A 55,629-nucleotide genomic window follows, 5' to 3' on the forward strand; every position below is an offset into this window, starting at 1 on the left:
CATGGGGCTGATCCACGCCATCGATCTGTGGGTGGTCGAGCACGCCATCGACTTTCTCGCCAGCCTGCCCCAAAACCAGTCACATCTGGCCCTGACGATCAATCTGTCCGGCCACGCGTTTCAGAACCGCCAGCTGCTGCCGCTGCTGGAGGAAAAGCTCAAGGCCACCTGGGTTCCCGCCAAAAGGCTGATCTTCGAAATCACCGAAACCGCCACCATCACCAATTTCGAGCGCACCCGGGAGATGATCGCCAAACTCGGCGCCCTCGGCTGCCGCTTCGCCCTGGACGATTTCGGCACCGGCTTCAATTCCTTCGAGCACCTGAAGAACATTCCAGTCCATTACATCAAAATCGACGGCCAGTTCGTTCTCAACCTCCCCCACGACCCCACCGACCGCATGCTGGTGGAGGCCATGGTGAAAATCGCCCACAACCTGGGCAAACAGGTGATCGCCGAATTCGTCGAAACGCCAGAGATCTTGCAACTTCTGCACCAGCTGGGGGTCGATTACGCCCAGGGGTTTCTGATGGGGAAGCCGGAACTGCAACTGCTTCCCGGCAACTCCGTTCCCTTGCAACCCTTTCTCGATTCGGATCCCCGGCAACACCAGCTCAACCACTGATTCATGACCAAAGCCTCCCGGCGTCGGCGCGCCGTGGAAAAACGCCGCCCGCAGCCTTCCCTTTGGCGACGTTGGCTGCGGCAACTGCTTTGGGGGTCGCTGGCCTGCGCCGCGCTTGTCGGCGCTCTCTATCTGGCCTATCTGGACTACCGGGTCCGGCACCAATTCGAAGGCCGGCGCTGGACGCTGCCGGCCAGCGTGTACGCCGTTCCGGTCGAGCTTTACCCGGGAGCCGCCTTTTCGCTGGCGGAAACCGAACACCTGCTGACCCTGCTGAACTATCGCCGCGACCGCCATCTGGGCAGCCAGGGCAGCTACTACCGTCGGCGCCAGGCGCTGACCCTCAGGACACGGGCGTTTCGTTTCCCAGACGGCCCCGAAGACAGCCAGCGGCTCCGGGTGCGCTTTCGCAGCCACCGCATCGCCGCCATCGAGGACCTCGACCACGGCGGTAGGGTGCCGCTGCTGAGGCTGGAACCGGTCCAGATCGGCAGCTTCTATCCCGCCCACAAGGAAGACCGCATTCTGGTCAAGCTGGATCAGGTGCCGCCGCTGCTGATCCAGACGTTGCTGGCGGTGGAAGACCGGGACTTCTACCGGCACCACGGGCTTTCCCCCCGCGCCATCGCCCGGGCCCTGTGGGCCGATCTGCGTGCGGGCCGAATCGTCCAGGGGGGTAGCACCCTGACCCAGCAGCTGGTGAAGAATTTCTTCCTGTCCTCGGAGCGGCGCCTGACCCGCAAGCTCAACGAGGCGCTGATGGCGCTGATTCTGGAGGCCCGCTATGACAAGGACGAGATCCTCGAAGCCTATCTGAACGAAATCTACCTGGGCCAGGACGGCGCCCGGGCGATCCACGGCTTCGGTCTGGCGAGCGAATACTACTTCAGCCGCAGCCTGGGCGAACTGCAATTGCCTCACATCGCCCTGCTCGTCGGTCTGGTGCGGGGACCGGCCTACTACGATCCGCGCCGCCACCCCGAAAGGGCATTGAAACGGCGCAACCTGGTCCTCGACATCCTTCACCGTCAGGGTATCATCGACGACCTAAGCTGGAAACAGGCCAAACGCCAGCCCCTGGACGTCACCCCCTATTTCCACCGCCCCAGCGCCCGCTATCCCGCCTTCCTCGACCTGGTGAAACGCCAGCTACGGCTGGAATATCCCGAAGAAGCGTTGACATCGGAGGGGCTCAAAATCTTCACCACCCTCGACATCCGCGTCCAGGACACCCTGGAACGGACCGTCGGCGAGGTGCTGCCGCGGCTGGAAAAGGGCTACCACATCAAAGGACTACAGACCGCTGCCGTGGTCACCCGCCGCGGCAGCGGTGAAATCGTCGCCTTCCTCGGTGGCCGCGATCCGCGCCAGGCCGGCTTCAACCGGGCCATCGACAGCGTACGTCCGGTCGGCTCCCTCATCAAACCGGCCGTCTATCTGACCGCCCTGATGCAGCCCGAACGCTACACCCTGATCACCTCAATCCCGGACACCCCGGTACGGCTCAGAAACCCCGACGGCACCTTTTGGCGGCCCCACAACTACGACCGCAAGGTCCACGGCCAGGTCCCCCTGCACACCGCCCTGGCCCATTCCTACAATCTGGCCACGGTGCACCTGGGGATGGAGGTGGGCCTCTCCCACGTGGCGCGCACGGTACGCCGGCTGGGGGTCAGCCGCCCCCTCAAGCTCTATCCCTCGATGCTGCTGGGGGCGGCGTCGCTGACCCCGCTGGAAGTGGCCCAGATGTATCAGACCCTGGCCAATCAGGGCTTCGCCATGCCGCTCAGGGCCATTCAGGCGATCCTGGCCAACGACGGCACGCCACTGCAACGCTATCCCCTGGCCCTGAAGCAAACCCTCGACAGCGGTCCCGTCTATCTGCTCGACACCGTGCTGGAGGAAGTGATGACCGCAGGCACCGGCAGCAGCGCCTACCGCATCCTGCCGAAGACGCTGACGGTGGCCGGCAAGACCGGCACCACCAACGGCCTGCGCGACAGCTGGTTCGCGGGTTTCAGCGGCGATTACCTGGCGGTCACCTGGATCGGCCGCGACGACAACCGCCCCACCCGTCTGACCGGCGCCCGCGGGGCCTTGCAGATCTGGGCCAGGCTGTTCGCCCGTATCGCCCGCAAGCCGCTGCAGCTGCCGGTTCCCGAGACGGTGGAATGGGTTTGGATCGATCCGCAAACGGGAAGACGGGCCGACGACCAGTGTCCAGGAGCGCAGCGTTTTCCCTTCATCGCAGGCTCGGCGCCCGAAGCGCCCGCCCCCTGTCTGCAGCGCCGCCCGGAACCTGCACCGCTGCCCGGCTGGCTGCGCCGCTGGTTCTAACGCCGCCGCCTTTCCCGCAGGTTCATCCCCAAAACCAGCATCACCGCCCCGGCCACCGCCGCCATCAGGGCGTTTTCGCGGCTGGCCCCCAGGTACAGCGCGCCGTAACCACCGACGGCCGCCCCCAGGCCACTGAAGGCCAGGGCGCGCATCATCCGGCAGAAGGCGCAATCACGCAAGTCTTTCATGACGCTCCTCGGCCAAAGTCCGCATCAAGGCAAGATGACGCGGGGAATCGTTGAGGGCGGGGATATAGCGGTACCGCCCTCCCCCCGCCTGGAGGAAGATCTCCCGGTTGGTGCCGGCGATCTCCTCCAGCGTCTCCAGGCAATCCACCGCAAACCCGGGGCAGACCACGTCCACGGACCGGACCCCCTGCTGCGGCAGGCGTTGCAGGATCTCGACACAATAGGGTTCCAGCCAGCGGGCCGGACCGAAGCGGGACTGGAACACCAGCATCCAGTCATCGGTGCCGAGCCCCAAAGCCTCGGCGATCAGGCGGGCGCTGGTGACGCACTGGTCGTAATAAGGATCCCCCTGGCGACGGCTTTTTTCCGGCAGGCCGTGGAACGACAGCAGCAGCTTCTCCGGCCTGCCCTGACGCTTCCAGAAGTCGCGGATGCTGCCGGCCACCGCTTCGATGTAGGCGGGATGGTCATGATAGTCGCTGCGGAAACAGAAATCGGGCTGGACCGGCAGCCGGGCGAGAATCTCCGTCAGGCGGTCGAACACCGAGGCGGTGGTGGTCTGGGAATACTGGGGATAAAGCGGAATGACGGTCAGCTTCCGCACGCCCTGACGCAGCAGTTCCTTCACCGCCGTTTCCATATCCGACTCCCCGTAACGCATCGCCAGCACCACCGGCAAACCAGCCTCCCGTGCCAGCGACTCGGCCAACCGGCGGGAATACACCGCCAGCGGGGAGCCTTCGGCCATCCAGATGCCGCGGTAGGCCTTGGCGACCTGCGGCGACCGCAGCGGGGCGATGACGCCATACAGCAGCGGCAGCCAGAGCGCCCGCGGCAGCGGCACCACTCGTCTGTCGCCCAGAAATTCCCGCAGATAGCGGCGCACCGCCCTCGGCGTCGGCGCCGCCGGCGTTCCCAGGTTGACCAGCAGAACGGCGCGGCTCACTGAACCTGGCGGTTGATGAGGTTGAGAAACTCGGAACGGGTACTGATGCGCTCGCGGAACAGGCCCAGCATCGCCGAGGTGGTCATCACCGAGTTCTGTTTTTCCACCCCGCGCATCATCATGCACAGATGTTTGGCCTCGATCACCACCGCCACGCCCCGGGGCGCGATGGCGGTCTGGATGGCGTCGGCGATCTGCTTGGTCAGGCGCTCCTGGATCTGCAGCCGACGCGAGTACATCTCGACGATGCGGGCCACCTTGGACAGACCGATCACCTTGCCGCTGGGAAGATAACCCACGTGGCACTTGCCGATGAAGGGCAGCAGGTGGTGTTCGCACAGGGAATAGAGCTCGATGTTGCGGACGATGACCATGTCCTCGGTATCGGCTTCGAAAATGGCGTTGTTGAGGACGTTCTCCAGCGACTGGTGATAACCGCTGTTGAGGTACCGGAACGCCGCTGCCGCCCGCCTGGGGGTGTCCACCAGGCCCTCGCGGTTGACGTCCTCGCCGATGGCCTGGATGAGCTCGGTAAAGATCTTTTCCATCTCTTTCATGGATCTGCCTGCAAGCTGAAAAAAGTGGTTTAGTATAACCCGGTTCCGCCATTTGACATTCGCGCTTCAAGCCGTAAGCTAACGGACTTCGCTACTCGAATCTATGGAGAAAAACCCATGAGCGAACGTATCGTCCTTCGCAGCGGCGAAGCCCTGGTGGCCGGCGGCCCGCCGGGAACCGCCGCGGAACCGGAAGTCATCATCGGCGAACTGGACGGCCCCGTCGGCACCGCCCTGGCCACCCTCACCGGCGATCAGGTGCCGGGCCACAGCCGGGTCTTCGCCATTCTCAACACCGACGTCCAAGTCCGCCCTCTGACCCTGATGGTGAGCAAGGTCACCGTCAAGGGCAAGATGGCCAAGAAATACACCAACATCCTGATGGGTACGGTCCAGGGCGCCATCGCCAACGGCGTGCTCGACGCCGTGCGCGCCGGCGACATCCCCAAAGACCGGGTCAACGACCTGGGCATCATCGTCTCGGTATGGCTGAACCCCATGGTCGGCGATCCCGACTACGAGTGCGACCACAAGGCCCTGTTCGAAATCCACCGCAAGGCCACAGCGCAAGCGATCCACAAGGCCATGCACAACCAGCCGGACATCGACTGGCTGCTGGAAAACCAGGACAAGATCGTCCACAAGTACTATCAGATGGGCCTGGAAGGCAAAATCTGAACTTTCTTCTCCGGGGGCAGATTCTTGCCCCCTTTCTTGCAGACACGCTACCCACGTGCTTTTTGCTTCGCAGGCCGCTTCAGGCGCCTTCTCACAGAAAACGCAATGCCAAAGCACCGTTCGCCAATCCGAAACCCGCGAGCAGCCCGATCCAAGATCGGCCTGTATGCTTTCTCCGTACCGCCCTCATTCTCTTAGGTGGGTTGGAATAGCTTGAAAGCACGGATTGCACGTGCTTAATCCGCATTTGACACCCCAAGGAACACCTCGATGCCCATCAGTGCCGAACACGACGATACCGAACGCCACTTAAAACAACTGACCGAGGACCTGGAAACCGGCAAACTCGCCCAGCTCAAACAGCTGCTTCAGGCCCTGACCCCCGCGGAAATCGCCGATTTGCTCGAGGCGCTCAAGCCTTCCGACCGTCTGGTGGTCTGGCGCCTGCTGCCACCGGAAGTGGCCGGTGAAGTATTGGTGGAACTGCACGAGGAGGTCCGTACCAGCCTTATCAAGGCTCTGGAAAAGACCGATGCCGAAGACTTGATCGAAGCCGCCGAGGCCCTCGATCCCGATGACCTGGCGGATATCGTCGAGGACCTGCCGGAAACCATCCGCGACAAGGTGGTCCAGGCCCTCAGCCGCCATGACCGCAGCCGCCTGGAACGGGTGCTGACCTATCCCGAGGACACCGCCGGCAGCCTGATGCGCACCGACACCATCACGGTGCGCCCGGACGTCACCCTCGACGTGGTGCTGCGCTACCTGCGCCAGCGAGGCGAATTGCCGGATCTGACCGACGCCCTTTACGTGGTGGACAAGGACGACAGGCTGATCGGCGTCCTTCCTCTGTCGGTGCTGCTCACCAGCGACCCGCACAAGACCGTGCGCGAACTGATGCTCACGGAAGTGGAGGCCATTCCCGCCACCCTGCCGGCTTCCGACGTGGCGATGCTGTTCGAGCACCACGACTGGGTTTCGGCCCCGGTAGTGGACGAGGAAGGCCGGCTGGTCGGCCGCATCACCGTGGACGACGTGGTGGACGTGATCCGCGACGAGGCCGAACACACCATCATGAGCCAGGCCGGCCTGTCGGAAGAAACCGACATGTTCGCCCCCGTTTCCGAAAGCGCCAAACGGCGGGCGGTGTGGCTCGGAGTCAATCTGGTCACCGCCTTTCTGGCCGCTTGGGTCATCGGCCTGTTCGAGGACACCATCCAGAAGGAAGTGGCGCTGGCGGTACTGATGCCCATCGTCGCCAGCATGGGGGGCATCGCCGGCACCCAAACCCAGACCCTGGTGATCCGCGCCCTGGCCTTGAAACAAATCGGCGAAGCCAACGTCTGGACCCTGCTGGCCCGGGAAATCGCCATCGGCCTGATCAACGGCGTACTATGGGCCATCGTGGTCGGCGTCATCGCCGCCATCTGGTTCCAGGCCCTCCACATCGGCTTGCTGATCGCCGCAGCGATGATCATCAACCTGCTGTGCGCCGCGTTCGCCGGAGTGATGATTCCGCTGCTGCTGGACAAACTGGGCATCGACCCGGCTCTGGCGGGTGGCGTGGTGCTGACCACGGTGACCGACGTGGTTGGCTTTTTGGCGTTTCTGGGACTGGCGTCCTGGTGGTTATTCTCTTAACATCGCCGCAACTGGATCGGGGCTTTTTCGGGCAGCCTTCGTGGCAATATGATCACACAGGACCCAACCCAATTCCTGTCCCTGTTCATCCCCCTGCTCATCATCATGGACCCGGTGGGCAACCTGCCGCTGTTTCTGGCCCTCACCGCTTCGTTCGGCATCCGCCAGCAACTGCGGACGGCGGCCGTCGCCTGTGGCTCGGCCGCGCTCATCCTGCTGCTGTTCGGCCTCACCGGCGATGCCATCCTGCGGTTCTTCGGCATCACCCTGCCGGCGTTCCAGATCGCCGGCGGGCTGATCTTCTTCATCTACGCCCTGCAGATGCTCAACCTGATTCCGGCAGCCCTGAAAAGCTCGGAAGCCGAGGAGCAGGAAAGCCTGCGCAGTGAGCACATCGCCCTGGTGCCGCTGGCCACCCCTTTGCTGGCCGGTCCCGGAGCGATCACCGCGATCCTGGTCTGGCAACAGGACCCGGCGCGGCGGATACCGTTGCCGGAGCTGACGCTGGTGATTGCGGCCGCCTGTACGGTCGTGTTCCTCGCCTTCTGCAGCGGCCGCTGGCTGCGGCAAGTGCTGGGGCTGGGGGGCATCGGCGTGGTCACCCGGCTCACCGGGCTGCTGCTGGCGGTGCTGGCGACCCAGTTCGTGGTGGACGGGCTGTTGGCGGTGCTGCGCTAGAAAAAAAACCGGCGATCCGCAGACCGCCGGCATCCGCTGCCCTGGGATTCTCAGACCAGGAGCGGGGCGATCACCAGGCTGACGATGGCCATCACGTTGATGAGGATGTTCATCGAAGGGCCCGAGGTGTCCTTGAAGGGGTCGCCCACGGTATCGCCCACTACGGTGGCCTTGTGAACGTCGGAACCTTTGCCACCGAGATTGCCCTTCTCCACGTATTTCTTGGCGTTGTCCCAGGCGCCGCCGGCATTGGCCATCATCAGCGCCATCAGCACGCAGGCCAACAGCGCCCCGCCGAGCATCCCGCCCAGGGCCTGGGGCCCGAGCCAGAAGCCGACGATCACCGGCGCGGCCACGGCGATCACCCCTGGCAATACCATCTTCTTCAATGCCGCCTGGGTGGCGATGTCCACGCAGCGGGCGGTGTCGGGCTCCGCCTTGCCTTCCAGCAGGCCCGGAATCTCACGGAACTGGCGGCGGATCTCCTGGATCATTTCGAAAGCGGCATCCCCCACGGCGGTCATGGTCACCGAGGCGATCAGCAGCGGAATGGTGCCGCCGATAAAAAGCCCGGCCAGCACGTCGGCGTCTCCCAGATGCAGGGAGAAATCCGGCATCCTGCTGGCGATGGTCTCGCCGTAGGCGGTGATGATCGCCAGGGCCGCCAGGGCGGCGGCGCCGATGGCGAAACCCTTGCCGATGGCGGCGGTGGTGTTGCCCAGCTCGTCGAGGGAATCGGTGATCTTGCGGGTTTCCTCCCCCAGGCCGCCCATCTCGGCGATGCCCCCGGCATTGTCCGCCACCGGGCCGTAAGCGTCGATGGCCATGGTGATGCCGACGGTGGCCAGCATCCCCACGGCGGCGATGCCGACCCCGTACAGGCCCACCAGACGATCGGCCAGGAAGATGATGGCGCTGATGGTCAAAATCGGCACCACCACCGACTGCATCCCGGTGGCCAGACCGGAGATCATCACCGTCGCCGGTCCCGTCTCGCCGGATTCGGCGATCTTTTCCACCGGCCTGCCGCCAGTGTAGTATTCGGTCACCAGACCGATGACGATGCCGCCCAGGGAACCGGCCAGCACCGCCAACCAGGCTTTGACGCTGACCCCGGCGATCAGGATCACCACCAAGGCCAGACCCATGAAGATCGCCGCCGCCCCCAGGGTGCCGATGCGCAGCGCCTTGTCGGCCGGCTTGTCGGCGTTCTTCTGCACCAGCCAGATGCCGGCGATGGACGACAGCAGCCCCGCCGAGGCCAGCGCCAAAGGCAGAAACATCAGCGCCGACCGCGACCCTACAGGCGCCAGCACGTCGGCGGCCATGGTCGAGGCCATGGCGATGGTGGCGATCATCGCCCCGCAGTAGGACTCGAAGATGTCCGATCCCATCCCGGCCACGTCGCCCACGTTGTCGCCCACGTTGTCGGCGATCACCCCGGGATTTCTGGGATCGTCCTCGGGGATGCCGGCCTCCACCTTGCCCACCAGATCGGCGCCCACGTCGGCGCTCTTGGTGTAGATGCCGCCGCCGACACGGGAGAACAGCGCCACCACCGACGCCCCCATGCCGAAGCCGTGGAGGGCGTGGGCAGTCTCGGGATCGCCGCCGAAGAACAGGTACATCAGCCCCAGGCCCAGCAGCCCCAGGGAAGCCACCGCCAGCCCCATGATGGAACCTCCGAAGAAGGCCACCTCCAGCGCCTTGGCGGGATCTCCGGAAGCGGCGGCCACGGTGGTGCGGACGTTGGCACGGGTGGCAGTCTTCATGCCGATGTAGCCGGCGGTGGCCGAGGCCGCCGCCCCCGCCAGGAAACACAGCGCCGTCTGCCAGCCCAGAAACTTCCACAGCAGCAGCAACAGCACCGCCACGAACGCCCCCAGGATCTGATACTCGCGGCGGATGAACACCATCGCCCCCAGATGGATCTGCTCGGCGATCTTGGCGATCCTGCCCTCACCCGCCGGCGTGGCCTGGACGATCTGGTAAATTTTGTAAGCGGCAAACAGCCCGCCCGCTCCCAGGAGCGGCGGTATCAGGTAAAGCAGATATTGCATGAGAAGCTCTCCCCCTGTTGTTTATTGAAATTCTGCGTTTCCTGAAATACCGCCTTTGGCGCAAGGCGTCAACCGTTTCTGCAATTCGGTTAAACTAACCACCCTTTCCGGAAAAGCACCGCCATGACCACCAACCCGCTGCTGGACACCCTCACCGACTTCTGGGACCGGGAAATCCTCCCCGCCCTCATCGACTATATCCGCATCCCGGCCCTGTCGCCGGATTTCGACGCCGACTGGGCCAAAACCGGCCATCTGGAGCAGGCCCGCCGCCTGGCGCTGGACTGGCTCGAACGTCATCGGGAAACCGACTGGGCCGTCCACGACCTGCAACTGCCGGGGCTGACACCCCTGATTCTGGTGGAAATCCCGGGGCAAAGGGAAGGCAACGTGCTGCTCTACGGCCATCTGGACAAACAGCCGGAAATGGAGGGCTGGCGCGAGGACCTGGGCCCCTGGAAACCGGTGATCGAGGACTGCAGACTCTACGGCCGCGGCGGGGCCGATGACGGCTACGCGCTGTTTGCCGCCGTCGCCGCCCTCAAGGCTCTGCGCCGCCAGGGCCTACCCCACCCCCGCTGCCTGATTCTGATCGAGTTCTCCGAGGAGAGCGGCTCGCCCCACCTGCCCCCTTACCTGGAAAAGTACGGCGACCTCGTCGGCACCCCGGACCTGGTCGTCGCCCTGGACTCGGGCACCGGCGACTACGAACGACTGTGGTCCACCACCTCGCTGCGGGGCATGCAGGGCTGCACCGTCACCGTGCGCACCCTTGAGGAGGCGGCCCACTCCGGCATCGCCTCCGGCATCGTGCCCGAATCCTTCGCCATCCTGCGCCAGATTCTCGACCGCCTGGAGGATCCGGCCACCGGCCGGGTGCGGCTGGAGGCGCTGCACGTCGAAATCCCCGCCATCCGCAAACAACAGGCCAAAGACGCGTCGGAAATCCTCAGGCTGGCGCCGGTGGCGGGGCTGCACCCTCTGCCCGGCCTCAGACCCCTGAGCGACGATCCTTACGAGCTGATCCTCAACAACACCTGGCGGCCGAGCCTGTGCGTGACGGGCCAGGACGGCCTGCCGCCCGCCGACCGCGCCGGCAACGTCATGCGCGCCTACACGCGCCTGAAGCTGTCCTTCCGCCTGCCGCCGCCGCTGCGCTGCGAGGAGGCCAAAAAAGCCATCGAACGGGCGGTGCTGCGTGATCCCCCTTTCAACGCCCAGGTCGAAATCCGCTTCGATCAGGGCGGCGACGGCTGGGAGGCGCCGCCGCCGGCGAAATGGCTGCAGGAGGCCTGCGACCGCGCCTCCCTGAAGCACTACGGCCACAAGGCCGCCTATCTGGGGCTGGGGGCCTCGATCCCCTTCATGAAGATGCTGGGCGACGCCTATCCCCAGGCCCAGTTCCTCATCACCGGGGTGCTGGGACCGGGCAGCAACGCCCACGGTCCCAACGAGTTTCTCCATATTCCCTACGCCAGGAAGCTGACCGCCTGCGTCGCCGACATCCTCGCCGCCCATGAAGCTGGCTGAGCTCAATCCCCAGCAGCGCGCCGCGGTCAAGGCCGTCGACACCCCGGTGCTGGTGATCGCCGGCGCCGGCAGCGGCAAGACCCGGGTCATCACCCACAAGATCGCTTATCTGATCGAGCAGGGACTGGCGGCGCGCCACATCGCCGCCCTCACCTTCACCAACAAGGCCGCCCGGGAGATGAAGCAGCGGGTCGGCCAGCTCATCGACGGCAACCGCGCCAAGGGGCTGACCGTCTCCACCTTCCACGCCCTGGGGCTGGACATCCTGCGCCGCGAGCACAAGGCTCTGGGGCTCAAGCCGGGGCTTTCGATCCTCGACAGCCACGACCGCCTCAATCTCCTCAAGGAGATCGCCGCCCACCACGAGCAGCACTTCCACCCCGACGACCTGCCCGCCCACGCCCACAAAATCGGCAGCTGGAAGAACGATTTCGTCCTCCCGGAGGAGGCCGGCGACGATCCGGCCGCCCTGCTCTACCGCGACTACCAGCGCTGCCTTAAGGCCTACAATGCGGTGGACTTCGACGACCTGATCCTGCTGCCGGTGCTGCTGTTCCAGAACCGGCCGGAAATCCTGGAGAAATGGCAGGCCCGGCTGCGTTATCTTTTGGTGGACGAGTACCAGGACACCAACCGCACCCAGTACCGCCTGCTGTGCCTGTTGACCGGCAAGCTGGGACGCTTCACCGTGGTCGGCGACGACGATCAGTCCATCTACGCCTGGCGCGGGGCTCAGCCGGAGAATCTGGTGCAGCTGCACCGGGACTTTTCGCGCCTTGAGATCATCAAGCTGGAACAGAACTACCGCTCCACCGGCCGCATCCTCAAGGCCGCCAACCGCCTGATCGCCAACAACCCCCACGTGTTCGAAAAGAAGCTGTGGAGCCGGTACGGCTTCGGCGATCCGATCCGGGTGCTGGCCCACGAGGACGAGTTCGCCGAGGCGCGTCAGACCGCCGCCGACCTACTGCATCACAAGTTCCGCAAGGGAGGGCGCTTTTCCGACTACGCCATCCTCTACCGCAGCAATCACCAGGCCCGTCTGTTCGAGCGCGCCCTCAGGGAACAGCGCATCCCCTATTTTCTCAGCGGCGGCCAGTCGTTCTTCAACCACGCCGAGGTCAAGGACGTGGTGGCCTACCTGCGCCTGCTGGTCAATCCCGACGACGACATCGCCTTCCTGCGGGTGGCCAACACCCCCAGGCGTGAGATCGGCCCTGCCACCCTGGAAAAACTCGGCAGCTATGCCCAGAGGCGCCACGTCTCCCTGTTCGCCGCCTGCTACGAAATGGGTCTGACCCAGGTGCTCGACGGCAAAGCCATCGACCGCCTGCAGCACTTCTGCGATTTTCTGGGCGATGTGGCCGACCGCGCCAAACGCGGCGACACCCTGGCGGTGATCGAGGAAATGCTGGAAACCATCGGCTACCGCGATCACCTGCGCGATGCCGCCGCCAACCCCAAACAGTTCGAGCGCCGCTGGGAGAACGTGCGCGATCTGCTCGACTGGCTCGCCCGCCTGCTGGAGGAGGCCGAGGGCGGCGACGACCCGCTGAATGCGACGGTCACCAAACTGATGCTGCTGGACGTCCTCGACCGCACCCGCGACGAGGAAGCCGGCGACCGGGTCACCCTCATGACTTTGCACGCCGCCAAGGGGCTGGAATTCCCCCACGTCTACCTGGTGGGGATGGAGGAAGGACTGCTGCCGCACCAGACCAGCATCGACCTGGACGACATCGAGGAGGAGCGGCGCTTGTGTTACGTGGGCATCACCCGGGCCCAGAAAACCCTGACCCTGAGCTACTGCCAGAAGCGCCGCCGCTACGGCGAGATGGTGGACTGCACCCCCAGCCGTTTCCTGGAGGAACTGCCCCAGGAGGATCTGGAATGGGTGGGCAAAAGCGCGCTGCCGGAGACGGAAAAGAAGGCCCGCGGTCAGGCCGCTCTGCAGCAACTGAAGGCGATTCTGCAGGAAGCCGGGTGAGGCCGCAGATTTACACCGCCGCAGACGGCCGCCGCATCGCTTTCGCCCGCTACGGCGATCCCGACGGCCTTCCGGTGGCCTATTGCCACGGCACCCCTTCCTCGCGCCTCGAGGCCGCGGTTGCCGAGGCGGCCGCCAGAAAGCTCGGCCTTTGCTTGTTCGCCCCAGACCGCCCCGGCTACGGCCGTTCCGATCCCCTGCCGCCTACGAACGTCGCCGCCTGGACGGGCGATCTGGCCGCGGTGGCCGACCACCTGGGAATCCCCCGTTTCCATGTCGTCGGCGTCTCCGGCGGCGGCCCCTACGCCCTGGCCTGCGCCGCCCGCCTGGAGAAGCGGGTGCGGGGCGTGGCCCTGGTCTGCCCCCTGGGGCCGATCCAGGACCCGGCGCTGCGCCGCACCATGAGCCCGGCGGCGCGGCTGGCTTTCTTTCTGGCCGAGAAGGCGCCCTGGGCGCTGCCACTCTTCTTCGGTCCGGCCACCGCCGCCCTGCTGCGGCGCTTCCCGCGGCTGACCTTCACCCTGCTGGAGAGCCAGCTGCCGGAGAGCGACCGCCGCACCCTCGCCGACCGCCGCATCCGCACCTGCTTCGAGGCCAGTATCCGCGAAGGGCTGCGCCAGGGCGGCCGCGGCGCCCGGCGGGACTTCGTCCACTACGTGCGCCAGTGGGGATTCGAGCCGGCGGCCGTGGGACAGAAGGTCACCTTGTGGCACGGCGAGGCCGACCGGGTCGTCCCCGTCACCCAGAGCCGGATTCTGGCCGGCCGCCTGCCCCGCTGCGAGACCCGCTTTCTGGCGGGCGAGGGTCATTATTCCCTGCCCTGCCGGCAGGCGGAGAGCATTCTGTACCATCTGGTGCTGGGCTGACCTCCTCCGCCGGCCCGAAACCCCCGCCCCCCGGCGTCTCGATCACCAGCCTGTCCCCGGCCGCCACGCCGATCCGGGCGCAACCAGGCAACGTCTCTTCACGTCCGTCGGCGCGGATCAGCCGGTTGCGCCCCAACGCCCCCGGCCGGCCACCGGCGAGGCCGAAGGGGGGATAACGGCGATGACTGGAAAGGATGGCGCAGGTCATGGGTTCCAGGAACCGCAGCTCGCGCACCACCCCGTCGCCGCCCCGGTGACGCCCGCCCCCGCCGCTGCCGCGGCGGATGCGAAACGATTCCACCCGGACCGGATAACGCCGCTCCAGGATCTCGGTGTCGGTGAGGCGGGAGTTGGTCATGTGGGTGTGCACCGCGTCGGCGCCGTCGAAATCCGGCCCGGCCCCGGCGCCGCCGCAAAGGGTTTCGTAATACTGGTGGCGCTCGTTGCCGAAGGTGAGATTGTTCATGGTGCCCTGGGAAGCGGCCAGCACCCCCAGGGCGCCGTAGAGGGCGTCCACCACGTACTGGGAGGTTTCCACGTTGCCGGCCACCACCGCCGCCGGCGGCCGGGGATTGAGGAAACTGCCCTCGGGGATGACGATTTCCAACGGCTCCAGGCAACCGGCGTTGAGGGGGATGTCATCGGCCACCAGGGTGCGGAACACGTACAGCACCGCCGCCTTGCACACCGCCGCCGGGGCGTTGAAGTTGTCACGGGTCTGGGACGAGGTGCCGGAGAAGTCGATCCGCGCCCTGCCCGCCGCCGCATCGATGCTGACCGCCACGGCGATCTCGGCCTCGTTGTCGAGACGGTAGCGGAACCGGCCGTCACGCAGCCTGGGCAACAGGCGGCGCACCGCCTCGCGGGCGTTGGCGCGCACGTGCGCCATGTAGGCGGTCACGGTGTCGCGTCCCCAGGCATCGATCAACCGCCCCAGCGCCTGCACCCCCTGGTTGTTGGCGGCGATCTGGGCCTGCAGATCGGCCAGATTCTGGGCCGGATTGCGGGCCGGAAACGGCGCGTCGCGAAGCCAACGGCGGATCGCCGTTTCCTGCAGGCGGCCGGCAGCGACGATCCGCAATCCCGGCGTCCACACGCCTTCCTCGTCGATGGTGCGGCTGTCGGCGGGCATGGACCCCGGCGTCGTCCCGCCCACGTCGGCATGGTGGCCGCGGGAGGCGAGCAGAAAGGCCAAACGCCCGGCATCGTCGAACACCGGGGTGATCACGGTGATGTCGGGCAGATGGGTGCCGCCGTGATAAGGGGAGTTGGTCAGCCATACCTCCCCGGGACGCAGGGTTTCCCGCCGCAGCAGGGTCTGGACGCAATCCCCCATGGAGCCCAGATGCACCGGAATATGGGGAGCGTTGGCCACCAGCCGGCCACAGGAGTCGAACAGCGCACAGGAAAAATCCAGCCGCTCCTTGATGTTGACCGAATGGGCGGTGTTGCGCAGCGCATCACCCATCTGTTCGGCCACGGCTTGGAACTGCTTGTTGAAGATGGTCAGCAGCACCGGGTCGGCCCGGCGGGCGTCGACGGCGGGACGGCGGACGGCGGCCTGACCCTGCCGCAGGCGCAGATGTCCGTGGCGGTCGAGGCGACCCGCCCAGCCCGGATCGATGACCGTGGTGGCGGTGGCCTCGACGACGATGGCCGGCCCCCTGAAGGTCTGCCCCGGCACCAGCACCTCCCGGCGGTAGAGGGGAACCGTGCGCCACTCTCCGGCGACGAACAGGGGTACTTGGTCGCAGGGTGGCGCCGGGGAACCACCGGCCGGCCATTCGGGCAGCTCTGGCGCTTCGGCCTGGACGACGGCCTCCAGGGAAATCCGGGCCACCACCAGTTCCCGTTCCAGCAGGAAGCCGAAGCGCTGTCGATGACGGGCGGTGAAGGCTTGGGCCAAGGTCTCCGGAGTGTCGCAGGGCACGGCGAACGTGGTGTCGGTGCCCTCATAGCGTAGATGGACCCGGCGAACGTATGCGGCCTGCCCGCCGGTAAAACCCTCGGCCCTCATCCGGGCTTCGGCTTCCCGCACCAGGGGCTGGAAGAGCTCCGCCAGCGCTGCGGCATCCAGTTCCGCCAGGGGACGCTCCACCGCCGCCTCCCCCAAGTGGCGCCAGTCCGCCAGTCCCATGCCGTAGGCCGACAGCACCCCGGCGAAGGGATGCAGCAGCACCTCGCGCATCCCTAAGTGCGCAGCCACCCGGCACGCCAGCTGACCGCCGGCGCCGCCGAAACAGAACAGCGTGTAACGGCGCAGGTCATGGCCACGCTGCAGCGAAATCTGCTTGATCGCCGCCGCCATGTTTTCCACCGCCACTTCCAAAAAGCCGTCGGCGACCGCTTCCGGCGTCAACCGCGTGCCGGTGGCGGCCGCCATTGCCGCCGCCAAGGCGGAAAATCCCCGCTGCACGGCCTCCCGGTCCAAAGGCAGGTCGCCGCCAGGCCCGAAGGTCGCGGGAAAGTGCCGCGGCTGAATCCGCCCCACCATCAGGTTGGCGTCGGTGACCGTCAGCGGCCCGCCGCGGCGATAGCAGGCCGGCCCCGGGTCGGCGCCCGCCGACTGCGGTCCCACACGGCAGCGCTGGCCGTCGAAGTGCAGTATGGAACCACCCCCGGCGGCGACGGTGTGGATGTGCAGCTGGGGCGCCTGCACCCGGACCCCGGCGACTTCAGTCTCGAATACCCGTTCCAGCTCCCCGGCATAGTGGGCCACGTCGGTGGAGGTTCCGCCCATGTCGAAGGTGATCAGCCGCTCGATTCCCAACCGTTCGCCGATGCGGACCGCAGCGATCAGCCCGCCCGCCGGTCCCGACAGCAGACAGTCCCGCCCCCGAAAGTGGGCCGCCCGGGTCAAGCCCCCGTGGGATTGCATGAACCACAACCGTACCGGCCCGTCGATCCCCGCCTCGATGCGCCGGGTATAGCGTCGCAGCGGCGGAGACAGATAGGCATCGAGGACGGTGGTATCCCCCCGCGCCACCAGCTTGGGCAGCGGACTGACCTGATGGGAGACGGAGATCTGCGCAAATCCCAGCTGCCGGGCCAGGGCGGCGAGGCGGCGCTCGTGTTCCGGATTGGCGTAGGCGTGGAGCAGGACGATGGCCAGGGAATCGATCCCCTGTTGCCGCAGGGCGGTCAAGGCACAACGGGCCTGGTCCGTGTCCAGCGGGGTGAGAATGCGCCCTTCGGGATCGACGCGCTCGGTGACCGGCACCACGGTGGTGTAGAGGGTGTCGGGCTTGCGGATGTCGAGGGCGAAGATGTCGGGCCGGTTCTGATAAGCGATCACCAGAGCGTCCTCGAACCCGCGGGTGATGACCAGGGCGGTGGGTTCCCCCCGGCGCTCCAACAGCGCGTTGGTGCCCACGGTGGTGCCCATGCGGATGCTGTCGATCCGGGCGGCGGGAATCGGCGCCCCGGCCGGCAATCCCAGCAGGTCGCGAATGCCCTGGAGCACCGCATCGTCGTAGCGGCGGGGGTTTTCCGACAACAGCTTGTGAGTGAGCAGACGGCCGTCGGGACGACGGGCGACGATGTCGGTGAACGTGCCGCCGCGGTCGATCCAGAATTGCCAGCGTTTCGTTACCGCGTCCATTGATAGCGGGTCAGATCGTAGCGCTGATGCAGCTCGGGAATCTCCACCCGCGCCGGCTGCAACCGTTGGCACATGGCGCTCAGGGCTTCGGTTTCCCCGTGGACCAGAAAGGTGCAGGCGGGGTTGCCGGTCCGGCGGTGCCATTCGAGCAGCTCGTCGCGGTCGGCGTGGGCGGAAAAGCCGCCGATGGTGTAGATGCGGGCCCGCACCGGGATTTCCTTGCCCAGCAGATGCACGGTCTTGGCCCCGTCGATGATGGCCCGGGCCGGGGTGCCGCGGGCGGCGTAGCCGACGAAGACGACGCTGCACTCGGGGCGCCACAGGTTGTGGCGCAGGTGGTGGCGCACCCGGCCGCCGGTGCACATGCCGGAACCAGCCATGACGACCGCCCCGCTTTGGATCTGGTTGAGACGCATTGATTCGGCGGCCTCGCGGACGAAATGCAGATTAGGCAGGCCGAAGGGATCGCGCCCCTCCTGAAAGATGGCGCAGGTTTCCGGATCGAAGCATTCCGGATGACGGCGGAAAATCTCGGTCGCCGAGATAGCCATGGGGGAATCGAGAAACACCGGTAGGTAACGGGGCAGGATTTTCCGCTCCACACCCTCGCGCAGAAAGTAGAGAATCTCCTGGGCCCGCTCCAGGGCGAAGGTGGGAATGACGACGTTGCCGCCGCGGTCGAGGGTGTCGAGAATCGCCTGGTACAGTTCCTCCACCGACGGTGGCAGCGGCTTGTGGCAGCGGTTGCCGTAGGTGGTTTCCATCACCACCACGTCCGCTTTCGGCGGTCTGGCAGGATCGCGCAGGATAGGCCGCCCCTTGTTGCCCAGATCGCCGGAGAACAACACCCTCACCCGCCTTTCCCCCTCGCGCAGCTGCAGCAGGATGCAGGCGGAACCAAGGATGTGGCCGGCATCGACGAAGGTGGCGCGGATCCCGGGAGCGATGCGGGTCGGTTTGTTGTAGTCGATGCGGCGGCCGAAGCGGTCGAGGGTATCGAACACGTCGAGGACGTCATAGACCGGCTCGATCCGTTCCTTCTCCCCCCGCAGCCGCGCCTTGTGGGTCAGACGCCGGCTCTCCTCCTCGGCCAGATGGGCGGCGTCCATCATCACGATCTTGGCCAGATCGCGGCTGGCGCCGGTGGTGATGATCTCGCCCCGGAAGCCCCGCTTGGTCAGCAGCGGCAGGCGACCACAGTGATCCAGATGGGCGTGGGTCAGGAGAACGTAATCGATACCGGCCGGATCGAAGCCGAAAGGCTCGGCATTCTGGGCCTCCAGTTCGCGCCCGCCCTGATACATGCCACAGTCGATCAAAAGCCGCTTGCCGGCCGCCTCGATGAGGTGACAGGAACCGGTGACGCCGCCGGCGGCGCCGTGGAATTCGATGTGCACTCAGTCCTCCGGTTTGAGCGGATAGATTTCCCCGTTGATCAGGGGCTCGCCGCTGCTCTCGTACCACCAGGTGATGCCGTCCCAGATTTCCTGGGCGGTTTCGGCATACCAGAACAGCTCCCGATCCTCGGGATCGATGGTCCCTTCTTCCACCAGAAAATCGAAATCGATCACTTTCTGCCAGTACTCGCGCCCCACCAGCACCACCGGCACCGGCTTGATCTTGCGGGTCTGGATCAGGGTCAGGGTCTCGAATAGCTCGTCCAGGGTGCCGAAACCGCCGGGAAACACCACCAGCGCCTTGGCCCGCAGCAGAAAGTGCATTTTGCGCAGGGCGAAGTAGTGAAACTGGAAGCACAATTCCGGGGTGATGTAGGGGTTGGGGAACTGCTCGTGGGGCAGGGTGATGTTGAGGCCGACGCTCTTGGCCCCCACATCGAAGGCACCGCGGTTGGCCGCTTCCATGATCCCGGGCCCTCCACCGGTCATCACCACCAGGCGGCAGTCCAGCGGCCCATGACCGGATTTTCCCACCAGACGCCCGAATTCCCGGGCCACCTCGTAATACCGGGACTTGGCCACGATCCGCTCGGCCACCTTCACCCGCCGCTTGAGCTCGGCATTGTCCGGGCGCCGCGCCAGGGCCTCCTTGAGTACCGCCAGCTTGCGCCGGGCCGCCAGCGGTTCGGAGATGCGGGTACTGCCGAAAACCACGATGGTGTTGCGCACCCCGGCCTGCTGCAGCCCCAGTTCCGGCTTGAGATAGTCGAGCTGTAGACGGACCGGGCGGGTTTCGTAACTGTTGAGAAAAGCCAGATCAGCGATGGCTGGCCGGTAGCTGGGGCTGGCGAGGATCTGCTGCACCCGCGCCGGGGCGTCCGGGTCCTCCTCCGGAGGCTTGGGGACCTGCCAGGGGAGCGGCTCGCGGTGACGGGGGCCGGGTGGGGAGGGTACCAAAGACGATGTTTGAACAAATTCAGGGTCATCCTGCATTCTCATTCACCCCTGAGTGCCTGACAAAATTCGCGAAGTGAGCGGAGGTGTTGTAGGTGCCTCATGGTTCGAGGCCAATCAAATGGTGAGGCGCCTACAACACGCGCGTAAGGATGCACGATACGGTGATTGCACTGTTGAAGCAAGCCGCTGGTACTGGAGTTACCCCACTTCACAGGTGCGTCGCCATCGCCCAACCCGCGATGCGCCGGCTGAACACGTCCAGCACCACCGCTAGGTACAGGAACCCCTCCCAAGTCGGCACATAGGTGATGTCTGCCACCCACAACCGATCCAGGGTTTCGGTGGTAAATTGACGCTTCACCAACTCCGGCACCGGCCCATCGCATACTGTCGTGCAGAAACCCTTACGGCGGCTGACACGCACCGGACCCTTGGCCTTCATCAGCCGGGCCACCCGCTCGCGACCGACCCGTTCGTGGAGACACCGAGCAGCCAGCATAACCAGCCACACCGACAGTCAGCGTTTCAACTGCTATTCAGTAAATCACCGGCTCCGGGTCCAGATGGCGCCACAGATACCAGGCGGCGACGGTGCGGAAGGGCGCCCAGCGGCGGGCGAAGTCTTCCAGTTCCGGGCGCGGCAGCACGGGACGGTCGAAATAGAGCCTTCCGACCGCCTTCTGCAGACCGATGTCGCCGGGGGAGAAGACGTCCGGCTCATGGAGATGGAAGATGGCGAACATCTCCAGGGTCCAGGGACCGATGCCGGTGAGCTGCAGCAGTTCCCGGCGGATATCGGCCAGGGATCGTCCCTGCCAGTGGGTATCGCGGATGCCGCACTCGAGATAGTAGCGAGCCAGATGCCGCAAGTATCGAATCTTGGGACGCGACAGACCCGCCCCGCGCAGACAGCTTTCCTCCGCGGCGGCCAGTGCCCCGGGGGTCACTTCCGGCAGGACGCTCTCTAGGCGCGCCCACACCCGGTCGGCGGCGCGGATGGAGATCTGCTGACCGACGATGGCGCGCACCAGGGTACGGAAGCTGTCGCCCTGGCGCCGCAGGCGCTCGGGATACCGGGCGATCAGATCGGCCAGCACCGGATCGCGCCGTCCCAGCCAGGCGATCGCCTCGTCCCAATAGACCGGTTCGGACATGGGCTTGGGGCCACAAGATGTTAAAATTCTTCCATTTTACCGGACAGCGGACACACAGGCGCGATGGAAAAGACCTACGACCCCCACAAGATCGAACAGCACTGGTACAAAATCTGGGAGGAAAGCGGCTACTTCGCCCCCTCCGGCAAGGGCGAGCCCTACTGCATCATGATTCCGCCGCCCAACGTCACCGGCAGCCTGCACATGGGCCACGCCTTCCAGGACACCATCATGGACGCCCTGACCCGCTATCACCGCATGCGCGGCTTCAACACCCTGTGGCAGCCGGGCACCGACCACGCCGGCATCGCCACCCAGATGGTGGTGGAACGGCTGCTGGAACGGGAGGGCAAGACCCGCCACGACCTGGGACGGGAGAAGTTCCTGGAAAAGGTATGGGAATGGAAGGCCCATTCCGGCGGCACCATCACCCGCCAGCTGCGCCGCCTGGGGGCATCGGTGGACTGGTCGCGGGAACGCTTCACCATGGACGAGGGGCTGTCGCGGGCGGTGCGCGAGGTGTTCGTGCGCCTCTACGAAGAGGGCCTGATCTACCGCGGCAAGCGCCTGGTGAACTGGGATCCGGTGCTCCACACCGCCGTCTCCGACCTGGAGGTGATCGCCGAGGAGGAAAAGGGGCACCTGTGGCACATCCGCTATCCCCTGGCCGACGGCTCCGGCCATCTGGTGGTGGCCACCACCCGTCCGGAGACGATGCTCGGGGACGTGGCCGTCGCCGTCCACCCCGAAGACGAACGCTACCGGCATCTGATCGGCAAGGCCGTCCGGCTGCCCCTGACGGACCGCGAGATCCCCATCATCGCCGACGACTACGTCGATCCCGAATTCGGCACCGGCTGCGTCAAGATCACCCCGGCCCACGACTTCAACGACTACGAGGTGGGCAGGCGCCACGACCTGCCGCAGATCAACATCTTCACCCCCGACGCCCGCCTCAACGACAACGCCCCGCCCCGGTACCGGGGCCTGGACCGCTTCGAAGCCCGCCGGAAGATCGTCGCCGATCTGGAGAAGCTGGGCCTGTTGGAAAGAATCGAGGACCACGTCCTCAAGGTGCCGCGCGGCGACCGCTCCGGGGCGGTGATCGAGCCTTATCTCACCGACCAGTGGTTCGTCAAGGCCGGCCCCTTGGCGGAAGAAGCCCTGCGGGTGGTGAAGGAAGGCCGGATCCGCTTCATCCCGGAGAACTGGACCAAGACCTATTACCAGTGGCTGGAGAACATCGAGGACTGGTGCATCAGCCGCCAGATCTGGTGGGGCCACCGGATTCCGGCCTGGTACGACGCCGACGGCAACATCTACGTGGGCCGCAGCGAGGCGGAAGTGCGGGAGAAACACCATCTCGGCGACCGGCCCTTGAAACAGGACGAAGACGTCCTCGACACCTGGTTCTCCTCGGCCCTGTGGCCCTTCTCCACCCTCGGCTGGCCCGACAAGACCCCGGAGCTGGAAACCTTCTACCCCACCAGCGTACTGGTGACCGGCTTCGACATCATCTTCTTCTGGGTCGCGCGCATGGTGATGATGGGACAGAAGTTCATGAATGATGTGCCTTTCCGCGACGTGTACATCCACGGCCTGGTGCGCGACGCCCACGGTCAGAAGATGTCCAAGTCCAAAGGCAACGTCCTCGACCCCCTGGACCTGATCGACGGCATCGACCTGGAATCGCTGGTAAAAAAGCGCACCGCCGGGCTGATGCAGCCGCAGATGGCCAGACAGATCGAGCAGCAGACCCGCAAGGAGTTTCCGGGCGGCATTCCTTCTTACGGCGCCGACGCCCTGCGCTTCACCTTCGCGGCCCTGGCCACCACCGGCCGCGACATCCGCTTCGACCTGGGAAGGATCGAAGGCTACCGCAACTTCTGCAACAAGCTGTGGAACGCGGCCCGCTACGTGTTCATGAACACCGAGAACCAGGATCTCGAAGGCGAGGCCGAGCCGACGCCGGTGGACCGCTGGATTCGCTCCCGTTTCCAGCAGGCGCTGGAGACCGTCATCGAGTCGATCGAAAGCTACCGCTTCGACCTGGCCGCTCAGGCGACTTACGAATTCCTGTGGGACGAATACTGCGACTGGTATCTGGAGCTGGCCAAGGTCTCCCTGGCGGAAGGCACCCCGGCCCAGCAGCGCGCCACCCGCCAGACCCTGATCGAAGTGCTGGAGGCATTTCTGCGCCTGGCCCATCCGATCATCCCCTTCATCACCGAGGAGATCTGGCAGAAGGCCAGGGACATCACCGGCATCGACGGCGACACCATCATGCTGCAGCCCTTCCCGCTGCCGGACGAAACCCGGATTGACACCGAAGCCGAAAGCGAAGTGGCCTGGCTGCAACAGTTCATTTTGGGGCTGCGCCGCATCCGCGGGGAAATGAACATTGCCCCGGGCAAACCGCTGCCGGTCGTCCTCCAGGACGGATCGAGAGACGACCGCGAGCGGGTGGAACGCTGGCGTCCCTATCTGGAGCGCTTCGCCCGGGTCGAATCGGTCCGCTGGCTCGAGGCCGGCGAAACCCCGCCCGAGGCGGCCATCGCCCTGGTGGACGAACTGAAGATCCTCATTCCCCTCGCCGGCCTCATCGACAAGGAAGCCGAACTGCAGCGCCTGGCCAAGGAAATCACCCGCATCGAGAAGGAACTGCCGCGGGTGGAAGGCAAGCTCAAAAATCCCAAGTTCGTGGAGAAGGCCCCGGCCGAGGTGGTGGAAAAGGAACGCCAGAAGCTAATGGACCTTAAGAGCAGGTTGATGCAGTTAAGAAAGCAGAAAGCTCGGATCGCATCATTGTAACTGCCCCTCATGGCACGAGGTTGCGCCACCCTGGATCATGAAATGCGCCACCCTGGATCATGAAAAATGAATGACTTGGCATTTCCACGTTAACGAGCAGGTAAAAATTCTCGTTTGCACCTGAGAATTGCAGGTCGTCTCCGGAAGATCTGGCAGATCGCCCCGTAATCCTCTATCATCCGGAGTCGACAATTGCAGCAAGGGGGACCTGCCATGCCCGACCACGTCTACAAAGTCATCGAAATCGTCGGTTCCTCCACGGAGAGCACTGATGCCGCCATCCGCAACGCCATCGAGCGCGCCAGCAAAACCCTCAAGCACCTGAACTGGTTTCAGGTGGTGGAGACCCGGGGCCACATCGAGGACGGCAAAGTAGCCCACTTCCAGGTAGTGCTCAAGGTTGGTTTCCGGCTCGAAAATTGATTCCCATGCGTCTGCTGCTGCCCATCCTGGTCATACTCCTCGTTTCGAGCGGCTGCGGCCTGCGGGAAATCCACCACCAGGCCCAGACCGTAGCGCAGGCGAGTGTGATCGAAGGCCGGGTGCAGCCCGCCCCTGGCAGCAGCGGACCACTGATCGTACATCTGTATCGCCGCCAGGGCATGACCTTCGTCAGTGACACCTATACCCGTGCTGACGAGCAAGGACGCTTCCGCTTCCACGTCCGCCCCGGCACCTACTACATCGGTGCCCATATCGACACCAACGGCGACCAGCGTTATCAGGAAGGCGAGGCAGCCAACTATTACCAACGGGCCACCGGGGTACCCCTGCCCATTCGGGTGGCGGCCGGTGAATACAAACACCTGCCACCACTGCCGGTACGAGGCCATCCGCCCGCATTACAGGGTGGTTACCGGGGGGTGCAGCAGAATCCGAAACGCTGGCTGACCCAGATCGGCAAGGTCACCGCCCTGGACGATCCGGCCTTTTCCAGGGAGAACGCCGCCCTGGGGTTATGGAAACCATTGAGCTTTCTCGAACGCGTCGGTGCCGGTCTGTATTTTCTCCAACCTTATCGGGACGACCGTATCCCGGTACTGTTCATTCACGGCATGGGTGGCACGCCACTAGACTGGCGTACGGCGATCGAACGGCTAGACCGTGACCGTTTCCAACCATGGGTGCTCCATTATCCCAGCGGTCTGCCGCTGACGATGATCACCGACTATGCGGTCCAGGCCCTGACCGCGGTGCAGAACCGCTATCATCCCCCCCGCCTGATTCTGGCCGCCCACAGCATGGGCGGTCTGGTGGCCCACGGTACCCTGCGCAAGTACCGGACCCGCCATCCCGACGCTGCCCGGCGCATCGGCCTGCTCGTCACCATCAATTCCCCCCTGGGGGGGATGCCCAGCGCCGCCCAAGGGGTAGCCCACTCCCCCATCGTGATTCCGGCCTGGCACGACTTGGCTCCGAACAGCGACTACCTACGCTGGCTGCAGTCTGCGGATACCCCTCTACCGCCCTATTATCTGATCTTTTCCTATGAGGACGGTGACAGCAGTGACGGCGTCGTTCCCCTGCAAAGCCAGATTCCTCTCATCTGGCAGCACCGCGCCACCCGGATCTACGGCTTCCAGAACAGTCATACCGGCACGCTGAAGAATGAGGACTTCCTGGCCTTGTTCTTCGGGCTGCTCGACGCTCAAGCCCGCTGACGCCGCCAGCGCGCGATCCGCTCCAGCAACACCGGCGGCGAGCCGAAACACATCTCGCCGCTGTCCAGTTCCACCGCCACCTGGACGGTGGTGCCTTTGGCCAGGCGGCGGCCGTCGGTGTCGTGGATTTCGTAGGCCAGCTTCAGGCGGTATTCGTATTCGAGCATTCTTGCCGCCACCTGCAGGGTCTGGCCGAAGCGGGCCGGGGCCAGATAGCGGACCTGCAGATCCACCACTGGCCACACGTAGCCGGTGGCCTTCATGGTAAGGTAATCATAATCGATGATTTCGAGCAGGGCGCAGCGGGCGATTTCGAAGTATTTGAGGTAATGGCCGTGCCAGACGATGCCGAGCATGTCGGCATCGAAGAAGGGCACCTCCAGGGTCACCTCGGCCTCGGGCAGTCCGCTCACGGCGCCTCCCAGAAGGGGTAGAAGTTGAACCATTGCAGCGGCGCCTGCAGGCAGTGACGCTGCAGGCGCTCGACGAAGGGGCGGGCGTAAGCGCGGATCGACGCCAAACGCTCCGTCCTCTCCCGCGGCAGCTGGACGTGCTCGTGCAACGGGTCGAAGTGGATGTGATAGCCGTCGCCGCAGCGGTAGCAAAACAGGGTGAACACTGGGCACCGGAGCAGGTGGGCCAGCAGCCAGGGACCCTGGGGAAACGGGGCCGGGGCGCCCAGAAACGGCAATTGCACCACCCGCTTGGGGCTGCCCACTGGAATCCGGTCCCCCACCAGCACCACGAATTCGCCCCGGCGCACTTTGTCCTGCAGGAGGATCGCCGTGGCCGGGTCGATCTCGGTCACCTGAATCAGGGTCATGTGGTGGGAACGGTCCACGCTGCCCAGCAGGCGGTTGAACTTCTCCGCGTGCTTGGTGTGCACCAGGATATTGAGGCGCAGGCGCCGGCGGAAGTCGGCCAGCGCCCGGCAGACCTCCAGATTGCCGAGATGGGCGGTGACGATCAGGCCGCCCTGGCCCTGATCGAGCAGCCGCAGGAATAGCTCGCGGTTGTGAAAGGCGACCGCGGTGGTGTCGAAGCGCCCCAGCCAGACCACGATCTTGTCCAGCAGGCATTCGGCGAAGCTGAGGAAATGACGGTAGCTGTGCCACAGGCCGCCGTCCAGCCCCAGTCGCGGCGCGAAGCGGTGCAGCCGGCACAGGTAATCGCGCGAGGCCGCCCGCGCCCGGCGGTTGACCACGAAATAATAACCCACCACCGGATACAGGAACAGCCGGAAGAAGGGCCGGCCCAGCAACAGATACACCCCCAGCAGGAAGCGCATCCCCCAGAGGACGCCGCGTTCCTCCATCGCCGCCCAGTGCCCGCTCACCACCACCCTCCCAAGCGCTGCAGGAACAGGCGCGCGTGCATCCGGCTGATACGCCAGTTGTCTTCCCAAGCGCGGAAGTGGGACACACCATCGGCCCGGTAGCGCACCCGGGTGGGCAGCCACACCATCGGCACCTCGGCCCAGTGCAGCCGCACCAGGACTTCGATGTCGAAATCCATGCGCTCGCCGCGGACTTTTTCCAGCAGCGGTTCCACCGCCGTCAGCGGATAGACGCGGAAGCCGCACATGGCGTCGGGAATCGCCAAGGAAGCGGTGTTGATCCACACCCACACGTGGGTGAGCCAGCGGCCGTAATAGCGGCTGCGGGGCATGGAAGCGTCGAAACGGGGCCGGCCGCAGACCACCGCCTCCGGCCGGGACCGTGCCGCCTCCAGGAAGGCCGGCACGTCGGCTAGCTCGTGCTGGCCGTCGGCGTCGATCTGCAGCGCGTGGCTGAAACCGGCCGCCTGCGCTGCCCGCAGGCCGGTCTTCACCGCCGCCCCCTTGCCGCGGTTGCAGGCATGGCGCAGCACCGTCACCCCCCGCTCGGCACCCAGGCTGTCGATGACGCCGCGGTGGGACAGATCACTGCCGTCGTCCACCAGAAAACAGGGCAGGCCGCAGGACCGCAATGCGGCGACGATGGTCCCGAGACGGTCGCTGTGGTTGTACACGGGGATCACCGCGCAGGGTTCGAACGCCATCGTCACTCCCAGTACAGCCGTCCGGAACTGCACTCCCCTTCCCCGGTACGGTAACGGAAGGCCAGCCGCTTGCGTTCAGGATCGTAATCGAGGCGCAATTCCAGCGTCATCTCCGGCACCACCAGGCGCTTGAACTTGATGTTCTCCATCCGCCGGAAACGCAGTGGCAGGGCGAATTCCTTCAGAAACAGCGCTGCGGCCCAGTGGATCTGCACCACCCCGGCAAGGAGGGGGAAACCGGGGAAATGGCCCTGGAAACAGGCCAGATCCACCGGCAGATACAGGCGGTAATCCACTCGCCGGCCTTCCCGCCGGCGGGCCAGAATCCGGGGCAGCGGGCGGGGATCAGGCATGGCCGTTGCGCCGCATCGTCCAGCGCCGCACCCCGTATTCCACCGCCACCAGGGCGCCGCTGAGCAGATACGCGAGCAGACCGTTGTAAAGCGTCCACAAGCGCAGATCCCCGTACCAGACGGTGAAGGCGGCGATGCTGCCGTTGACGGCGAAGAACAGACACCAGACCCAGGTGACGATGCGGGTGTAACGCACACCTTCAGGAGGCAGATCAGGGTCCAGCAGGCGCGCCAGCCGTTCCACCACCGGTGGCGGAAACCACTCCAGCGTCGCCAGGAACCAGACCAGGAAAACCCCGTTGACCAGCACCGGATAAAGCAGCAGCGCCCCCTCCCGCCCCCACAGCAGCAGGCCCGCCACAGCCAGAGTCAGGACCCAAAACGGCCAGCCCCCTCTCAGCCACCAGGCCCGCAAACCCATCAGCCCCAGCAATGCCAGCAGCAGCCAGCGGGGATCGACGCGGCCGAGGGACCACCACACCAGGAACGGATACAACAAAGTAAGAACGACGAGGACGGCCCACAGCCATCCACGCCCCGGGAAACGGCTCATTCAGCGGTAAGACGCTGCACCACCTCGACCACGTCCCCCACGGTCCGGATCTGACGAAAGTCATCCGGCGGGATGCGCTTGCCGATCAGATCGTGCAGGTGGACCACCAGATCGACCGCGTCGATGCTGTCGATGTCCAGTTCCTGGAAGGTGGTCTCGGGCGTGACCTGTGCCGGATCGATCTCGAACAGTTCCCTGAGCAGGCGGCGTAAAGTGGCGTAAATGGCATCCCGGTCTGTCATCATGTCCTTCGTCAAAGGGTGTCTCCCCGGTTGGAAACGGGAGCTATGGTTCTCCTGATTGTAGCGCAAGGGGAAGGAGCGACCAAGGATGCCGGATTCAGCGGGAAAACAGGGAGCTGGAGCGGCACCGGGGAAACGCAGGCTTCAGCGCCACAAATCCCCCAGAGGCAAGGGAACAGCATCGAAAGGTGCCACCTTCACCTCAGCGTCCTCTTCGAACCGCCCCGACAGCCGCCATTCGCCTGGTTCCGAAACGAAAGCTTCCAGCGTCCGGGCCTCGGGGTCGATGAGCCAGAGGAAAGAGACGCCATAACGCGCATAGCAAGGCATCTTGACTTCCCGATCCAGGCTGCGGGTGGCGGGAGACAGGATTTCGCACAGCCAGTCCGGCACCACCTCGAAACGGTGATCCCGCGGCAGTTCGGGCATCCGCCGGCGCCGCCAGCCGGCCAGATCGGGAACCACCACCTCGGTGTCGCGGACGAAGTGGACTTCTGGTTCCACCAGGATCCACCAGCCACCGGGGCCGCCATCTCCATCGTCATAGTGCCGTCCCAAGCGGCGGTCAAGAACGGACTCGGCACGAATGTGGCCCCCCTTGGGACGTGGCTGGGTGTAGAGGGTACCGTCGATGATTTCCCCGGTCAGACCTGGCGGCAATTCGCACAGTTTTTGGTACAGGGTTTTTTGGAATGTCAAAGCTTCTGCAAGATTACCGGCCATGACGCCCGAAAAACAAGATTGACGGATACTATTTGGATCGTACTCCATGAGCCTGGGTTCTCAAAGCGCCTTCCTTATGCCTGCCAGTCGGAATACAACCGTTCCAGATGGCGGGTCAAACGCCTGGCGGCCACGGACAAGGGCAGCTCCGCGTCGATGACCTTTTCAGGTTCGATTTCCGCCCCCACGGTCACCGTCACCGCAGGCCGATGCTCGGGCACCTGGTGCCAGGACTGCCCCTTGCCCAGCAACAGGGGTCGGTAACGCAGAAACACGGGCACGATGGACGCACCGGCCTCCAGCGCGATGCGGGCGGCGCTGCGGTGGAAGCGACAGGGCTCCCCCGGCGGGGTGCGGGTCCCCTGGGGGAACAGGATCAGGTTGGCGCCTTGCCGCAGCGCGGCCAACGCCGCCGGCAGCAGGGTCTGCGAATCGTCCGCGCGGATGTGACCGCAGCAGCGAATCGGCCGGCCCACCAGTGGCACCCGCGCCAGCGACGGCTTGACCACGCACACGGCGTCCTCCACGAAGGCGAACAGCAGCACGATGTCGAGAAACGAGGGGTGGTTGGCGACGATCACCCGCCCTCGGCCACGCAGGCGCTGCGCACCTTCCAGGTGAAAGTCCCACACCCCGGTCCGGCGCATCCATTCGACGAAAAAGCGAAACGCCCGCCGGCTCAGACGGCGGGCGTAGGCCGGACGGACGGCGGGCGGATGACGCCAGGCGGTGGCCGGATAGATCAGCCACCACACCAGCAACGCGCCCAGCCCGTAGACCAGATAGCTGAGCACGGTGGCGGCAAAGCGCAAGCCCCGTTCCATCTCAGGGGGGACGGCGCAAGATCAGGGCGGTGTTGATGCCGCCGAAGGCGAAATTGTGACTCGCCACCACCTCGCAGTCGAGCTTTCGGCCGCCCCCGGTGAGATAGTCCAGCGGCGCGCAGGCAGGATCGGGATGCTCCAGATTGAGATTGGGATGGAACCAGCCCTCGCGCATCATTTCGATCGCCACCCAGGCTTCCAGCGCTCCGCAGGCTCCCAAGGTATGGCCGGTGTAGCTCTTGAGGGTGCTGACCGGCGTGCGCTCGCCGTAGACATCCCAGGTGGCCCAGCTCTCGGCCTCGTCTCCCTGGCGGGTGCCGGTGCCATGAGCACTGACGTAACCCACCGCTTGCGGCGGTAGGCCGGCATCCTCCAGCGCCAGCTCCATCGCCCGGCGCATGGTGGGGCGCGACGGCTGGGTGACGTGGGCGCCGTCGGCGTTGGTGCCGAAACCGACAATTTCGGCGTGGATGCGGGCGCCGCGCGCCAGGGCGTGGTCGCGGTCCTCCAGGATCAGGGTGCAGGCCCCCTCTCCCAGCACCAAGCCGTCGCGGTCGCAGTCGAAGGGGCGGGGGGTCGCCTGCGGCGTAGCGTTGCGGGTGCTGGCGGCGTACAGGGTGTCGAACACCGCCACTTCCGTGGGGCACAGCTCCTCCGCCCCGCCGGCGATCATCACCGTCTGGCGCCCGGTGCGGATCGCCTCGCAGGCGAAACCGATGGCCTGGCTGCCGGAAGTGCAGGCGCTCACCGCGGGAACGATGCGACCGCGCACCTGGAAGAACAGGGCGACGTTGACCGCGGTAGTATGCCCCATCATCCTCAGATAGGTGCTGGCGTTGAGGCCGCCGAGGCGGTGGTGGAGCAGCATGGCGCCGAAATCGGCGATGGCGTCGGTGGAGCCCACCGAAGATCCGTAGGCCACGCCGGTTTCCCCGGAAGTGACGATGGGGTCGCCCAGCAGGCCGGCATCGGCCAGCGCCAGCTCGCTGGCGCGCACCGCCAGCAGCGACACCCGCCCCATGCTGCGGGTGCGCTTGCGGGTATAGTGCTCCGGCAGCTGGAAATCGGTCACCGGCGCCGCCAACAGGCAATGCAGCCCTTCGTAGGACGCCCACTCGTCGCGCCGGACCACGGCGTTGCGCCGCTGCCGCAGCCGCTCCCGCACCGTGGCCCAGTCCGACCCCAGGGGGGAGATGGCCGCCATGCCGGTGACCACCACCCGCTTCATCCGCTCAACCCCCCGTCGACGGCGATGACCTGGCGGGTGACGTAGGCCGCCTCCGGCGACAGCAGGAACGCCACCAGTCCCGCCACTTCCTCCGGCTTGCCGAGACGACGCTGGGGGATGTGGGCTTTGATCTCGTCCAAAGGCAGGTCGGCGACCATGTCGGTATCGATCAGGCCGGGGGCGACACAGTTGACGGTGATGCGGCGCTTGGCCAGCTCCAGGGCCAGCGCCTTGGTAGCGCCGATGACGCCGGCCTTGGCGGCGCTGTAGTTGACCTGGCCGCGGTTCCCCAGGAGGCCGGCCACCGAGGCGATGGTGACGATCCGCCCCGGCCGGCGGCGCTGGATCATGGGCAGCACCAGCGGCCGGAGCACGTTGTAGAAACCGTCCAGATTGGTATGCACCACCCGGTCCCATTCCTCCCCGGTCATGGCGGGAAACACCGCATCGGCGGTCAGGCCGGCGTTGCAGACCACGCCATAATAGGCCCCGTGGGCGGCGACGTCGGCCTCCAGCGCTGCGGTAGCGGCGGCCCGGTCGGCCACGTCGAAGGCCAGACAGCGCACGGTGACGCCGTGGTTCCGGCCCATTTCCTCCGCCAGCGCTTCGAGCAGCGCCAGATTACGGCGGCAGGTCAGGACCAGATCGTACCCTTCGCGCGCCAGGCGCGCGGCGATGGCACGGCCGATGCCACGGCTGGCGCCGGTGACCAGGACGGTTTCAGACTTCATCAGAGCGCTCCAGATAGGCTTTCAGATCCTGCGGCAGCAGCACGTTCAGACGGGCATCGGCCAGTGGCCTGCCGGCTTCGATCGCGCAGTCGAACACGCACATGTCGTTGGCGGCCCGGAACACCCGCCGCGCCTGCACGCAAAGCTTTTGTCCCACCGAGAAATGATCCACCGCCGCCTCGAACCGCCGCGTTCCCAGCAGCAGGCCGGCCCGGATCGGCTCCCCCCGGTAAAGGCAATGATAGCCGGACCAGACGGCCACGGTCTGGGCCATGTACTCCAACCCCACCCAGGCCGGGACGCGGCCCGGCTCCAGCAGAAACAGCGGATCGTCGCGCACGGTCAGGGCGGTACGAGCGCTCTCGTCGGTGATCTCCACCACCTCGTCCACCAGGCGCATGGCGCCGCGCTGGGGCAGCAACTCGGTAATGGGGAAACGTCGGGGCGGGTAGTTCACGGCATCTCGATGCGGTTGACCGCAGATTTTTTCATGCCCGCCGGGGAAATGCAACGCGGTCGAGGCTGTGGCACAATGCCGCCTGCTTCATGAAACCATGCCCATGCGTTCCAGAACCCCGCCCGACGAGCTCCAACGCTGGATCGCCGCCCTGGCGCCGGGGCTGCCGTGCCGCCGTCCCCTCGTCAACCTGTGCCGGGACCGCATCCGTTTCACCGCCGTCCTGCTGCACGCCGCATGCCGGCGGCAACGCTGCCTGCTGCCACCCACCCACAGCCCCGCCGCCGTGGCGGAATTGCAGGCCCGTTTCCCCGACGCCGCCCTCGTGAGCGATGACGCCATCGATCCTGCTCCTGCCTTTCCTCACCAGCCGTCTCCCTGGCCGCCCCTACACCGCTGGCGCGTTCGGCTGCGGCTTATGTGTTTCACCTCCGGCTCCAGCGGCCGGCCGGCGGCCTGGGAGAAGACCGGAGCGATGCTGACCCGCGGCGCCCGCTGCGCCCTCGCCGCCCTGGGTCTGGGCGGGCGGGACTGGGACGTGGTCGCCACCACCCCGGCCCAGCACCTGTTCGCCCTGGAAACCGCGGTGATCTGGCCGCTCTGTTCCCGGCTGCGGCTGACCGCCGCCCGCCCCTTCTATCCCGAGGACATCCTCCGCCTGCTGGCCCGCAGCCCCCGCCCGGTCTTGCTGGTTTCCACCCCGCTGCAGCTGCGCGCCTGCCTGGGCTCGGCGCCGCGCTGGCGCAACCTGGCGGGCATCCTGTCGGCTACCGCCCCGCTCGATCCCGGCCTGGCACAGGAACTGGAAGCCGCCACCGGCCGGCCGGTGTGGGAAATCTACGGCAGCACCGAAACCCAGTCGCTCGCCTGGCGCCGCCCCGCCCGCGAGGAAGGCTGGCGCCCCTATCCCGGGGTCCGGCTGGACTGTAGCACCGAAGGCGTCACCGTCCACGCGCCCTGGCTACCTCGTCCCGTCGTCCTCGCGGACCGCTTCGAACCGCTTGGCGGCGGCCGTCTGCGGATGCTGGGACGCAGCCGGGAGCTGATCAAGGTGGGCGGCAAGCGCATCGCCCTGGGGGAACTGAACCATCACATCCAGTCCATCGACGGCGTCGAGGACGGCCTGTTCTTTCCCACCGAGACCAACCGGGTGGGCGCCTTGGTGGTCAGCCGCCTGGACCGCCGCACCCTCCTCGCCCGGCTGCGCCAGCGCATCGACCCGGTGTTCCTGCCCCGGCCGCTGCTGTTCGTCGAGGCCATTCCCCGCACGCCCACCGGCAAGGTGAGACAGGCCGACCTGGAAGCGCTGCTCAGCCGCCTGCGCCGCCGCTGACCCGACGCCACAGCATCTCCTGCTCGGGGATGCCCAGCACCGCCTGGGCCGCCATCACCCCCGACAGCGCCGCCCCATACACCCCGCCGCCGGGGGTGGCCCAATGGCCAGCCAGATACAGCCCCGGCAGGGGCGTCTCCACCGCCGGCCGCCCCGGCCCCACCTGGCGCGGCGAGGCGGCCCAGCCGTAGGCGGCCCCCTGGTGATTGAAGGTATAGCGCATCATGGTGCGCGGGGTTCCCGACTCCACCCAGCGGATGCGCGCCCCGAGCCCCGGCAACCAAGCCTCGGCCCGGGCCAGCAGACGCTGCTGGAAGCGGGATTTCAGCACGCGCCAGTCCTCGGCAAGCCGGTAAGGGGCCAGGGTGGTCAGCATCAGCAAGTGGCCGCCATCGCGACTTAGACCGGGATCGGTATGGGTCGGGCAGGTGACGGAGAACCAGTCCGGCGTCCCCCGGCAGGTGGCATCGAAGGCCCGTTCGTGGTCCCAGCCGGGATAGAAGAAAACCTCGTGCGCCGCAGTGGCCGGCGGCGGGGAATCGACACCGAGATAGGTGACGAAAGCTGACAGAGACGGCTGCATCCGCCGCAGCCGCTGCAGGTAACGGGACGGGACCCGGTCGGCCGCCACCAGATGCTCCATGGTGTGACGCAGATCGGCGTTGGCGATCACCACATCGGCCTTGATGTCCTGACCGGTTTCGGTCATCACCCCGGCAGCACGCCCGTCCGCCAGCACGATCCGGCGCACCCCGGTGCGGTAGAGCAACTCGCCGCCGGCCGCCTCGATGCACCCGGCCAGCGCGTCGGCCAGACGCTGGAACGAACCCTGGCAGTAACCGGCCCCGTCCCGGACGTAGCCCATGAACATCAGCGCCCAGTAGAGGAACGACAGCCGCTCCGGCGGCAAACCCAGGTAAGGCCAGAGTCCTGCCAGCACCGCCATCAGGCGGGGATCGGAGAAATGATCGGCCATGACCTGCGCCAGGGTCGCCTGACGGAAACGGGCCAGCAAGGGAAAATCCTGTCCCTGGCCGGCGGCAGCACGACAAGCCTGGTCCGCCAGTGCTGCGGCCAGATCGAGAAACGCTTCCAGCCCCTGGCGGTGGGCCGGGAAGCGTTCCCCCAAAGATTCCCGCAGGGCGGTCAATCCCTGGGGCAGGGCGATGCGTCCGTCCGGAAACACCATATGGGCCACCGGATCCACCGCCAGGAACCGGACCCGGCCCTCCAGCCCCAGGCTCTCCACCAGCATCCCCAGCACTCGCCGGTGCGGGGGGCCGGAAGCGGCGCAGCCGCCGACCGTATGCACCCCGGCGTCACACTGGATGCCGCGGCGGCGGAAGCCGTGCAGGTAACCGCCGGGGCGGTCGTGACGCTCGATCACCAGCACCGAGCGCCCACAGCGGGCCAGCAAGGCCGCTGCCGTCAACCCGCCGATGCCGGCGCCGACAACCACGGCGTCGTAGCGGTGCCGCCGCGATTCCCGGTGGAAACCGGCCTGCATCAATCGGCGTAGCCGTCCTCGGTGGGATCGTAGATGACCTGATGGACCTTATAGACCCCGGTTCCCATGGCGCCGCTGGGCACGAACACGATCCGTCCCAGCCCTTTGAAGTAGGCCTCCTTGCGGTGGACGTCGGGACCGAAGTAGAACGGAATCCACTGCTTGCCGGTCAGGTAGGTCTTGGTTTCGGTGGGTTGACCGAGGATGTCGTACACGCGGCCTTCGCTCATGCCCGGCTGGATCTTGGCCAGTGGGCTGTCGGCAGGTATTTCCGGCGTGGCGACAGCGCCTTCGCTCCGTTTGACCGGCGACCCCGCGGCCGCCTGCGATGCGTCCGAATGGCCGCCCTGACTGGCGCAGCCGCCCACCGCCAACCCCAGACAGACGCCCAGCAGCAACAACCGAATTCGCATGTTTTCCCCCTTTGCTTGGTTGTGATGACGAGCGGATATGGTATCTTGCTCGAAACGGAAAGAACATCGGTCCCATGAACGACATCAAATCCCGCCTGCGCGATTTCGTCCTCGGCGAGCTGGTTTACTGCGAAGACCCCGACGCTTTCGGTGACGACGACGATCTGCTCGAGGCCGGCCTCGACAGCCTCGGCATCATGCGCCTGATCATGTTCGCCGAACGTGAATTCGACGTCACCCTGCCCGACACCGACATCGAACCGGACACCGTCCGCACCCTCGACAACCTGAGCCGCTGGATCGAAGCCCACCGCCGATGACGGCCCCCATCCCCTTGAACCCGGCCGACCATTTCCTCCTGACGATGGACCGGGAGATCCGCAAGGCCGGACTGCCCGGCGCCTGGTGCGCCATCGCCCTGGAACTGGCGGGCGAACCGGATATCGCCGCCCTGGAAGCCGGACTGGCCGAACTGGGCCGTCATTTTCCCGCCCTCGACGCCCGGCTGGTGTCACGGGGACGGCGTTTCGCCTGGCAGCCGCAGGGCGGCGGCATTCCCCTGCACACCCGCTGCTGGGACGGCGACCTCAGCGCCGTACTGGCGGACCTGCTCAACGACGCCGGCGACGCCTTCGCCTCCCCGCCCCTGGATTGCCACTGCCTGACCGCCCCGGAACGCACCCTGCTGGTGGTCCGCTGGCTGCATCCCCTGCTCGATGCCGGCGGGGTCAAACGCCTGCTCGATTATCTGGCGGCCGAACCGCAAACACGGGACCGCTACCACGGCAGGGAGACCGCCCTGGTGCTGCAAAAGCTGCGCGGCTGGTCCTGGCTCCGGCGGCTGAAACTGCTGTGGCGCGGCAAACGCCACAACGACTGGATCGACCGCCTCGCCAGCAGCCAGCCGGCCCGAGCGACCGCAGGTCCCCGCCGGCTGCGTCATACCGTGCTACTCCTGGACCGGGACGAAACCAAAGCGGTGCTGGAAAGCGCCCGCCGTCGGGTGGGTCTCGGCGGCCAGACCCTGTATCTCATCGGCTGTCTGATGCGGGCGCTGGAGGCCACCGGCCCGGCTGAGCGGTGCGACGCCTGGTGCATTCCCTACGCCTTCGATTTGCGTCCCGGCAACGCCCCGGCGCCGGTCACCGGCAACCAGGTGGCGGCACTGTTCGCCCAGGCCGGGCACGCCGCCACCGCCGACCGCGACGCCCTGTTCCGTCACCTACGGGCCCAGCACGAAGACGCCATTCGCCGGGAGCTGGATCAGGCCTATCTGCCCCTGATGTGGCTGGGGCAGTGGCTGTCTCTGGAACGTTACGCGGAAATCCTGCGCCGGCAGAAGTCCGGCGGTGAACGGGCTTCGGCCTGGTTCTCCGACGTGGGCGAAATCCGCTTGCGCCGCCCGGATTTTCTCGGCCCCCCGGTCACCGGCGTCCATCACGCCTGTCAGGTCACCGCCCCGCCTTCGCTGGCGGTGCTGTTCGCCCGTTTCGACGGCCGCCTCCAGGCCGCCATCAACCATCTGGTCCCGGACCTGGACGAGGACTGGGCGGCGCGCTTCCGCAGGTATCTGCACGATGAACTCCTTTCCGGCTGACGCTTCCCCACTGCTGGGCCCTTTTCTGACCCAGGTGGCCGCCCGCCCTAACGCCCCCGCGTTGCGGGAGGGCGACCTAACCCTCAGCTACGCCGGGCTGGCCCGCCGGGCCGCCGCCATCGCCATTGAACTCGACCGCCTGCGCCTGCCGCCGGGCACGCCGGTGGCCATCGACCTGCCCCGCGGTATAGACGCCGCCTGCGCCGTGCTGGGCATCCTCGCCGCGGGCCATCCCTATCTGCCCCTCGACCCCAAAGCCCCACCGACCCGCCGCCAGGCCATCGTGACCGACGCCCGTGCCGGCGCCGTCATCACCTGGGAAAACCGGACGGAACTGCCCACCGTACTCCCCCGGGGAGAGCATGACGCGCCCCTCGTCGGCCCAAGCCAGGTTGAAACCCTGGCGGCGATCCTCTATACCTCCGGCTCCACCGGCCGACCCAAGGGCGTCGCCCTCAGCCACGGCGCCATCGCCGCCTTCGCCGACTGGGCCCGTGACCTGGTGAGGCTGACGCCGGCCGACCGTATCGCCACCATCGCCCCGCTGGCGTTCGACCTGTCCACCTTCGACCTGTTCTCGGTGCTCGGCGCCGGAAGCTGTGCCGATTTCCTCCCCGACGGCCTGACCATGGCCCCGCGCCGTTTCACCCAGTGGCTGGCCGCCCGCGGCATCACCGGTTTCTACACCATCCCATCGCTGCTGGGATTCTGGGCCTGCAAGGGCGGGCTGGCGGAGATCCCGTTACCAGCGCTGCGTTTTCTCCTCTTCGCCGGCGAGCCGTTCCCCACCCCGGCGCTGAGGCGGCTGGCGGACGCCCTGCCCCGGGCGGCGCTGTTCAACCTCTACGGTCCCACGGAAACCAACGTCTGCTGCTGCTGGCCGGTGGACCGCGACCGTCTCGACAGCGAAGATCCGATTCCCATCGGCCGCCCCGCCTGCGGCGACGAATTGAAGGTCGATCCTGGCAGCGGTGAGCTGAAGGTCCGCGGCCCGACCCTGCTGTCCGGTTACTGGCGGGAAGGCCACCTGCGGCCGGCGCTGGATCGTGAGGGCTGGTACGCCACCGGTGACCGGGTGGAAGTCAACGAATATGGGGAATACGTCTGGCGCGGCCGCCTCGACCGCATGGTGAAGATCGCCGGCCACCGGGTGGAGCCGGCCGAGGTGGAGGCCGCCCTGCTGGCCCTGCCTGGAGTCACGGCCGCCGCGGTGGTCGCCTGCGACACCCCGGACGCCCCCCGGCTGCACGCCGCCGTGGTCGGCGACGGCACCCCCGCGGCCCTGCGCCTGGCGCTGCGCGCCCGCCTGCCCGGCTACATGGTTCCCGCCCGCATCACCCGCCTGCCCGCCCTGCCCCGGCTCGCCAACGGCAAGCCGGATCTGGAAGCGCTGCGCCGACAGCTGACGGGAAAAAGAAAAGCCGGTCGCGAGGACCGGCCGAGGGAGGGAGAGGAGGTTTAATGAAGCAACGCGGCGAAATCTGTTCTCTTGCCTTTCTTACACGGACCCGGACGGTAGAATTCTCCCGATGGTCATGAACCTTTCCGCCCTCGGCCGCACCGGCCTGTTCCGCCATGCCGTCCCGGAATCCTGGGGCGGTCTGGAAGACGGCTTTTCCGGGCTGCTCCAGGCCCATATCCGCCTGGGGCGGGAATACCGCGATCCCGGCCTGGTGCTGGCGGCGGGCGCCCACCTGTGGGGAGCGCTGTTCCCCCTGCTGCGTCACGGCGACGATGCCCAGCGCAACCGCTGGCTACCGCGACTGGTCAGCGGGCAGTGGCTCGGCGGCCACGCCATCACCGAACCGCAGGGCGGCTCCGACCCGGCGACGATGACGGCCCAGGCCATCCGCTGCGGCGAAGGCTTCCGCCTCGAGGGGGAAAAGCGCTACATCACCAACGTGCCGGCGGCCGACCTGCTGATCGTCTACGCCCGTCTCGACGAGGTCGTGTCCGCCTTCGTGGTGCTGAAGGACGATCCCGGCGTGCACTATCGCCAGGACCATACCGTGGCCGCTTGCCGCAGCGCACCGATGGGCGAGGTCGTGCTCGAGGGCTGCCGGCTTCCCGCCGGCCGCCTGCTGGGCAGGCCCGGCGCCGGTCTGGCGCTGATCCAGCAGGCGCTGGAGTGGGAGCGGGCTTTCATCTTCGCCGGCATCGCCGGGGTGATGGAATGGCAGCTGGAACGGGTGATCGCCTTCAGCCGCGAGCGCTGCAGCGGCGATTCCCACCTGGGCCGCCACCAGGCCATCGCCCACCGCATCGCCGACATGCGCACCCGCCTCGACACTGTCCACCTGTGGCTGCGGGAATGCGCCCGCCTGGCCGACGCCGGCCAGCGCCTGACCCTGGCCTCGGCCCAGACCAAGCTGGTGGCTTCGCAAGCCTTTCTGGAATCGACCCTGGACGCCCTCCACATCCTCGGCGCCCGGGGGCTGGAGGAAGCCGGCGGCATGAGCGCGTGGCTCAACGATGCTGCCGCCGGGCGGCTGTTTTCCGGCTCCGACGAGGCGCTGAAGAATCTGATCGCAGCGCTGCTGGGGACCGGGGAAGGCTACCGGCCCGGCATCAGAACTGGAGATGATCCAGCACGTCGCCGTCGAAATGCAGGGTGAAGGGACAGGCCCGGCCGAATCAATAATGCCAGACGGCGCGCTCCAGCCCGCTCAGATCCACAGCCTCGGCAACCGCCGGGCCTTGTCTTCCAGCCGCCCGTCCAACGCTGTCAATCCCGCAGCCTCGATCAACCGGCGGAAATGGCGGGTGCGGTGGGTGATGTGGGACACCGCCAGCATCAGCTCCAACTCCCGCCGCGGCACCGAGCGCATGAAGCGCCTCACCAACTCGAAATCGACGCCGTTGACGCCGACGTCTCCCAGAGCCAGGGCGCGGGAGAAGCTGTAGAACTGGTGCAGGCGGTGGGCGCACAGTTGGGCGTGGCGCCGCCGCCGGGGCGGGTCGTGCAGGGATTCGCGGATCGCCAGGGCGGCCAGCGACGCCCCGTAGAAGGCGTTGAGCACCCCGTGGGAGAAGACCGGATCGACGAAACCGCCGGCATCGCCGATGCAGTAAAGATTGTCCTCGGCTACCTGCGTCACGTGATAGGAAAAGTCCGGCCGCCCGCTCAAGGAACCTTCGACGAAGCGGGCCGGGGCCAGCAGCTCCCGCAGACAGGGCGCCCGAGCGCAGGTTTCCAGGAAGTAACGCTGGCGCGCCGCCCCCTCCAGTCCCCGGACCCGGTCACGGTAAATCACCAGGCCGACGCTGGTGCTCCGGCGCAGTGGGATGTGCCAGATCCACCCGTCCTCGTAGGCGCAGACGAAGGTGACCGGACGCACGGCCTTTAGCGCTGCGAAATCCCGCGCCCGGCCCTCGCCGTCGATGAAGCGGGAATTTTCGAAATAGCCCCAGAAGGACAGAAACTGATGGGGGGACCGGGCCAAATGACGGCGGCCGAGGCGGCGCGCCACCAGGCTCGATGCCCCGCTGGCGTCCACCAGATAGCGGCAGCGCAGCGAGCCCCGTGCCGGCGGGTTTCCGCAGCGATCCACCCAGCGCAGCCGGATTTCCTCCCCGGGCACCACGTCGGTGACGGTCACCTGCTCGAACACCCGCGCCCCGCAGCGCTTGGCGTGGCGCAGCAACAGGTGGTCGAAGACGTCGCGCTCCACGTGCAGCGCCGGACGCTCAAAGCCGAAGTCGGCAAAGCGGATGCGGTGGATCTCCCCGTCCCACACCGTGATCCCCCCCGCCTTGGCGACGAATCCCTCGGCCTCGATCGCCGGGGTGGCGCCGGTCAGATCGGTGTATTTCCAGAAATGGGGAATCAGGCTCTCGCCCACCATCGGCCGCGGATACCGGGCCCGCTCCAGCACCACCACGTCGAACCCGTCCCGGGCCAGCAATGCGGCGGCGCTGCTGCCGGCAGGACCGGCGCCGATGACGGCGATGTCGCAGTGACGGGGCGGCCCGCTCATCCGCTATGGATCACGCTGCCCGCCGTCCGGGAAACACCCGCCTCGCCGCGCGTATACCGCGAAGATAACGGCGCTGGCACCGGGCGCACAAACTGACCAGCGAGGAAGGCGCGCTTTCCGATCACCGGGGTCTCGTCCCCCGACATTTTGGGAACCGCGAGCAGCCCCAAAAGCTTTCACCAGCGCGTGGCCCCTTCCTGGCGGTGCGCTCGACCATTGGCGCTTCGCAGATCGGGCAGGATGGGACGTTATCCTCCGTGTCGGAGACGTTGCCAGCCGGTTCCTGGGGGTTGACCAGGGCGAGCAACTGTTCCGTGTCCACCAGTTCGATGGGCTTGTTTTGAACGAAACGCCGGGCATCCTCGGTAAATTGCCCTGATGCGACCACGAAGCCGCCATCAGCACCTTCCGCCGCCATGACCCCGAACAGCTCCCGCACCGGCTTGACCCCGACCCGCCGGGTCTTCCAGTGCTTGCACTGGACCAGATATTTTTTACCGTCGCGGTGTAGCACCAGATCGACGCCGCCATCGGGACCATCGCTGCCCCTTTCCTCAATCTGATAACCCTGTTGCCGGAAAGCTTCGCCTGCCAGGAGCTCAAACTGACGCCAGCTCATCCGGTCCAGCATGCTGCGGGAGGGGGACTCGGTCAGCTGCCGGTACAATTTCTTGCCCTGATGACGGTGAAAGGCGGAAATGCCAGCCCCAAAGAGCGCGGCGAATGGAATCAGGTATTGCATGAGGTTGGCAAACCCGACCATCATCTGGCGGCCAACTAGACCGGCGGTGCCCTCCAGCGTGGCGGCGGTGCCCACAGGCTGAAGCGCTAGACGGTGCAGAGCTAGGTAGCCGATCACGGCAAACAGTACCCCGGCCCACCAGGGCAGGCGGGCCACCAGATCGATGAGATCTTCGAAAAAGGAAGTGCGTTTCCTGGGCATGGTTAGAGCTATGCTCAAAACTGGTGTATGAACGGTGATTGAAGAAGGCGGCGTACCCTGCTGAAATCGGTTTTGCCCAACTGATGAACAGCAGAGGAGGTACGCCACCATGAGCAAAGATAACGTAGTTGCCTTGCCCTCGCCAGAGGGAGTTGAGGACCCTCTGACGGAGCTGCTGAGGCGCGGTGCACGGCAGTTGATTCAACAGGCGATCGAGGCGGAGCTGGCCGAGCTGCTGGCACGGTATGAAGGGGAAGTCGACGATCAGGGCCGGCGGGCGGCGGAGGTCAAGGCCAGGAATACACCGAAGAGAATACCGGATCGAGGAAACTGGCGGTTGTCACCACCGATGCCGACGGGGGCCGTAGCGCATGCGCCTCATCGAAGCCTGTGCCGGAAACAATCGTTTGCGGTGAGCGTCACGCAGACTCCAGCGGTTTAACCTCTATTTCAATCTGTTTTTCCAATTTGCGGCGTGCCAGCCGCAGTTCGTAATCCTTCTGCAGGTTGATCCAGAATTCCGCCGTGGTGCCGAAATAGCGCCCAAGCCGCAGCGCCGTATCGGCAGTGATGGAACGGCCTCCATGGAGGATGGCGGTGATCCGGTTGGCAGGCACCTTCAGGGCTTTGGCAAGGGCGTTGGCCGACAACCCCAAGGGTTCCATGAACTCCCGGCGCAGAATCTCGCCAGGCGTGCTGATGGGGATGACTTCTCCGGTCGTGATGTCGGAATAATCGGTTCGGGACAGTTCTTCAAACGAAATGCTCATCGTCGAACCTCAATGATAATCGGTGATTTCCACATCCCAGGCATCTCCTTCCTCCCAGCGGAAACAGATGCGCCATTGCTGGTTGATCCGGATGCTGTATTGCCCCGACCGATTGCCTGTGAGCTTTTCCAGACGGTTGCCCGGGGGTGAGCGCAGATCCTCGATCGTGGCGGCATTGTGAATCATCCTGAGTTTATCCAAAGCTCTAGGCTGCATGGATTTCGGAAGACCGCTGACGAACAACCCCTGAAAGATTGCTGCTGTTCGTTTGTCTCTGAAGCTTCGGATCACAGTTATAGCTTTTATCTGTTACGTAAAGGATAACACATTTTCCGTGAGACAAAACTTGAAAGGGCGATGGCAAAGCCGGAGACAGATGACGGAACGCCCTTATCCACTTCTACCGCCCAAACCGCCCCCTAAGCAGCGTCTCCTGCCACGGATTGTTCCCGCTCCACAGATTCCCCGCCAGAAGTGCGCTGATGGCCTGTTTGATGGCCGCATCTCGGTGGGCCTCGAAGAAGACGTTGTGGATCAGGTCCGACTGGTAGAAGCGTTCGACGAAGGCGTACATGGTGTTGAAGCCCAGGGCGTGGGCCGGGTCGTCGGGGCGGTGGAGCTCAGGATCGGCCTCGGTGCCGGCCTCCAGGCCGAGGTGGATGCGGTCGGCGGCCCGGGCGGCGGAGGTCAGGGCCAGGAACACGCCGGAGGAGAACACCGGGTCGAGGAAGCCGGCGGCGTCGCCCACGCTGATGAAACGGGCCCCGTAGCGGCGGTGGTTGAGATAGCTGAAGTTGGCCTCGGCCTGGACCGGTAGCTGTCGTCGCGTGCCATCGAGCAGCCGCTGCAGCCGTGGGGATGCGGTCACGTAGCGCTGGAACAGGGCTTCGGTGGACAGTCCCTGGGAACGCCCTCGGCTTGACACCAGGCCGATGCTGACCTTGTGCCCGGCCAGGGGAATCACCCACATCCAGCCGATGTCCACCATCAGAATCCAGATGTTGCCGTGGGCGTAGAGTGCGTCGGCCAGCTCCTCCCGCACCGGGGCGTAGTGGCTGTAGAGGGCGAAACGGCCCAGGTGGCGGATGCGTTCGACGGCGCGCTGGCGCCGGCCCAGCAGGGCGGTACGGCCGGTGGCGTCGATGAAGTAACGGCCCTGGAACCGGCCTTCAGGGGTCGTCACCGCCACCCGCTCCGCCGTGAACTCGACGGCCGCCACCGGACAGCGGTCGCGGCATTCGACCCCAAAGCGGGCGGCGTTGTCCCAGAGCCGGCGGTCGAACTCGCTTCGCTCCACCTGATAGGCGCGGTGCTCGCCGCTGAGCTGGAAGAACATCTCCTGGCCCGTGGCCTCGTCGATGAACACCGCCCCGGCCTTGAACACGCTGCCCTGGCTCCAATCCAGCCCCAGGCGGCGGATCACCGGCTCGCTGTAGGGGAGCATCGACTCGCCGATGTGGAAACGGGGGTGGCGGTCCCTTTCCAGCAGCAGCACCCGGTGGCCGTACTGGGCCAGCAGGGTGGCGGCGGTGCAGCCGGCAGGCCCGCCGCCGGCGACGATGACATCGTAGTTCATTGCAGTTCCACGCTCCATCCGCTACCCAAAGGTACGGTTTGCCGGTTTCCGTTCTCCAGGGCCCGGACCAACGCCAGCCCCGCCAGCACCGGTGAGGAAGCTACCAGCGGCTGCAAATCCGCCGGCAATGCCGCCCTGGTCTGCTCCGGCGGGCCGATCCGCCCGCCCCGTTCCAGCACCCAGGCCAGAGCGACCGGATAGCGTCCCATGCCCGGCTGCAGATGCGGCGGCCAGCGTTCCTCGTAGCACACCAGCAGCACCCGTTCGGCCTCGGTCAGCAGCCGGGTCCAGGCCTCCAGCCAGGCCATGGCGAAAGTGGCCTCCCCCGCTCCCAGGGCGGTGGTGGGCTGACGGCTGCCGGTGGCGATGCTCCAGTAGCCGGCGGCGGCGTTGTGGACCGAATTGTGAAAGGCGGTGGGCGAGACGCAGCCGTCGGGTTTGGCCAGTTCGACGAGCAGGCGGTCGGTGACCTGCATCTCGCCGCCGACGCTGGCGAATACCGCCGGCAGTTCCCGGGGATCGACCCCGGCGCGTTCGCAGGCCAGAAGCCCAGCGCACAGCGCCAGCCGGGTCGCTTCGCCGGTACGGCGGCGGATGACGGCGGGAATCCGTTTTGGATCCGGCGAAGCCGTCTCGACATTCAGGGAGACGCTCCAGTCGTTCTCGGGGGCACAAACCACCGCCGCCCGCACGCCGATCCCGGTCACAGACACCGGTTCGGTGACGGCGTCGGCTTCCCATCCCAGCAGCACGCTGGCGTTGCTGCCGCCGAAGCCGAAGGCGTTGCCCAGCACCCGTCCCGCCTGCTGCCGTCGGGGGTGGCGTTGCAGGTTCAGACGGCAGGCCGGATCGGGGGTTTCCAGCCCGCAGGTGCCCGGCAGCCAGCCGTGTTCCAGGGCTTCCAGCAGGGCCACCGTTTCCAACGCCCCCGAGGCGCCCAGGGTGTGTCCCAAAAGGCCCTTGAGGCCGCCACAGGGCACCCGGTCGCCGAACAGGCGTTCGACCGCCTTGGCCTCGGCCAGATCGTTGAGGGGGGTGGCGGTGGCGTGGAGCTTGACATAGTCGACCCGCGCCGGCTCCAGCCCAGCCAGGGCCGCCGCCATCGCCGCCTCGGCGCCGCGGCCTTCCGGGTCCGGGGCGGCCATGTGGTGGGCGTCGGAGGATTCGCCCACCGCCAGCAGCCGGGGACAGGCCCGGTTCGCCTTGGCGGCCTTCTCCAGCAGCAGCAGGGCCGCGGCCTCACCGATGTTGATACCGCAGCGGTCGGCGTCCAGCGGCCGGCAGGCGGCCTCGGCCACCAGACCGAGGCTGTGGAAACCGAACAGGGTCAGGCTGCACAGGGTGTCCACCCCGGCCACCAGCACCGCGTCACAGATATCGGTCAGCAGCAGTCGCCGGGCCGTACCCAGAGCCTTGGCGCTTGAGGAACAGGCGGTGGAAACCGCCAGCACCGGGCCGGCGAGACCCAGGTCCCGGGCCATGGCCTCGGCAGTGGCGTGGACCGCGTGGCGGTGGATGAAATCGAAGTCTGCCGGCATTTCCCCATGGGCGACGAAATGGCGGTAGGCGGCCTCGGAATCGTAGATGCCCGAGGTGCTGGTCCCCAGCACCAGCCCGACCCGTACCGCGCCGTAACGGTCCAGGGCGGCCGCGATCCGGTGGCGGAAACCGTCCTGTTCCAGGGCGGCCCGGGCCAGACGCGCGTTGCGGCACTCGTAGCGCGCCAGTTCCGGCGGCAGGGGCGGCAGCGGGTCGGGATACTCCCCCACCAGGGTGGGAAACGGCAGCGGCAGCAGGTGGATCGGCCGCAGACAGGGCTTGTTGGCCAAAATGGCAGCCAGCAGCGCCTGCCGTCCGGCACCGGCGGCGCCCAAAACCTGCCAGGTGGTGATGGCGACCGGCCTCATGGCGCCCCGGTGGTCGTCGGCAGTCCCAACCTGCGCCAACGGGCCATGTGCCCTTCCAGCAACAGCACCTCCCGGCAGCCCAGGTCCCGCAGTTTGGAGGCCGCGTACGTCGCCCGCGGTCCGTGCTCGCAGGTCACCACCACCGGCTCGTTGTGGCAGCGTCGCAGCACTTCGGGCGGGGTCTTCTCGGCCACCTCGGTGAAAGGGACGTGAACGGCACCGGGAATGTGGCTGCTGCGGTATTCCCCCTCGGAGCGGACATCGAGCACCAGAGGTGCCTGCCCGCCCTCCAGGGCCCGGGCCAGATCGCGGGGGGCGACGGCGGGGCCGCCGCAGGCGGCCAGCAGGAAAAGCAACAGCAGACAGACAAAACGCATCAGGACTCCATCGATTCGGAAAGCGGGACGACCAGCACCGGGCACCAGAGAAAGCCGCTCACCACCCCACAGGTCACCGCCAGCGCCAGAGCCTGCAACACCGGCTGGCTCGCCAGCCCCAGGGCGGCGAAGGCAGTCACCGTGGTCAGCATCGAGGCTCCCATGGCTTGATAGGTGGCGGCGATATCGCCGCCGCGCCGTTCCCGGTAGAAGATAGCGTAATCCACGCAGATGGCAATGGCCAACAGGGCGGCAAGCAGGTGAAAAAAGCTGAGGGGAAAACCAGCGGCGGCAAAACCGATCAGGATGGTGGTCCCGCCCAGCAGGGGTGGCGCCAGCAGTTGCAGAGCGGTCAGGGGGCTGCGATAGCGCCAGGCCAGAAGCGCCCAGATGACGGCGACGCCGGCGGCCAGGGTCTTCAGAGCGCGGCGGCGGTACTGCTGCGCCAGGCGGTTGACGTGGTCGTGCTGACTGAAATAGCGCACCCCCTCCAGCCCCGCCAAGGCGGCGCGCACGGCGTCTGGGTCGTGGCTGCCGAGCCAGATGGCCAGCTCGGCCCGGTCCTGGCGGGTCCGGACCTGGCCCACCAGAATCTCCGCCAGCCGCGGGTCGGGGACCGGCAGCCACGGCGGTTCGCTGCGCACCAGCTGTGATAACGGTTCCACCGTCAGACCGGCGGTTGCCAGGGCCCGGCGCCAGGCGGCGACGAATTCCGGGGTCACGTGGCTTTGGTACTGGCGCCAGTTGCGCGCCTGCAGGGACTGGGAGACGTACCAGGGATAGAGGGGCTGGAAGCCGGCCAGCGCCCTTGTTTCCCGGAGCCGGCGCAGCACCAGCGTGGCGGTCTCGGCGCGCTGAAGGGCGGTTTCCAGGTCCGGAGCCTCGACCAACACCGCCCGTCCCGGTTCGATGCCCCCCAGCCGGGCGCGCAGCTGGCGGTCCTGGCGCTTGAGCTCGGGATCGACCGCCGCCAGCTTTTCCAGGTCGTCGAGCCATTGCAATCGCGGCCAAGCCGCCCCTGCGGCGGCCACGGCCAGCACCGCGGCCAGTTGCAAGCCCTTGCGGTGGCGGCGGGCGAAACCGAGCCAGGCCGTCAGGGGCCGCAAGCGTGGACGGCGCAGGCATACGGCGGCGATGAAGTCCGGCAGGAAGTAACCGGTCGCCAGCAGGGCGGCGACGATGCCGGCGCCGGCAAAGACGGCGACCTGCTCGAAACCCGGATAGCCGGTAGCCCCCAGGGCCAGATAACCGATCAGGGTGGTGCCGCCGCCCAGCATCAGTGCCGGCCACAGCCGCCGCACCACCGCCCGTGGCTCCCGGCCGCCGCAGTGGGCCAGTACGTGAATGGGGTAGTCGATGCACACCCCCACCAGGGTGCCGCCCAGGGCCAGGGTCAGGGCATGGACGTAACCGAAGACCAGCTGGGTCGCCAGCGCCCCGGCTGCGGCGGCGAAGGCCAGCACCACCGCCACCGCCAGCAGGCTGCGCAGGGTGCGGAACAGCCCCAGGAACACCGCCAGCACGCCGAGGGTGGAGGCGGCGGTGACCCGGGCCACGTCCCGCTGGATCCGTTCCTGAGCCCGGACCGCGAACACCGGCACCCCGGTGAGGGTGAGCCGGTAAGTCCCGGCCTCCGGAGTGTCGAGCAGTTGCCGCAGGCGCTGCTGCAGCACCCGCTGGCGGTCGAGGGCGAAGGCGTCGGCCGCGGATTCGATCACCAGCACCTCGAAATTCCCGTGCCGGCGCGGCCGCAGGCGGTCGCGCCAGTCCTCGAGGGCGTGGAGGGTCAGCAGCAGGGGGTCGCGGCGGGCGATGGCCTGGACCCAGTCGCCGTAGGAGGACAGCAGCGCCTGTCTGAGGTTCTCGGCCCGCCTGGGCAGGGTGGCGGGATCGAACAATTGCGGGGCTTCGCGCGCCGGGTCGAGGCTGTAGATTACCTCGGCGTGATCGGCATAATCCTGCAGCAGATCCAGGAACGCCAGCGGCGGTTCGGACAGGGACCACACCCGGGCGACGCCCTCGACCCGGGCCAACTGCCGCCGCAGCCGGCGGGCGAAGGGCGTCACCGACCGTTCTCCTTGGGCCAGCTCGATCAGCAGCAGGTAACGGCGGGCGAAGCGGGTCTGCTGCAGCCGCCCGAGCATGCCCGCCTCTCCGCCGGCGCCGAGGAAGAACACCGTCAGCCGGGTTTCCAGCCGCAGCTGGGCCGCCAGCACGCCGGCCAGCACCAGCAGCAGGCCGACGGCGGCCAGACGCCGCCTCATTCCCCCCGGGCCTGCTGCAGCAGGCGGGCGATCCTGACCTTCAGGTGGGCGCCCGCCTCGTCCGGCGTCAGGCGGATGAGGCTGCGGTCACCGTCGCGTTCCTCCACCGTCAGATAGCGCCCTTTGCCGTCCTCGCCCAGGATCACCCGGCGGAACGGACTTCCGGGGCGCTTGGGCGTCAGCACCAGGCGCCAGCCGGTTTCCGTCGCCTGCTCCTCCAGGGCGAAATCCCGGGAAACGGCCTCAAGATCGCCGCGCAGCAGATGCTGCAGCAGCACGATGCCCTGGACCTGGGGGAGGGAACTGGGCAGGGCGAGACGGCGGCGCTCGCCGGCGACAGGATCGTGGTACAGCAGTTCCTCGGGAGTGGCGATCAGGACGAGGCGCTCGGGCAGCAGTTGCAGCTTCACCAGGGTACCGTCGGGGTCGGCGATCATAAAGCCGCTGCCGCGCCAGGGCTTGGCCAGCAGAGCCAGATCACGGATTTCCTGGTAACGGAACTGGCGCGGGTGATCGAGGGCCAGCTTCGCCGCCAGGTCACCGCCCCAGGCCGGCAGCGCGCAGAGCCACAGCAGCCAGCAACCGGTTTCAATCCAGCCAGAACGCTTTGCCATGACGGACGATCTCACGGAAGGTTTCCTGGGGTGGCGGCATCCGTTCCAGCTCCGGGAAGCGCCGGCGCCGGTACAGGTATTCGCCGCCGACCAAAAGTCCCATCGCCAGCCAGACACCGATGCCGTGAAACCCGGCCCAGACCTCGGGGTTTGCAAGCAGGGTCAGGATCGCGGAAACCAAAGCGGCGGCGACGAAAAAGCCGGTCCAGACCTGGGTCAGGCGGCGCAGGTAGGCCAACAGATACGGCGGAATGGCGGCGAACTGAAGCCGCACCATGCGCTCGATCAGCGGCGGCGGCCGCCACAGGGTGCGCCCGAACAGCCAGGCCAGGAGGAAAAATGTCACTGCCGGCACCCAGCGCACCACCGCCGCGCCCTGCCACCAGGCACCGGCGGCCAGGGCTGCGGCCAAGCCCAGCCACAGCAGCCGCCAGGGACGGCGGGGTTCGCGCACCGCCCGCACCCCCAGCCAGGCCGCCAACAGCCAGGGCAATAGGCTGCGCCCGCCGGGCCAGGAGGCTGCGAACACCCCGACCAGGAACAGCACGGCGACGGCGGGCGGCGGCCGGAGCTTCATCGCTGGCGGTGGGCGGCGACGAAGTCGGCCAGGGAAGCGAGGGAGGCGAAGATCTGGGGGTTGCGCTTGTCGTCGGAGGTGATCTTGATGCCGTAGCGGCGGTCCAGCATCACCCCGATCTCCAGAGCGTCGATGGAATCGAGCCCGAGGCCGTCGCCGAACAGGGGGGCTTCGGGGTCGATGTCGTCGGGGGTCACATCCTCCAGATGCAACCCCTCGATCAGCATGGATTTGAGTTCGTCGATCAGTGCAGCTTCGGCCATGGACGCTTCCGTCAATTGATGATGGCCACTACCTTACCATTGCGGAAGCGCACGATGAAGGTGTCGAAGCGCGAGGACCAGTAGCGCCACTCGTCTAGGTCCAGGGTCGGGGTCGCCGCGACCGGCGGATAGCCGATGGCCGCGATCACCGCCTGCTTGCGCATCCCCACCGCCACCTTGCCGGCCTTGATGAGCTTGCGCTCCCTGGGGGTGAACCGGCGCAGGTTCACCGGCCGGCGCGCCAGCATCTTGTGGAACGCCTGTTCGACGGTGTCGCCGGTGTGTTTCTGCACGTTCTCGATCTGGATCACCGGCCCGGAGGGCAGCACCCGGATCTGGAAGCCCTTGCGCCCCCAGCTCACCAGTTCCACCTCGGTGTTGATCGGCACCAGCAGGCCGCGGCGGTAATTGGTGGTGCGGTGGCGGTTCTTCTCGTACTGAAAGGAATACTGGGTGTAGAAGTGATCGCCGATGGCCACGCCGGCGGGCAGATTGGCCTCGTTCCCCTTGAAGGCCTTGGGACAGCCGCTCAGGCCGATCAGCATCAGCAGCAACCAGAACCACAATCCGAACTTACGCATGGCATCCCCCTGTCTTGAACATGGCGTCGGCGAATCAATCTAGCACAAAGCGGAGCGAGGTATAATCCCGTTTCCACGATACGCCCACCCTTCCATCGCTATGCCCCTGCAGCGCTACCGCCCCCTGATCGACGACTGGGACGCCTTCACCGCCGCCCTGGCCCGCCCCCTGCCCCGGGTGCTGTGGGCCAACCCGTTGCGTCTCGACGCCGCCACTCTGGCCGATCTGTTGCGGGAGGAGGGGCTGACGCCGCAGCCTGTCGCCTGGTATCCGGGCGCGCTGCGGCTGCCGGCGGGAACGCCGGTGGGCGGGCGCTGGTGGTATTTCGCCGGCCTGGCCCACGCCCAGGAGGAGGCTTCTCTGCTACCGGTGCGCCTCCTCGACCCCCGGCCGGGGGAACGCATTCTCGACCTGTGCGCCGCTCCCGGCGGTAAGACCGCCCAGATCGCCATGATCCTCCACGGGCGCGGCACGGTGGTGGCCAACGACGTGATCCTGGGGCGGATGCGGCCGCTGCGGGCCAATCTGGAGCGCCTCGGGCTCCTCAACGTCAGCCTGACCCTGCGTGACGGAGCCGGTTATCCCAACGCCGCCGGGGCCTTCGACCGCATCCTGGTGGACGCGCCCTGTTCCTGTGAGGGCACCCTGCGCCGCCACGATCCCCTGGAACGTTACGGCGCCGAAGTATCGTCCCGCTACGCCCGCCTGCAGCAGGCCCTGCTGCGGCGTGCTGTCGCTCTGTGCCGCCCCGGCGGGCGCATCGTCTATTCCACCTGCACCTTCGCCCCGGAGGAAAACGAGGCGGTGATCGACGCAGTGCTGCGCCAGAGCGGTGGAATGGTGCGGGTGGTGCCGCAGGCGGTGGGCGGCCTGCGTACCGCGCCGGGCGTCTCCCGCTGGAACGGCCGCCGTTTCGATCCCCAGGTGGAACACTGCCTGCGCCTGTGGCCCCACCACAACGACACCGGCGGTTTCTTCGCCGCGGTGCTGGAAAAGACGCCCGATGCGGAAGCACCTCGGGCCGCCCCCGCCAACCCGCCTCAGGTGGAGGCGCCCGAATTGGAAACCTGGCTGCGACGGCGCCACGATCTACCCCCGGACTGCATGGCCGATTGGCTGCCCTGCCGTCACAGCAGCCGCGGCATCCACGTGGTCCAACGCGACCACCGGCCGCCGGCACGGCCCGAGCCGGAGGTGATGGGCGTGGAGGTGCTCAAGACCGCCACCCGTCCGCCCAAGGTCACCACCGCCGGCGCCTTGCTGCTGGCGCCGCAGGCCCGGGCCAACGTGATCGATCTGGAAGCGGCGCAGCTGCCGGCCTATTTCGGCCGCCAGACCTTCCCGGTGGCCACCGCCCAGACCCACCGCTGCCGCCGCGGTTTCGTCATCGTCCGCCACCGCGGCTTCGGTCTGGGCAGCGGCTGGTACGATCCGGACGCCGCCCGCTTACAGAGCCTGTTTCCCAAGCGCGCTCCCGGACGGGTGGCGCCGTGATCCCCGGCATCGGCACCGCCCTGGCGCTCATCGCCCTCTACGCCGTCGGGGTGCAGATCGCCAGTGCGGTGATCGCCGCCCTGCTGGGTCCCCTGTGGTTCTGGCGCAGCCTGCTGCTGGGGGAACCCGTGCTGCTGGCCTGGCTGGCGCCGTTCCTGCGCCGCTACGATCTGCGTGCCCTGGGGCTGCGACCGGTGAGCTGGCGGGAAGGGGTGGTCGTGGCGCTGTGGTTCCAGGCCATCGCCATCGCCATGGATGCGGTGGTGCTGTGGCTGGCGCCGCCGGCGCTGGTGCGAAGCTATCTGGCCAGCTTCCATCCCGCCAGTCTCTGGGAATGGCTGGCGCTGGGGACGGTGGCGGTGGTCCTGGCCCCGACCCTGGAGGAACTGCTGTTCCGCGGCGTGTTGCTGGCGGCGCTGCGGCGGCATTTCCGTCTGCCGACGGCGGTGCTGGGCAGCGCGGTGCTGTTCGCTCTGGTGCACATCAAGCCGGTGCAGATCGTGGCCGCCCTGCCCCTGGGCTGGATGCTGGGCCACTACGTCGCCCGCGGCGGCAGCCTGTACGTCACCATCGTCGCCCACATGGCCGGAAACGGCCTGTCGCTGCTGGGGCTGCTGCTGCCCGGGATGCCTTGGATCTCGGCCAGCTGGCGTCCCTCCGACACGGAGGGGCTGCTGGCCCTGGTTTTGGCGGCGGTGCTGTTGACGACCTTCGCCAGAAGGCCGCTGCCTAACGGCTAAGCTCATGATTTAAGCCGATTTTCCCTCACCCCGGGCCAGCATCCCGCCTTGACAAGCCGCTTGCCGAACGGGTAACGTTATCCGACTGATCTCCAGCCTTTTCACTGAATTTCAGGTAAGGACCTCATGACCGAGCAGAACGCCTCCGCCACGCCGTTGACCGCTGACATTCCGGAAAGCCTGAGCCACGTCGTCAAGCGTGAGCTCGATGACTGCGATGTGGTTTCCACCTCGATCGAGTGCGGCACGGTGGAGGACATCCGCATCGAAGTGCCGGATGCGGTGTTCCGCGACGCGGAGCAGAAGGTCAACACCACCCGTTCGCCCAGCATCCAGGAGAAGATCGCCCAGGGCATCCCCAAACTGCCGGCGCGCTCCATCGACATCGCCGAGCAGGGCGGCCGGATTCTGCTGACGGTGGCGAGCGACGACGACCGCCCGGTGAGCCTGAGCTTCAGCTTTCCACAGGCGGAAACCGAGATTCACCGCGGCCTCGGCGGTGGCGCCTTCAACACCACGGTGGACAGCGCCATCATCAACCTGGCCCTGTGCCGGGCGTTGGGGCTGCCGGAGCAGAACCTTCCCAAGGCTCACCTTTACCTGACCCTGCCGGAGGAACAGGCCGATCAGGTGCGCAAACAGGCCGAACCGTTCCCCAATCTGGACATCATCTGGGTGGACGGCAAACCGCGCCGCTCGGTGTTCATCAAGAACAAGGACACCGGCGAGGAAATCTACTTCAGCACCCCCTACGGGGAGATCAACCCCAAACGGCCGATTCCGTCGATGCGCACCCCGCGCTTCCTGCTACTCCACAACCAACCGGACGACCGCATCTTCTGGGACGTGGCCGTGCGGGTGCGCAACGATCTCAAGGACCATTCTGTGGTCTGGAGCGTCGGCTCCAACCAGATCCGCGACGGCATCGACCCCTACGCCTCTCCCATCGGCGTGTGCGAGACCATGACCCTGAACCTGGGGGAGGCGCTGGCGTGGATCCGCAAATCCAGCTCCAGCTACATCCGTGACGACGACGTCCTGCTGCGTTACCTGGAGGAATACCACGATGGCGAACCGGCCAAGTCGAGCGCGGGCCGGGTCAGTTTCGTGCGCTTGTTCGGGATCTTCAAGACCGAGCTGCAGAAGAAGGAAAAGACCCTGGTGCTGCCGGAGGATCCGATCAAGCGCCGCATCGTCGCCCAGCGCTGTGCCGACATCCTCCACCGCTTCGGGGTCAAGGAAAGCGTGTTCATCACCGACGGCGGCAATCCCACCATCGCCAGCTTCAAGTACGAGGACAAGAAGGAGGGGGTGCGCAAGAAGGTCCAGTACTACATCCCCATCATCGACAAGGAGACCGGCGGGCGCATCGACCGGATCATCCAGGAGGCCGGCTGCGACATCAGCCACAAGGACGCCACCGGCTGCGGCGATTCCTACACCGCCACCGTGCTGGCCCTGAAGCAGATCACCGGCAACCGCATCTATCCCACCACCATCGCCATCCTCGCCAACCACATCGCGCGGCTGGTCTATGCCCTGCCTTTCTCCAATCTGATGGAGATCGAGGCGTATTGCCCCGGCATCACCGAGAAGGTTCTGAGACTGGCGCTGGAAAATCTCGACGATCTCAACGCCCGCTGCCGGGACAACAACAAGCTGGAACTGCTGCAGTCCCAGGCCCGTTCGCTCATCTTCCAGGTGCTGCGCTGAGCCGACGCCATTCCCTTTCCAATTCCCCGCCCTGGCGTTCGATGGCCGCCGTCAGGGCGAACTGTCTGCGGGCCCGGTCCAGATTCTCCCCGCGGTAACCCACCTTGAAATACCGGTCACCGGCCAGGTGATCGGCCAGAAACCGCACCCCCAGCTC

Annotated in this window: 53 protein-coding genes and 2 pseudogenes (2 of these 55 cut by a window edge); 20 read left to right on the plus strand and 35 right to left on the minus strand. The window is 66.7% G+C overall.

The features are described 5' to 3' along the window. Positions 1 to 625: the end of an EAL domain-containing response regulator gene (locus tag MIN45_RS11525; protein ID WP_286292403.1), read on the plus strand. It extends 1,211 nt beyond the left edge of the window; the window shows 625 of its 1,836 coding nt (coding positions 1,212-1,836); its start codon lies beyond the left edge, outside the window; it ends in the stop codon at positions 623 to 625. A 3-nt stretch (positions 626 to 628) separates the two neighbouring features. Beyond that, positions 629 to 2,962 carry a penicillin-binding protein 1B gene (gene mrcB / locus MIN45_RS11530; RefSeq protein ID WP_286292404.1) on the plus strand — a complete coding sequence of 778 codons (2,334 nt, stop codon included), beginning with the start codon at positions 629 to 631 and terminating at the stop codon, positions 2,960 to 2,962. Here mrcB and MIN45_RS11535 read toward each other — a convergent pair. The 3 genes from MIN45_RS11535 to folE are packed head-to-tail and all read right to left on the minus strand — an operon-like array spanning position 2,959 to position 4,653. Continuing rightward, a complete protein-coding gene (locus tag MIN45_RS11535; protein WP_286292406.1) occupies positions 2,959 to 3,150 on the minus strand; it encodes a hypothetical protein in 192 nt (63 codons plus the stop codon). The genes mrcB and MIN45_RS11535 overlap by 4 nt on opposite strands. Beyond that, positions 3,134 to 4,096, minus strand: coding sequence for a ferrochelatase (gene hemH, locus MIN45_RS11540; RefSeq protein WP_286292407.1), 963 nt, complete (start codon positions 4,094 to 4,096; stop codon positions 3,134 to 3,136). The genes MIN45_RS11535 and hemH overlap by 17 nt, the downstream gene beginning before the upstream one ends. Continuing rightward, on the minus strand, positions 4,093 to 4,653 hold the full coding sequence (gene folE / locus MIN45_RS11545; RefSeq protein WP_422732663.1) for a GTP cyclohydrolase I FolE: 561 nt from the start codon (positions 4,651 to 4,653) through the stop codon (positions 4,093 to 4,095). Before folE ends, hemH begins: the two co-directional genes overlap by 4 nt. A gap of 117 nt (positions 4,654 to 4,770) precedes the next feature. Between folE and MIN45_RS11550 the strand changes: the two genes are divergently transcribed. From MIN45_RS11550 to MIN45_RS11560, 3 genes are all read left to right on the plus strand, one after another. Beyond that, entirely contained in the window at positions 4,771 to 5,331 is a 561-nt protein-coding gene (locus tag MIN45_RS11550; protein WP_286292408.1) for a formaldehyde-activating enzyme, read from the plus strand. A gap of 270 nt (positions 5,332 to 5,601) precedes the next feature. Beyond that, the gene (gene mgtE / locus MIN45_RS11555; RefSeq protein ID WP_286292409.1) at positions 5,602 to 6,972 is read left to right on the plus strand and encodes a magnesium transporter; all 1,371 of its coding nucleotides are present in this window, start codon (positions 5,602 to 5,604) and stop codon (positions 6,970 to 6,972) included. 48 nt (positions 6,973 to 7,020) lie between these two features. Beyond that, positions 7,021 to 7,650: a MarC family protein gene (locus MIN45_RS11560; protein WP_286292410.1), complete on the plus strand. Its 630-nt coding sequence runs from the start codon at positions 7,021 to 7,023 to the stop codon at positions 7,648 to 7,650. A gap of 50 nt (positions 7,651 to 7,700) precedes the next feature. On the opposite strand, the gene MIN45_RS11565 is transcribed toward MIN45_RS11560, so the two are convergent. Beyond that, positions 7,701 to 9,710: a sodium-translocating pyrophosphatase gene (locus MIN45_RS11565; RefSeq protein ID WP_286292411.1), complete on the minus strand. Its 2,010-nt coding sequence runs from the start codon at positions 9,708 to 9,710 to the stop codon at positions 7,701 to 7,703. Positions 9,711 to 9,833: 123 nt separating this feature from the next. Here MIN45_RS11565 and MIN45_RS11570 point away from each other — a divergent pair, with 123 nt between their 5' ends. The 3 genes and pseudogenes from MIN45_RS11570 to MIN45_RS11580 all read left to right on the plus strand — a co-directional run. Then, positions 9,834 to 11,240, plus strand: a complete 1,407-nt coding sequence (locus MIN45_RS11570; RefSeq protein WP_286292412.1) for a M20/M25/M40 family metallo-hydrolase — start codon at positions 9,834 to 9,836, stop codon at positions 11,238 to 11,240. Continuing rightward, the gene (locus tag MIN45_RS11575) at positions 11,227 to 13,227 is read left to right on the plus strand and encodes a UvrD-helicase domain-containing protein (RefSeq protein WP_286292414.1); all 2,001 of its coding nucleotides are present in this window, start codon (positions 11,227 to 11,229) and stop codon (positions 13,225 to 13,227) included. The genes MIN45_RS11570 and MIN45_RS11575 overlap by 14 nt, the downstream gene beginning before the upstream one ends. Further along, positions 13,131 to 13,982, plus strand: a pseudogene (locus tag MIN45_RS11580) (alpha/beta fold hydrolase); the annotation flags it as partial. The gene MIN45_RS11575 and the pseudogene MIN45_RS11580, both read left to right, overlap by 97 nt. On the opposite strand, the gene MIN45_RS11585 reads toward MIN45_RS11580, so the two are convergent. The 5 genes from MIN45_RS11585 to MIN45_RS11605 form a co-directional block, all read right to left on the minus strand. Further along, positions 13,966 to 17,694, minus strand: a complete 3,729-nt coding sequence (locus MIN45_RS11585) for a hydantoinase B/oxoprolinase family protein (protein ID WP_286292415.1) — start codon at positions 17,692 to 17,694, stop codon at positions 13,966 to 13,968. The pseudogene MIN45_RS11580 and the gene MIN45_RS11585 sit on opposite strands and share 17 nt — an antisense overlap. Further along, positions 17,682 to 19,091 carry an MBL fold metallo-hydrolase gene (locus MIN45_RS11590; protein WP_286292416.1) on the minus strand — a complete coding sequence of 470 codons (1,410 nt, stop codon included), beginning with the start codon at positions 19,089 to 19,091 and terminating at the stop codon, positions 17,682 to 17,684. The genes MIN45_RS11585 and MIN45_RS11590 overlap by 13 nt, the downstream gene beginning before the upstream one ends. After that, positions 19,092 to 20,048 (minus strand): LOG family protein, encoded by a 957-nt coding sequence (locus MIN45_RS11595; protein ID WP_286292417.1) that lies wholly within the window; start codon positions 20,046 to 20,048, stop codon positions 19,092 to 19,094. 208 nt (positions 20,049 to 20,256) lie between these two features. Next, the gene (locus MIN45_RS12480) at positions 20,257 to 20,547 is read right to left on the minus strand and encodes a DDE-type integrase/transposase/recombinase (RefSeq protein ID WP_286292419.1); all 291 of its coding nucleotides are present in this window, start codon (positions 20,545 to 20,547) and stop codon (positions 20,257 to 20,259) included. A 37-nt stretch (positions 20,548 to 20,584) separates the two neighbouring features. Then, on the minus strand, positions 20,585 to 21,202 hold the full coding sequence (locus MIN45_RS11605) for a DNA-3-methyladenine glycosylase family protein (RefSeq protein ID WP_286292420.1): 618 nt from the start codon (positions 21,200 to 21,202) through the stop codon (positions 20,585 to 20,587). A gap of 63 nt (positions 21,203 to 21,265) precedes the next feature. Between MIN45_RS11605 and MIN45_RS11610 the strand changes: the two genes are divergently transcribed. The 3 genes from MIN45_RS11610 to MIN45_RS11620 all read left to right on the plus strand — a co-directional run bounded on the left by MIN45_RS11610 (position 21,266) and on the right by MIN45_RS11620 (position 25,674). Beyond that, complete coding sequence (locus MIN45_RS11610) at positions 21,266 to 24,013, plus strand: valine--tRNA ligase (RefSeq protein WP_286292422.1); 2,748 nt, start codon at positions 21,266 to 21,268, stop codon at positions 24,011 to 24,013. 213 nt (positions 24,014 to 24,226) lie between these two features. Continuing rightward, on the plus strand, positions 24,227 to 24,436 hold the full coding sequence (locus tag MIN45_RS11615) for a dodecin (RefSeq protein ID WP_286292423.1): 210 nt from the start codon (positions 24,227 to 24,229) through the stop codon (positions 24,434 to 24,436). A gap of 5 nt (positions 24,437 to 24,441) precedes the next feature. After that, on the plus strand, positions 24,442 to 25,674 hold the full coding sequence (locus MIN45_RS11620; protein ID WP_286292425.1) for an alpha/beta fold hydrolase: 1,233 nt from the start codon (positions 24,442 to 24,444) through the stop codon (positions 25,672 to 25,674). Here the strand turns inward: MIN45_RS11620 and MIN45_RS11625 are convergent. The 11 genes from MIN45_RS11625 to MIN45_RS11675 all read right to left on the minus strand — a co-directional run bounded on the left by MIN45_RS11625 (position 25,662) and on the right by MIN45_RS11675 (position 32,825). Continuing rightward, positions 25,662 to 26,087, minus strand: a complete 426-nt coding sequence (locus MIN45_RS11625) for an acyl-CoA thioesterase (RefSeq protein ID WP_422732664.1) — start codon at positions 26,085 to 26,087, stop codon at positions 25,662 to 25,664. The two genes, MIN45_RS11620 and MIN45_RS11625, sit on opposite strands and share 13 nt — an antisense overlap. Then, positions 26,084 to 27,010: an LpxL/LpxP family acyltransferase gene (locus MIN45_RS11630; protein ID WP_286292427.1), complete on the minus strand. Its 927-nt coding sequence runs from the start codon at positions 27,008 to 27,010 to the stop codon at positions 26,084 to 26,086. Before MIN45_RS11630 ends, MIN45_RS11625 begins: the two co-directional genes overlap by 4 nt. Beyond that, on the minus strand, positions 27,007 to 27,714 hold the full coding sequence (locus MIN45_RS11635) for a glycosyltransferase family 2 protein (RefSeq protein WP_286292428.1): 708 nt from the start codon (positions 27,712 to 27,714) through the stop codon (positions 27,007 to 27,009). Before MIN45_RS11635 ends, MIN45_RS11630 begins: the two co-directional genes overlap by 4 nt. Before the next feature lie 2 nt (positions 27,715 to 27,716). Then, positions 27,717 to 28,067, minus strand: a complete 351-nt coding sequence (locus MIN45_RS11640; RefSeq protein ID WP_286292430.1) for an ApeI family dehydratase — start codon at positions 28,065 to 28,067, stop codon at positions 27,717 to 27,719. Beyond that, complete coding sequence (locus MIN45_RS11645; RefSeq protein WP_286292431.1) at positions 28,060 to 28,620, minus strand: COG4648 family protein; 561 nt, start codon at positions 28,618 to 28,620, stop codon at positions 28,060 to 28,062. The genes MIN45_RS11640 and MIN45_RS11645 overlap by 8 nt, the downstream gene beginning before the upstream one ends. Beyond that, entirely contained in the window at positions 28,617 to 28,865 is a 249-nt protein-coding gene (locus MIN45_RS11650) for an acyl carrier protein (protein ID WP_286292433.1), read from the minus strand. The genes MIN45_RS11645 and MIN45_RS11650 overlap by 4 nt, the downstream gene beginning before the upstream one ends. Before the next feature lie 141 nt (positions 28,866 to 29,006). Continuing rightward, positions 29,007 to 29,561 carry a Uma2 family endonuclease gene (locus MIN45_RS11655; RefSeq protein WP_286292435.1) on the minus strand — a complete coding sequence of 185 codons (555 nt, stop codon included), beginning with the start codon at positions 29,559 to 29,561 and terminating at the stop codon, positions 29,007 to 29,009. Positions 29,562 to 29,659: 98 nt separating this feature from the next. Continuing rightward, positions 29,660 to 30,397, minus strand: coding sequence for a lysophospholipid acyltransferase family protein (locus tag MIN45_RS11660; RefSeq protein ID WP_286292436.1), 738 nt, complete (start codon positions 30,395 to 30,397; stop codon positions 29,660 to 29,662). A gap of 13 nt (positions 30,398 to 30,410) precedes the next feature. Then, positions 30,411 to 31,637: a beta-ketoacyl-ACP synthase gene (locus MIN45_RS11665; protein WP_286292438.1), complete on the minus strand. Its 1,227-nt coding sequence runs from the start codon at positions 31,635 to 31,637 to the stop codon at positions 30,411 to 30,413. After that, positions 31,634 to 32,368 (minus strand): 3-oxoacyl-ACP reductase FabG, encoded by a 735-nt coding sequence (gene fabG, locus MIN45_RS11670; RefSeq protein ID WP_286292439.1) that lies wholly within the window; start codon positions 32,366 to 32,368, stop codon positions 31,634 to 31,636. The genes MIN45_RS11665 and fabG overlap by 4 nt, the downstream gene beginning before the upstream one ends. Continuing rightward, positions 32,358 to 32,825, minus strand: coding sequence for a hotdog family protein (locus MIN45_RS11675; RefSeq protein WP_286292440.1), 468 nt, complete (start codon positions 32,823 to 32,825; stop codon positions 32,358 to 32,360). Before MIN45_RS11675 ends, fabG begins: the two co-directional genes overlap by 11 nt. Positions 32,826 to 32,928: 103 nt before the next feature. Here MIN45_RS11675 and MIN45_RS11680 point away from each other — a divergent pair, with 103 nt between their 5' ends. Then, positions 32,929 to 34,158 carry an AMP-binding protein gene (locus MIN45_RS11680; protein ID WP_286292441.1) on the plus strand — a complete coding sequence of 410 codons (1,230 nt, stop codon included), beginning with the start codon at positions 32,929 to 32,931 and terminating at the stop codon, positions 34,156 to 34,158. Here the strand turns inward: MIN45_RS11680 and MIN45_RS11685 are convergent. Next, positions 34,136 to 35,665: a phytoene desaturase family protein gene (locus MIN45_RS11685; RefSeq protein WP_286292442.1), complete on the minus strand. Its 1,530-nt coding sequence runs from the start codon at positions 35,663 to 35,665 to the stop codon at positions 34,136 to 34,138. The two genes, MIN45_RS11680 and MIN45_RS11685, sit on opposite strands and share 23 nt — an antisense overlap. Next, on the minus strand, positions 35,665 to 36,078 hold the full coding sequence (locus MIN45_RS11690) for a hypothetical protein (protein WP_286292443.1): 414 nt from the start codon (positions 36,076 to 36,078) through the stop codon (positions 35,665 to 35,667). Before MIN45_RS11690 ends, MIN45_RS11685 begins: the two co-directional genes overlap by 1 nt. A gap of 74 nt (positions 36,079 to 36,152) precedes the next feature. Here MIN45_RS11690 and MIN45_RS11695 point away from each other — a divergent pair, with 74 nt between their 5' ends. The 4 genes from MIN45_RS11695 to MIN45_RS11710 all read left to right on the plus strand — a co-directional run bounded on the left by MIN45_RS11695 (position 36,153) and on the right by MIN45_RS11710 (position 40,290). After that, complete coding sequence (locus MIN45_RS11695; RefSeq protein WP_286292445.1) at positions 36,153 to 36,398, plus strand: acyl carrier protein; 246 nt, start codon at positions 36,153 to 36,155, stop codon at positions 36,396 to 36,398. Then, positions 36,395 to 37,675: a hypothetical protein gene (locus tag MIN45_RS11700; RefSeq protein ID WP_286292446.1), complete on the plus strand. Its 1,281-nt coding sequence runs from the start codon at positions 36,395 to 36,397 to the stop codon at positions 37,673 to 37,675. Before MIN45_RS11695 ends, MIN45_RS11700 begins: the two co-directional genes overlap by 4 nt. Next, entirely contained in the window at positions 37,656 to 39,137 is a 1,482-nt protein-coding gene (locus tag MIN45_RS11705; protein ID WP_286292447.1) for an AMP-binding protein, read from the plus strand. Before MIN45_RS11700 ends, MIN45_RS11705 begins: the two co-directional genes overlap by 20 nt. 73 nt (positions 39,138 to 39,210) lie before the next feature. Next, positions 39,211 to 40,290: an acyl-CoA dehydrogenase family protein gene (locus tag MIN45_RS11710; protein ID WP_286292448.1), complete on the plus strand. Its 1,080-nt coding sequence runs from the start codon at positions 39,211 to 39,213 to the stop codon at positions 40,288 to 40,290. A 51-nt stretch (positions 40,291 to 40,341) separates the two neighbouring features. Here MIN45_RS11710 and MIN45_RS11715 read toward each other — a convergent pair whose 3' ends face one another. Further along, the gene (locus tag MIN45_RS11715) at positions 40,342 to 41,652 is read right to left on the minus strand and encodes an NAD(P)/FAD-dependent oxidoreductase (protein ID WP_286292455.1); all 1,311 of its coding nucleotides are present in this window, start codon (positions 41,650 to 41,652) and stop codon (positions 40,342 to 40,344) included. Between the two features lie 121 nt (positions 41,653 to 41,773). Further along, a complete protein-coding gene (locus tag MIN45_RS11720) occupies positions 41,774 to 42,706 on the minus strand; it encodes a restriction endonuclease (RefSeq protein WP_286292457.1) in 933 nt (310 codons plus the stop codon). Here MIN45_RS11720 and MIN45_RS11725 point away from each other — a divergent pair. Beyond that, positions 42,705 to 42,834, plus strand: a pseudogene (locus tag MIN45_RS11725) (IS256 family transposase); the annotation flags it as partial. The gene MIN45_RS11720 and the pseudogene MIN45_RS11725 sit on opposite strands and share 2 nt — an antisense overlap. A 180-nt stretch (positions 42,835 to 43,014) precedes the next feature. Here the strand turns inward: MIN45_RS11725 and MIN45_RS11730 are convergent. The 10 genes from MIN45_RS11730 to MIN45_RS11775 form a co-directional block, all read right to left on the minus strand. Continuing rightward, on the minus strand, positions 43,015 to 43,365 hold the full coding sequence (locus tag MIN45_RS11730; RefSeq protein WP_286292459.1) for a HigA family addiction module antitoxin: 351 nt from the start codon (positions 43,363 to 43,365) through the stop codon (positions 43,015 to 43,017). Positions 43,366 to 43,374: 9 nt separating this feature from the next. Beyond that, on the minus strand, positions 43,375 to 43,656 hold the full coding sequence (locus MIN45_RS11735; protein WP_286292461.1) for a type II toxin-antitoxin system RelE/ParE family toxin: 282 nt from the start codon (positions 43,654 to 43,656) through the stop codon (positions 43,375 to 43,377). A 109-nt stretch (positions 43,657 to 43,765) separates the two neighbouring features. Then, entirely contained in the window at positions 43,766 to 44,941 is a 1,176-nt protein-coding gene (locus MIN45_RS11740; RefSeq protein WP_286292462.1) for an NAD(P)/FAD-dependent oxidoreductase, read from the minus strand. After that, positions 44,938 to 46,848 (minus strand): beta-ketoacyl-ACP synthase, encoded by a 1,911-nt coding sequence (locus tag MIN45_RS11745; RefSeq protein WP_286292463.1) that lies wholly within the window; start codon positions 46,846 to 46,848, stop codon positions 44,938 to 44,940. The genes MIN45_RS11740 and MIN45_RS11745 overlap by 4 nt, the downstream gene beginning before the upstream one ends. Beyond that, positions 46,845 to 47,225 carry a rhodanese-like domain-containing protein gene (locus tag MIN45_RS11750; RefSeq protein ID WP_286292465.1) on the minus strand — a complete coding sequence of 127 codons (381 nt, stop codon included), beginning with the start codon at positions 47,223 to 47,225 and terminating at the stop codon, positions 46,845 to 46,847. Before MIN45_RS11750 ends, MIN45_RS11745 begins: the two co-directional genes overlap by 4 nt. Beyond that, a complete protein-coding gene (locus MIN45_RS11755; protein ID WP_286292466.1) occupies positions 47,225 to 49,489 on the minus strand; it encodes an MMPL family transporter in 2,265 nt (754 codons plus the stop codon). Before MIN45_RS11755 ends, MIN45_RS11750 begins: the two co-directional genes overlap by 1 nt. After that, the gene (locus tag MIN45_RS11760; protein ID WP_286292467.1) at positions 49,486 to 50,103 is read right to left on the minus strand and encodes a LolA family protein; all 618 of its coding nucleotides are present in this window, start codon (positions 50,101 to 50,103) and stop codon (positions 49,486 to 49,488) included. The genes MIN45_RS11755 and MIN45_RS11760 overlap by 4 nt, the downstream gene beginning before the upstream one ends. Further along, positions 50,078 to 50,680, minus strand: coding sequence for a COG4648 family protein (locus tag MIN45_RS11765; protein ID WP_286292468.1), 603 nt, complete (start codon positions 50,678 to 50,680; stop codon positions 50,078 to 50,080). The genes MIN45_RS11760 and MIN45_RS11765 overlap by 26 nt, the downstream gene beginning before the upstream one ends. Next, positions 50,677 to 50,943 carry a phosphopantetheine-binding protein gene (locus tag MIN45_RS11770; protein WP_286292469.1) on the minus strand — a complete coding sequence of 89 codons (267 nt, stop codon included), beginning with the start codon at positions 50,941 to 50,943 and terminating at the stop codon, positions 50,677 to 50,679. Before MIN45_RS11770 ends, MIN45_RS11765 begins: the two co-directional genes overlap by 4 nt. A gap of 11 nt (positions 50,944 to 50,954) precedes the next feature. After that, positions 50,955 to 51,524 carry a hypothetical protein gene (locus tag MIN45_RS11775; protein ID WP_286292470.1) on the minus strand — a complete coding sequence of 190 codons (570 nt, stop codon included), beginning with the start codon at positions 51,522 to 51,524 and terminating at the stop codon, positions 50,955 to 50,957. A 100-nt stretch (positions 51,525 to 51,624) separates the two neighbouring features. On the opposite strand from MIN45_RS11775, the gene MIN45_RS11780 reads away from it, so the two are divergent. The 3 genes from MIN45_RS11780 to MIN45_RS11790 all read left to right on the plus strand — a co-directional run bounded on the left by MIN45_RS11780 (position 51,625) and on the right by MIN45_RS11790 (position 55,472). Then, on the plus strand, positions 51,625 to 53,019 hold the full coding sequence (locus tag MIN45_RS11780; RefSeq protein WP_286292471.1) for an RsmB/NOP family class I SAM-dependent RNA methyltransferase: 1,395 nt from the start codon (positions 51,625 to 51,627) through the stop codon (positions 53,017 to 53,019). After that, positions 53,016 to 53,759, plus strand: coding sequence for a CPBP family intramembrane glutamic endopeptidase (locus MIN45_RS11785; protein WP_286292472.1), 744 nt, complete (start codon positions 53,016 to 53,018; stop codon positions 53,757 to 53,759). The genes MIN45_RS11780 and MIN45_RS11785 overlap by 4 nt, the downstream gene beginning before the upstream one ends. A 126-nt stretch (positions 53,760 to 53,885) precedes the next feature. Then, entirely contained in the window at positions 53,886 to 55,472 is a 1,587-nt protein-coding gene (locus tag MIN45_RS11790; RefSeq protein ID WP_286292473.1) for a hypothetical protein, read from the plus strand. Here the strand turns inward: MIN45_RS11790 and MIN45_RS11795 are convergent. Further along, positions 55,450 to 55,629, minus strand: the 3' portion of a protein-coding gene (locus MIN45_RS11795) for a phosphotransferase enzyme family protein (protein ID WP_286292474.1). 843 nt of this gene lie beyond the right edge of the window; 180 of the gene's 1,023 nt are visible here — the last part of the coding sequence; its start codon lies beyond the right edge, outside the window — the gene reads right to left on this strand; it ends in the stop codon at positions 55,450 to 55,452. The two genes, MIN45_RS11790 and MIN45_RS11795, sit on opposite strands and share 23 nt — an antisense overlap.

Origin of the sequence: Methylomarinovum tepidoasis (genome assembly GCF_030294985.1) — a bacterium.
In the GTDB taxonomy this organism is placed as follows: Bacteria; Pseudomonadota; Gammaproteobacteria; order Methylococcales; family Methylothermaceae; genus Methylohalobius; species Methylohalobius tepidoasis.

Excerpts from the sequence above, each read along its gene's own strand:
- mrcB (WP_286292404.1), top strand. The coding sequence starts at position 629 with ATGACCAAAGCCTCCCGGCGTCGGCGCGCCGTGGAAAAACGCCGCCCG.
- MIN45_RS11535 (WP_286292406.1), bottom strand. The coding sequence starts at position 3,150 with ATGAAAGACTTGCGTGATTGCGCCTTCTGCCGGATGATGCGCGCCCTG.
- folE (WP_422732663.1), bottom strand. The coding sequence starts at position 4,653 with ATGAAAGAGATGGAAAAGATCTTTACCGAGCTCATCCAGGCCATCGGC.
- MIN45_RS11550 (WP_286292408.1), top strand. The coding sequence starts at position 4,771 with ATGAGCGAACGTATCGTCCTTCGCAGCGGCGAAGCCCTGGTGGCCGGC.
- mgtE (WP_286292409.1), top strand. The coding sequence starts at position 5,602 with ATGCCCATCAGTGCCGAACACGACGATACCGAACGCCACTTAAAACAA.
- MIN45_RS11560 (WP_286292410.1), top strand. The coding sequence starts at position 7,021 with ATGATCACACAGGACCCAACCCAATTCCTGTCCCTGTTCATCCCCCTG.
- MIN45_RS11565 (WP_286292411.1), bottom strand. The coding sequence starts at position 9,710 with ATGCAATATCTGCTTTACCTGATACCGCCGCTCCTGGGAGCGGGCGGG.
- MIN45_RS11570 (WP_286292412.1), top strand. The coding sequence starts at position 9,834 with ATGACCACCAACCCGCTGCTGGACACCCTCACCGACTTCTGGGACCGG.
- MIN45_RS11575 (WP_286292414.1), top strand. The coding sequence starts at position 11,227 with ATGAAGCTGGCTGAGCTCAATCCCCAGCAGCGCGCCGCGGTCAAGGCC.
- MIN45_RS11585 (WP_286292415.1), bottom strand. The coding sequence starts at position 17,694 with ATGGACGCGGTAACGAAACGCTGGCAATTCTGGATCGACCGCGGCGGC.
- MIN45_RS12480 (WP_286292419.1), bottom strand. The coding sequence starts at position 20,547 with ATGCTGGCTGCTCGGTGTCTCCACGAACGGGTCGGTCGCGAGCGGGTG.
- MIN45_RS11605 (WP_286292420.1), bottom strand. The coding sequence starts at position 21,202 with ATGTCCGAACCGGTCTATTGGGACGAGGCGATCGCCTGGCTGGGACGG.
- MIN45_RS11610 (WP_286292422.1), top strand. The coding sequence starts at position 21,266 with ATGGAAAAGACCTACGACCCCCACAAGATCGAACAGCACTGGTACAAA.
- MIN45_RS11615 (WP_286292423.1), top strand. The coding sequence starts at position 24,227 with ATGCCCGACCACGTCTACAAAGTCATCGAAATCGTCGGTTCCTCCACG.
- MIN45_RS11620 (WP_286292425.1), top strand. The coding sequence starts at position 24,442 with ATGCGTCTGCTGCTGCCCATCCTGGTCATACTCCTCGTTTCGAGCGGC.
- MIN45_RS11635 (WP_286292428.1), bottom strand. The coding sequence starts at position 27,714 with ATGGCGTTCGAACCCTGCGCGGTGATCCCCGTGTACAACCACAGCGAC.
- MIN45_RS11640 (WP_286292430.1), bottom strand. The coding sequence starts at position 28,067 with ATGCCTGATCCCCGCCCGCTGCCCCGGATTCTGGCCCGCCGGCGGGAA.
- MIN45_RS11645 (WP_286292431.1), bottom strand. The coding sequence starts at position 28,620 with ATGAGCCGTTTCCCGGGGCGTGGATGGCTGTGGGCCGTCCTCGTCGTT.
- MIN45_RS11650 (WP_286292433.1), bottom strand. The coding sequence starts at position 28,865 with ATGATGACAGACCGGGATGCCATTTACGCCACTTTACGCCGCCTGCTC.
- MIN45_RS11665 (WP_286292438.1), bottom strand. The coding sequence starts at position 31,637 with ATGAAGCGGGTGGTGGTCACCGGCATGGCGGCCATCTCCCCCCTGGGG.
- fabG (WP_286292439.1), bottom strand. The coding sequence starts at position 32,368 with ATGAAGTCTGAAACCGTCCTGGTCACCGGCGCCAGCCGTGGCATCGGC.
- MIN45_RS11680 (WP_286292441.1), top strand. The coding sequence starts at position 32,929 with ATGCGTTCCAGAACCCCGCCCGACGAGCTCCAACGCTGGATCGCCGCC.
- MIN45_RS11685 (WP_286292442.1), bottom strand. The coding sequence starts at position 35,665 with ATGCAGGCCGGTTTCCACCGGGAATCGCGGCGGCACCGCTACGACGCC.
- MIN45_RS11690 (WP_286292443.1), bottom strand. The coding sequence starts at position 36,078 with ATGCGAATTCGGTTGTTGCTGCTGGGCGTCTGTCTGGGGTTGGCGGTG.
- MIN45_RS11695 (WP_286292445.1), top strand. The coding sequence starts at position 36,153 with ATGAACGACATCAAATCCCGCCTGCGCGATTTCGTCCTCGGCGAGCTG.
- MIN45_RS11700 (WP_286292446.1), top strand. The coding sequence starts at position 36,395 with ATGACGGCCCCCATCCCCTTGAACCCGGCCGACCATTTCCTCCTGACG.
- MIN45_RS11705 (WP_286292447.1), top strand. The coding sequence starts at position 37,656 with ATGAACTCCTTTCCGGCTGACGCTTCCCCACTGCTGGGCCCTTTTCTG.
- MIN45_RS11710 (WP_286292448.1), top strand. The coding sequence starts at position 39,211 with ATGAACCTTTCCGCCCTCGGCCGCACCGGCCTGTTCCGCCATGCCGTC.
- MIN45_RS11715 (WP_286292455.1), bottom strand. The coding sequence starts at position 41,652 with ATGAGCGGGCCGCCCCGTCACTGCGACATCGCCGTCATCGGCGCCGGT.
- MIN45_RS11720 (WP_286292457.1), bottom strand. The coding sequence starts at position 42,706 with ATGGTGGCGTACCTCCTCTGCTGTTCATCAGTTGGGCAAAACCGATTT.
- MIN45_RS11730 (WP_286292459.1), bottom strand. The coding sequence starts at position 43,365 with ATGAGCATTTCGTTTGAAGAACTGTCCCGAACCGATTATTCCGACATC.
- MIN45_RS11740 (WP_286292462.1), bottom strand. The coding sequence starts at position 44,941 with ATGAACTACGATGTCATCGTCGCCGGCGGCGGGCCTGCCGGCTGCACC.
- MIN45_RS11745 (WP_286292463.1), bottom strand. The coding sequence starts at position 46,848 with ATGAGGCCGGTCGCCATCACCACCTGGCAGGTTTTGGGCGCCGCCGGT.
- MIN45_RS11750 (WP_286292465.1), bottom strand. The coding sequence starts at position 47,225 with ATGCGTTTTGTCTGTCTGCTGTTGCTTTTCCTGCTGGCCGCCTGCGGC.
- MIN45_RS11755 (WP_286292466.1), bottom strand. The coding sequence starts at position 49,489 with ATGAGGCGGCGTCTGGCCGCCGTCGGCCTGCTGCTGGTGCTGGCCGGC.
- MIN45_RS11760 (WP_286292467.1), bottom strand. The coding sequence starts at position 50,103 with ATGGCAAAGCGTTCTGGCTGGATTGAAACCGGTTGCTGGCTGCTGTGG.
- MIN45_RS11765 (WP_286292468.1), bottom strand. The coding sequence starts at position 50,680 with ATGAAGCTCCGGCCGCCGCCCGCCGTCGCCGTGCTGTTCCTGGTCGGG.
- MIN45_RS11770 (WP_286292469.1), bottom strand. The coding sequence starts at position 50,943 with ATGGCCGAAGCTGCACTGATCGACGAACTCAAATCCATGCTGATCGAG.
- MIN45_RS11775 (WP_286292470.1), bottom strand. The coding sequence starts at position 51,524 with ATGCGTAAGTTCGGATTGTGGTTCTGGTTGCTGCTGATGCTGATCGGC.
- MIN45_RS11780 (WP_286292471.1), top strand. The coding sequence starts at position 51,625 with ATGCCCCTGCAGCGCTACCGCCCCCTGATCGACGACTGGGACGCCTTC.
- MIN45_RS11790 (WP_286292473.1), top strand. The coding sequence starts at position 53,886 with ATGACCGAGCAGAACGCCTCCGCCACGCCGTTGACCGCTGACATTCCG.